The sequence below is a fragment of the Luteolibacter rhizosphaerae genome (genome assembly GCF_025950095.1).
Lineage (GTDB): Bacteria > Verrucomicrobiota > Verrucomicrobiia > Verrucomicrobiales > Akkermansiaceae > Haloferula > Haloferula rhizosphaerae.
This window is the reverse complement of the sequence record NZ_JAPDDR010000013.1, coordinates 57,672-113,692: the sequence shown is the minus strand read 5'-3', so window position 1 is coordinate 113,692 and position 56,021 is coordinate 57,672. Positions and strand designations below refer to the sequence as shown.

The window sequence follows — 56,021 nt, the reverse complement described above, 5'->3', positions numbered from 1 at the left end:
AGCCGGACGTGCGCGCCGGCATGAATCTGGGGGCCGACGACTATCTCACCAAGCCGGTAGCGAAGAGCGACTTGCTCTCCGCGATCCGCACCCGCATCGAGCGCGCCCGCCAGACCGCGGTGCCAGAGTTCAAGCCTGACTTCACTTCGCCTCTGCCGCTGGAGAAAGAGCTCGGCCTGACCCCGCGCGTGGCGGAGTCCCTGCTCTGGCTCGCCCAAGGCAAGACCAACGGCGACATCGCCACCATCCTCGGCATCAGCGAGGCGACGGTGAAGAAGCACGTGCTCGATATCTTCGAGAAGCTCGGCGTGGAGACGCGCACGGCGGCCTGCCTGAGGGCGCTGGAGGTGCTCAGCGGCGGGGATTGATGGTCATTCACCGCAGACCCAATTTGCTACGGATTCCGGGAGCCTCGGTTTCCGTAGCCCACGAAGCAAACTGTGAAAGCAAGACAACCCGTTCCATCCCCAATGCGACCTTCCGCGTGGGAAAGTTAGGAAACTTGGGAAACTTCCAAGCCAGGAACTTTTCTTTCGAGCTTGGATGCAAGGAGGCAAACCATCGGGACTGCATCTGTCCTTTCTGAAACTGGGGTCCCAAGAGCATCCAGTAGATCCGCACCTTCGATCCTCCTTTGATTCTCCAATGCGGATTCGCGATTGTCTCGACATCCTGACATGAAGCGAGGGGATCCCCCTTCGCCAAAGCACGGTCGAGGTCCCTGCGGATTCTCATCAAAGGTGTCTCTCCTCCCCGCGGTTGATTGCTGAAAATCGCCGCAATCTCCCCATTCCGGGCACCATCCGTCGGAGATTCCCCGAAGAGGCGGGCGATATCATCCATGCATGACCAATCTGAATCCTCCTCCCAAGTCTTGTATTGGTGAGGCGTGTTCACAAAAGCGACAATCTTCGTCACATCCCGCGACACCAGAGCGGCGACCCCCAAGTTGTCCGTGGCGCCGCCATCGGTATGCAGATAGCTCCCGGTATGTTTCTTCTGCGGATCTCCCGCAGGCCAATGCGAGTAGTCGGGAAAGCTCCAACTGAACGCACCCACGGTTTCAAGAACTGTCGGTGCGGCACTGGAGATTGCCATCATGTCGCTCAGGGCGAACCTCGGAGACGTGCTCGGATGCAGAAGCCATGTCCACGACCCGAGCCGGGAGCTCACCTCCAAGTTTCCTTTCCCATCGTTCGCACGCAGGATCGGTCCGGTGGACGTGTAGCCGAAGCTATCGACATAGCCTCCGCCCACAGACTCTTCAAAGGGCAAGCTACCGCGATAAAATGAAGGAACCCCGGTGTAGCAGGGAGTCATCTCGAAGGGCATCACGGGCATATCCCGGAAGGGCATGCGAACCCTTTCTTTGATCCCCCCGCAAACGATCAGATAAGGGCGCGATTTCTCCACATAATAAAAATCCCCGTTTGAGACATGCTCCCCCTCGGGATTCTTCCTAGAATATTTGGACCGTGATCTTGCGGCATACTTCGCGACGCTGGGCGCATCAAACGCGAAGAAGTGCTCATGCCCTCCAAGCTCATAGGCTGGCAAGAAAGAGCGGTTCACCATTTGCGCATACCCCTCCTTACTCTTGATCGGCAATGCCGTGGTGAAGTCCATCCCGTGACCAGCCATCAACTTCTCGAACGGGATGGTATTACCACGTTGCCCGGGACCCTCGACAATCTTCTGCCAATTCAGTGTCTCCGGCGGTATGTAATCCGCAAAGAAGTCCCGATCGCTGTACTTCGAGGGCAAGAAGGCATACGGAATCGAGACCCATCCGCCTCCCGAAACCACCGACAAATATTTAGCCTGCGAGAGCAAGCCGTTCCGATCAAGAGCACGCAATTGGCCCAAGCCTGCTGAACCGGACCGGGTACCGCCACCCGAGATGGCGATCCCGAACTCGGGATTCCGTTTCGCCAGTTTGGCTTTGATCGAGGGTATGGTATTCTCGGGGAACTCGAAATCCTCTCGGACTGCATCCGGTGTCTCGGTTTGCCATACTCTCGACACGACATCGACTCTTTGGGGAGGCCAGTGCTTGCAGCCGGCAAACACCCAGACGGATAAGGCACAACTGAAGAGACAGGAGGAAGAGGGGAGCTTCAGGTTCACAACCAAGGGGAGATTAATCTACCCCTACACAACCGGACCACAACTTCCAAGCCTCATCTAGATTGAGAACCCCGCCAGTAGAGCAAGCACGGGCAAGGACACTTGGCATCCCGAAGCAGGCGTTACACCCGCAAAGCAGTGCTGCTTCGCTGTAACATCCGATGACTTGTCTCGAGACGGCACCTCAAATGCTGTAGTTCAGCCTGCAGGCCAGCTGCTGGTCCATCTCCAGCGCGGGCGCATCCTCCCGGCTCACGCCGACGACCACGGCCGGAACCCCGGCGACGGTGGTGTGCGGGGTGACATCCGTGAGCACCACGCTACCGGCACCAACCTTGGCACCCTCGCCGATCTCGACGCGACCGAGAATCTTCGCCCCCGCTCCTAACAGCACGCCGGAGCGCACGATCGGGTGACGGTCGCCGGTTTCCTTACCGGTGCCGCCGAGCGTGACCTCGTGGAGGATCGAGACATTGTCCTCGATGATCGCGGTTTCCCCCACCACGAAGCTGGTCGCGTGGTCGAGCAGGATGCCGCAGCCGATCCGGGCCGCCGGATGGATGTCCACCGCGAAGACCTCGCTGGCCAAGCTCTGGAAATAAAGCGCGAGCTCCTTCCGCCCGTGCTGCCAGAGGTGATGCGAGATCCGGTAGGTCGAAATCGCCATGAAGCCCTTGAAGAAGAGCAGCGGGTGGAGCGGGGAATCGCAGGCCGGGTCGCGATCCACGATCGCGCGGAGATCCCGTGCCACGGCAGCCACCAGGTGGTCATCGCCGCGGAGAATCCCCCCCAACAGCGGCGCCAGCTCCTCGCGGGTCATGTCTTCCCGCGCCAATTTCCGGGCGAGACGCACGCCCAAGGCCGCGCCGAGACAGGATTGATCGAAGATGACCTCCTTCAGAAGCGAGCGCAGATTCGGCTCACGTTTCGCCACTTCCGTCGCGTCGTCCACGATCCATTGCCAAACGCTTTCGACGTCGTTTTCGGCCGACTGACAGAGGCGAACTACCTTCGCGCTTCCTCCCCCATCCCGGGTATGCTGCTTTGCCTCCATGCGAATTTCCCAAAAGCTCGACTACGCTTGCCGGGCGATGGCCCAGTTGGCGAAGCGGTTCGACGGGCGAACTATAACACGTCTGGAGGAACTAGCGCAACGCGAAGCCGTGTCCGCGAACTTCCTAGTCCAGATCCTCAACGACTTGCGTCGTGCAGGGCTGGTGGAAAGCCGACGCGGGAAGAGCGGCGGCTACCTCCTCGCCCGCAAGCCGGACGCCATCAACCTGCGGGAAATCGTCGAAGCTGTGGAGCCCACCCTGCTCTCCTTTTCGATGAAAACCGAGGGCGACAGCGGGATTTCGGTCCGCGCCGCGTGGGAAAAGGTGGCGAACGAACTGAAGCAGAATCTCGCGAACGTGACCCTCGTCCAGCTTTCCGAAAAGTCGGAGGCCCCGATGTTCTACATCTAGAGGGCCTTCTCAAGCCCCCAGCCTGACGATCGATGCCCGCAGCATTTTGACCTGCTGCGCGTGCTCGATCATCCCCTCCTTCAGCAACTTTGTCTGGATCTTTTCGAGCAGGGAATTGCAACGATCTGCCAGCGGCGCGGCCTTCCGGGCGCGCTCGATGTCCGCGAAATGGCACTTCCCGATGTGATCCCGCCGGAGTTGCAGCAATACCTTGGGCGGCTTGGCATCCTGATTCAGCGTGACAAGCCCACCCGCCGTGACGTGATCGATCTCCTTCTGGAAGGCCAGAGCCACCTCCAACTCCCCACGCTTCGCGACATCGAAGCGTAGCGCCATCAGCCCGTCGAAGGACTTCCACTGACAGATGTAGCCTTTTACCCAGTCGGCGTTAGAGGGCACATCAGTCCACGATGCGACAAGCGCATCCTCATTTCCACCGCGATTATCCGGTTCATTGCGCCGCCACGTGTTCCAAGTCATCGGCGTGCCGTCCACCCAGACCCACTTGCCTTCCACCGCTTCATCGGTCGCTCCGAGCCAGACCTCGAATCGGGGTACCACCTTCGAGACCACTTCCCAAGTCTTGGCATCCGCGGCAACTGCGAGTTGCCCACCCGCCAACTCACAGCGCTCCTTGGCTTGTTGCCATGTGCAGGGATCCTCGATCACTGCGAACCAGCTACCTTGGTTGCCAGTATACCACACGGCGTTCTGCGGCACGCCCTTTGGCGCGCGCTGGGGTGCCGCCGCACCGGCAATCACCGGCCAACAAAGCGCGGCCAAGGTCAAAGCACGGACAGGACCCGAAGGGAAGGACAGGGCCATAAAGTTCAAAGGGGGAGTTAGGTGATAGCAGCTATCTGGATGCCATCTTCCCTTCAAGTCCGGAAGACGGCATCCATCACTCTCCCCACCCCTCAAAGCCCTCGCTAGATCCCGAACTCCTCCAGCCGCCCCGCGATCGAGGCCGGCACCACCGCGGTGACGAGGATGTCGTTGTCTTCGTACTCGGTGGACAGGACTTTGGCATCGCGGTGCAGGACGCCGATGAGATCGGCACGGCTTTGCGGGATGCGGTATTTTTTCCGGCGCACGCGGTCGGCCATCACCTCGGAGCATTTGAGCAGCAGCGCCTCCATGCCCAGGCCGTTGGCGGCGGAGATGTGCAGGGCATCCGGATAAAGTCTCCGCAGTTCGGCAAGGCGCTCGGGTTCGGTGACCAGGTCGATCTTGTTCAGCGCGGTGATGGTGCGCTTGTCCGCCGCGCCGAGTTCGCCCAGCACCTTGAGTGTGGTCTCATGGAAACGCTCGATCTCCGGTGAGGTGGCATCGAGCACGTGGATCAGGAAATCCGCGAGCACCGCTTCTTCCAGCGTCGCCTTGAAGGCTTCCACCAGACGGTGCGGGAGGTTGCGCACGAAGCCGACGGTGTCCGTGATGAGGAGCGGCTGGCCGTCCGGCAGCTCGATCTTGCGCGTGGTGGTATCCAGCGTCGCGAAGAGCATGTCCTTCGCCATCACATCGGCACCGCTGAGCTTGTTGAGCAGAGTGGACTTGCCCGCGTTGGTGTAGCCGACAATGGCGGCATGCGGCGTCTCCATCTTCTCGCGCTCCTTGCGCTGTGTGGCGCGCTGCTTGCGCACGTCTTCCAGTTCGCGGCGGGCGCGGTCGATCCGGACATTCGCCATCCGGCGGTCCACCTCGATCTGCTTTTCACCCATGCCGCGCGAGGCACCGCCGCCGCCCACACCACCGCCGGAGCCGCCCTCGCGGTCGAGGTGACCCCACATGCGCGCCAACCGCGGCAGCGCGTACTGCATGCGGGCCAGCTCCACCTGCAGGCGGGCTTCCTTCGTCTGCGCGCGGCGGGCGAAGATATCGAGAATCACTTCCTCGCGATCGAGCACGGTCATGTCCGCGGCGCGCTCCCACTCACGTTGCTGGGAGGGTGCGAGCTGGTTGTCGAAGACGAGAACATCGCACTCGTGCGCCTTCGCCAGTTCCGCGATTTCCGCCGCCTTACCGGTGCCGCAGAGGAACTTCTTGTGCATCTCCCGGCTGCGCACGAGCAGCTTCTCCACCACGCCGATCCCCAGCGTGGAGACCAGCTCGCCCAACTCTTCCAGCAGGGCCTCGGATTCATCTTCCTCGCGCGGGTCGAAATACAGGCGCACCAGCAGCGCGCGCTCGACCATCTCGGGTTTCTCGCGGACTTCAAACATTCCGGAGGGAACTTGGCACCGCCGGGCCACGGATGCGAAGGGGAAAATCCAAGCGCTTCGTTCCATCCCGCCACGGCAGGCGCTTACAAAATCTCTCTAGCAGCCGTGGTTGTAATCCCCCGGACCACCCGCTACGCCTCGCCGCGCGCGATGGCAAAACCCGGATTAAGTGCGGAAGCGAGCCAACGAGCGGTTCCCGAAGTGAGGCTGGCAGGCCGTCTAGCCGATCTCTCGCTGGGGAAACAGATCTGGGTGCTCGCCTTCTGGCCACTCCTTGAGCAAGTCCTCGCCTTCTGCGTCGGCTTCACCGACCTGATCATCGCCGGCCGCATCGGCGATGGCAGCGACCGCGTGGCGATTCTCGATGCGATGGGCCTCGGGGGCTACGTCGGCTGGTTCTTCAATATCCTTCAGGGAGCCGTGGCCACCGGCGTCATGGCCCTGGTCTCCCGCGCCACCGGGGCCCGGGATACTCCCCTCGCCCGCCTCGGCTTGGGCCAGGGCCTCTGGCTCGGCATCGCCGCCGGACTGCTTTCCCTGCTCGCCCTCCATCTCGGCATCCCGGCATTGATCCAAGGCGTGGGCCTGAAGCCGGAGGCGGCGGCCCATGCGGAAAAGTTCCTGCGCATTCTCGCGATCTCCGGTCCCTTCAGCGGGGCCATGTTCGCCATCAATGCCGCCCTGCGCGGATCCGGCGATACCCGCACGCCCTTCATCGGCATGTGCGTGGTGAATCTGGTGAACATGGCCGTCTCCAGCCTGCTCGCCCTTGGCCCCGCCCCCTACGGTGGCCACGGGGTCGGCGGCATCGCCACCGGCACGGTCATCGGCTGGGCCTCCGGCCTGCTCACGGTGAGCCTGCTGCTGGCGCGGAAGAGCGGTGCGCTCTCCTGGACGCTCGCCGGGCTCCGGCCGCACTGGGAAACGATGAAGCGGATCATCCGCATCGGTGCGCCGCAGTCCTTCGAGATCGCCTTCATGTGGGGCATCCACGCTTACGGTATCCACGTCATCGCCACCCTGCCGGGCGAGGGCAATCTGGGCGCGCACATCCTGGCCATCCGGGTGGAGTCGATGAGCTTCCTGCCCGGCTGGGCGATCGCCACCGCAGGTGCCGCTCTCGTCGGACAGTATCTCGGTGCCGGGTCCAAGGAGATGGCCACCCGGGCGGTGCGCCTCTGTTGGAAGGTGGCCGCCACCCTGATGGGGGCGATCGGCATCATCTTCATCTTCGAGCGGGACCCGTTGATCGCCTTCATGGCCCCGGACAGCCCGGAGCTGCTGAAAATCGCTTCCCCCCTCGTCCTGATCTGCGCCGCCGCCCAGCCCTTCTTCGCCACCTGCATCATCCTGAAGACCTCCATGCGCGGCGCCGGCGCCACGAATATCGTGATGCGCTGGTCCTTCGGCAGCATGATCTTCTACCGGATCGGCATGCTCTGGCTGTTCAAGAACGAGCCTTGGTTCGACCTCCGCACCGTCTGGATCGTCTTCTCGCTGGATCTTTTCACCCAAGCTCTCGTCTTCGCCTGGGTCCATTTCCGCGGGAAATGGCTGGACGCGAAGGTGTAGGGCGACTTGACGAATCCCACCAAATGTCTATTCTAAATGTCTATGAAGGCGACATCGGTAGATCTCCGTTACCGGACCAAAGAGGTGCTCGCAGCGCTTGACCGCCGCGAAACCGTCAGTCTCCACGTCCGGGGTAAACTCCGGGGTTACATTGTTCCTGCCGAGAAAGGCAAATCCACGGTCAAGGCCGCAGATCATCCCTTCTTCGGATCGAGAGCCGACGACAAGGAGGACGTTTCCAAGCTGATGGACCGGCTACGGGCCCCCCGTCATCATGATATTTGACACCGATATCTTCATCTGGGCCCAGCGCGGCAATGCCGCGGCAGCGAAGCTAATCGATCAAGCGCCCCGGAGATTCATTTCCGCATTCTCGTGGATGGAGTTTCTCCAGTGCTCCCGGAATGCATCCGAACTCCGGCTCTCCAAAAAATTCCTTCTCGATCTGGACTTCGAAACGTTGCCGATAACCCCGGAGGCAAGTCATAGAGCCATGGTCTATGTGGAACAATTCTCCCTCTCCCACAATTTGCGAGCAGGAGACGCCTTGATCGCCGCGACCGCCGTCGAGTGGCAGCTCCCTCTTGCCACTTCCAACGCGAAGCACTTCAAGGTCATTCCATCTTTGGACCTTAAGGTATTTAAACCTCGTTAGTTGCCAAATCATCCCATTTACATCTCATGGCACAATGGGCACATGGTTACTCCGGGCATACTCACGCGACGAAGGTCGCGGACTGCGAATCTATCCTGCGCAAAGCCGTGGAAGAATTCAGCGCGAGCGAAGCGCCGGGGACACCACCGAATTTCTCCAAGATGGCCGCCCGGGTGTTGCAGGCCCGGCTGAAGTTGCTAGGGGCAACGCTTGCAAAACTCGAAGAGCCTCGAAGAGGAGAACCACCCCTAGAGAAAATCGACAAAATCGAAGAGAGGATCTTTGAGCTCGATTCCGGCGGGGTAGAGGCAATCCTCCGCGAATTTTCCGCACCGGAACTTTAACCCGTCAGGCTCAACTTCATGATCCGGGACGCTGTCACCCTGCCTCGACTCTGCCGGATCTTTTCGTGAAATCCCGGAATAAACCCGTAGTTTGCCACCCTCGGCCTGTGTTCCTTTCCCGTTGACGCCCCGAACCTGACGCACGACTCTCCGCGCCCCGATCCCATGTTCATCGACCACATCCGCATCTACGCCAAGGCCGGCGACGGCGGGAATGGAGCTGTCTCCTTCCGCCGGGAAAAGTACGTGCCCCGCGGCGGCCCGGATGGCGGCGATGGCGGCAAGGGCGGCGACATCATCCTGAAGGTGGACCCCTCCACCGACAACCTGCGCCAGTTCCACTACGATCCGAAGCTGATCGCGAAGAAGGGCAACAACGGCGCGGGCGTGCGCAAGACCGGCAAGGGCGGCGCGACCGTCATCGCCAAGGTGCCGCCCGGCACGGTCGTCTATCGCAGCAATGCGACCACCGTGCAGGAGGCCGTGGAATTCGAGCGCGGTGACGAAGGCATCGATCTGGAGCCGATCGCGGACCTGACCGAGTACGGCCAGGAATTCGTGCTTTGCAAGGGCGGCAAGGGCGGGATGGGCAACTCGAACTTCGCCACCCCGACGCACCGCACTCCGACCGAATCGACCCCGGGCGAAGAAGGTGAAGAAGGCGTCTTCTACCTCGAACTCCGCCGCATCGCGGATGCCGGTCTCGTCGGCTTCCCGAATGCCGGCAAGTCCACCCTGCTCGGCAAGCTTTCCCACGCCCACCCGAAGGTGGCCGCGTATCCCTTCACCACGCTCCAGCCGAGCGTGGGTGTCGTCGAGTTCGGCGGCTTCCGCCGCTGCACCGTGGCGGACATTCCGGGACTGATCGAAGGCGCGCACCAGAACCGCGGCCTCGGCCACGAGTTCCTGCGCCACATCACCCGCTGCCGCGTGCTGATCTTCGTGGTGGACATCGCCGGCAGCGAAGGCCGCGACCCGATCTCCGACATCCAGATCCTGCGCAAGGAGATCAGCGAGTACGATGAAGAGCTCGGCCGCTTCCCCTGGATGATCGTGGCCAACAAGATGGACATGGAAGGTGCCGAGGACAACCTGAAGGCCCTCGAGCAGCGCTTCCCGAAGGTGAAGGTCATCCCGATCTCCGCCGAGCTGGAAGAAGGTCTCGATGCGCTGAAGCTCTTCCTGAACGACGAGGTGGGCTACAAGGCTTGAGGCTTCGGCCCATGGAAGCGGGCCGCCAACTTGTAATGGCGGCTTCCGGCGCTCTTCCTAGGATCGCGCCACCATGAGCTTCTTCGACTTCTTCTTCCCGCAGGTCGCGCAGGCCAGCCATCTCCGCAGCATCGCCGAGACCCAGCGGCTTGAATCGATGCATGCCGCGCAGCAACGCTTCCGCGAGGAACGCGAGCGCCGCTGGGATGCCGCCAAGGACCGGAGCTTGGAGCAGCAGGTTGTGGAACTTCAGCGCGATCTCGGTCAGGCGGGATTGGTGATCGAGGCCTTGATCCAGCTTCTGGAGGAGAAAGGCAGCCTCAAGCGCGAGGAGATCGCACTGCGGGCGGCCACCGTCGATGCCGCCGATGGCGTGGCAGACGGACGGATCACGGAGCGCTCCCGCACTTTCCTGCCGAACCGGAAGTGGGACGAAGCAAAGTAGTCCCGAGCCGCAGGCTCCTTGGACTGCGTGCAGCCTGCTGCCGCTTTCGCGAACGCAGCCTGCTGCGGAGCACGGGTGATGATCCTCCCTCTCCGGGTCATCCCCGGCCTCGCCGATGCCGAGCTTCCCGACCAAGCAGGATCCGGGGGAAATTCGACACTCCCCCGCAGGATAACCCGCGACCTTCCCCGCGGCTTCACGGCAGCAGGGCTACCTGCCGAAAGCGGCAGCAGGCTGCACGCAGTCCAAGGCGGCTGCGCCGCGGATCAGCGCTGCCGGGCAGTTGTCGCTTGAGCTGCGGATCTTCCCTCAAGCCCCGCGCATCAGCGAGATCTCCGCGAGGCTCACCAGGCTCCGCCACAGCTCCTCGCGCGGCATCGTCTTGATCTGATCCACCTTCAAAGCGCGTTCCAGCGTGAAGCGCCCGGAGCGGGTCCGGCGCAGGGCGCTGAGGTGCGCGCCGCAACCGAGCTTGTCGCCGATGTCATGGGCATAAGTCCGCACGTAGAAGCCCTTCGAGCAATTTACGGTAAAGTCCACTTCCGGCAGCTCGATACGAGACACCTCGTACTTCGTGACCGTGACCGGGCGCGGCTGGCGTTCCACCTCCTGACCCTTGCGGGCCAGCTTGTAGAGAGGCACGCCATCCTTCTTGATCGCGGAAACCATCGGCGGAATCTGCTCGAAGGCACCGGTGAACTCGCCGAATGCAGCATCGATCTGCGCCGCAGTGAAGGCGGGAACCTCCTTCTCCTCCGTCACCTCGCCCTGCCGGTCCTGGGTGCTGGTCTTCTTACCCAGCGTGAGCGTGCCCTCGTACTCCTTGTCCTCGCTCATCAGGAGGTCCTGGATCTTCGTGGCGCGTTCCACCACCAGCATCAGCAGGCCCGTGGCCATGGGATCGAGCGTGCCGCAGTGGCCGATCTTCTTCGTGCCGAGCGCGCGGCGGGCAATGGCGACCACGTCGTGCGAGGTCATGTCGGGAGCCTTGTCCACCAGCAGCACGCCGCTGGGAACCACAGGCCCGGGATTCGGTCGGTTCATGTAGGAATAAAAATCGGATCGATCGGTTCAGGCGCCGGGCAGCGCGGCGCAGACCGCGGCCAGCACCTGTTGCTTCGCCTCCGCCAGCGGGCCCGCCATGCGGATGCCGGCTGCCAGCGCGTGGCCGCCTCCACCGAATTGGCCGCAGACATCGCTCGCGTCGATGCGCGGGTCCTTCGAGCGCATGGAGACGCGGATCTTGCCGCCGTCTAGCTCCTCGAAGAAGAGCGCCACGGTCACGCCCTCGATGGCGCGGATCATGTCGATCAGGCCCTCGCTATCCTCCGGCTTCAAGCCGAGGGAATCGCGGGTGGCGAGGGTGAGTTCCCAGTGGGCCACACGACCGCCACCGGTGAGTTCCAGCGTATTGAGCAGCGCGCGGGTCAACTCGACGCGGCGATAGGGGTGGCTATCGTAGGTCTGCGAGTTCATCTTTCCCACATCCAAGCCCCGCTTGATGAGGTCCGCAGCCATCAGATAGGTATCCGCAGTGGTGGAAGGATACTGGAAGGAGCCCGTATCGGTGGACACCGCCACGTAGATCGCATCCCGCGAGGCATCCGGCAGCGGCAGGTTCAGCGCGGTGATGAGCTTGTAGAGGATCTCACCGGTGGCCGGGCTGCTGGAGTCGATGTGGTTAACATCGCCGTAGCGCGGGTTCGACTTGTGGTGATCGATGTTGAGCCAGACCTTCGCCTTGGAAGCGGCATTCAGCGAGGCCTCGCCGAGGCGCGGCTTGGTCGCGGTATCGAGCGCGATTGCCACCTCGTAGTCTTCGAGCGGCTCGGTCGGCGGCAGCTCGATGCGGTCCGAGCCGGGCAGGAAGCGGAGGTTATCCGGCAGCCCGTCGTCATTGATCATGCGGACCCGGTTGCCCGCAGCCTCCAGCGCTAGGCCGAGGGCGAGCTGGGAACCGATGGCATCGCCATCCGGCCGCACATGGCTCATGATCACGAAGGAGTCGTAGCGCGCGAAGATCTCGCCGATCTGCTGGTAGCTTGCGTTCTCAGGCATGGTCGGGGCACCCGCCGTCCGCGGGGGCGGCGATTCTCACGATGAAACCGGACCGCGCAAGGACAAAGCGGACCCCGGGCAAGCGAGCGGCCCTAGCGCCGTGCTGCTTTCCCCGCGTCGCCTCCCGCCCGGGAACGTCGGTCATGAGCGACCGGGCAGGAGGCCGCTCGGGGAGGAAAGCGGTTTCGGGGAAATGGTCGGAAGCTCGCGGACCGAACTTCCGGGTCAAGTTACTGCTAGCATCGCCAAGCGGCCCGGGCTACCCCCCAAAGTACGGGGTGCGCCGCTACAAACCCCGCAGAATCACGGTTGGGGCCCCGCTTGTGGCAATTGTTTCACATCGTGGCCGTCCCCGTTCTTGAGCCGGGAGATCAGCTGCATCTGCGAGTGAACATCGAAGTGCCGGAAGATCTGCTTGATGTAGTCGTTCACGGTGTGAAGCGAGATTCCGAGGTCCCGGGCAATCTCCTTGCGCACCCGGCCATGGACCAATTGATTGAGAATCAAACGACAGCGCGGCGGCAGCTTCGGGATGTCGTGGACCACCGGATTCGGAGTGCTGGCCTCATGCAGCCATGCCACACCGGTCAGGATGATGTGCGCGATCCGCGCCTCCCGCTCCGTGAAAGGCGGAGCGGAGACCGGCCGGTAGAACCCGATGATGGTATTCCCCCTCCCCTCCAAGGGTCGGGCGCTCAAGATCAAGGGGCCGATATCCGCCGCCCGCCAGTAGGGCTCCGCCGGGGAACTCTCGAAACGCTGATCCGTCACGATGTGCTTGCGGAGCCGCGTGACGTGCGCGCCGGTCTGGATCAAGGCCTCGGCCAGCGGCGCGGTCATCGCCCCGGTATCCGTGTGCTCCACGGCCATCAGCAGGCGGCTCATCCGCTCCTCATCGAATCCGCCCAGATTCTGGAATAGATACACCGGTTGCTCCCCCGGCTTCAGCAAGGGCGCGAAACCCCACACCCAGCTATCCGTGCCGATCAGATGAGCGATCTCGCCCATCAGCTTCACCCGCTTGTCATCGAGCGTACCCTCCATGGTCACGATGTCCGCGAGGATGCGGACGACCTCGAGGAAATCACCCTCGGTGACCGGGGAATCTTGAAGGTTCATGGAAATAGCCGCGGCAGGCTAGCACCGGACGCAAATTCGGACAAGTCCCCGACCGGAAAGTCCGGCAGCACACTGCTAGATCGATCCCGGCTAGCGCCCCGCCCACTTCCGCACCGCTTCGATCAGGCCGGGGATATCGTGTTGTTTGGCTTCGAAGGCGGGCTCGATGCCCTGCTTGCGCAGCGCCTCGCTGGTCACGGGGCCGATGCTTCCAGCCACACAGCCCTCCGGCCATGGCAGGCCGAGCTTGAAGAAATTCTCCACGGTGGAGGCGGAGGTGAAGGTCACGAGGTCCGCGCCCTCCTCCTTGAGGCGGGCGGCGGCACCGGTGGAATCTTCCGTTTCCGGCACGGTCTTGTAGGCGATGCACTCGTCCACGATCGCGCCGAGCTTCACCAGCCCGTCGTAGATCACGTCGCGCGCTTCTTCCGCACGCACCCAGAGGATCGTGAGATTCTCGACCGACTCCTTCTCGAAAGCTTCGACGAGACCTTCCGCGACAAATTTCTCCGGGATGAGATCCACGGCGAAGCGATACTCCTTCACCTTCTGCGCGGTGCCGTTCCCGATCACCGCGATGCGCGGATTCCCCAAGCTACGAGCATCGGCGTACGTCGCGAAGAAGGCATCGAAGAATTTCTCCACACCGTTCGGGCTGGAGAAGACGAGCCAGTCGTATTCGTGCGAGTGGGTCACGCCCTCCGCAAAGCCGATCCGGTCATCCGGATACTCGATCCGGATCGTGGGCAGCTCGACCACATCCGCACCGAGATCCGCGAGGCCTTTGCTCAGGGCACCCGCTTGCTCGCGGGTGCGCGTCACCACGATCTTCTTGCCGAAGAGCGGGCGGGTCTCGAACCAGTTGATCTTTTCGCGCTCCGTGACCACACCGCCGATGACCGCCACGGCAGGCGAACCGAAGTCCGCTTTCTCCGCGATGTCCGCCATCGTGCCGATGGTGCCGGTGATCGTCTTCTGCGAGCCGGTGGTCGCCCAGCGCGTGAGCGCCATCGGTGTCGCGGCATCGGCACCGCCCGCGATCAGCGCGGAGGTGATCTCGCGCAGGCGCGCCACGCCCATCACGAAGACCTTCGTGCCCGGGGTCTTGGCCAAGTGCGCGTAGTCGATCGAGCTCTCACCCTTGGTCGGGTCCTCATGCCCGGTGAAAATCGTCAGCTGCGAACAGTGGTCGCGATGCGTCACCGGAATCCCGGCATAGGCCGGACCGCCGATGGTCGAGCTGATGCCCGGCACGATCTCGAAGGCCACGCCCGCTGCGGCTAGTTCCGCCGCTTCCTCGCCCCCACGGCCGAAGATCATCGGATCCCCGCCCTTGAGCCGGACCACGGTCTTGCCCGCCTGCGTCTTTTCTACGATCAGCGCATTGATCTCGTCCTGGGTCAGCGTGTGATCCTTCGCGCGCTTGCCCGCGTTGATCTTCTCGCAATCCTTCTTCGTCCAGCCGAGGATGACCGGACTACTAAGGGCATCGTAGACCAACACGTCGGCACGCTCGACGAGCTCCTTGGCGCGCAGCGTCAGCAGTCCCGGATCCCCGGGGCCCGCGCCGACCAGATAGCAGATTCCCGCCTTGCTCATGCCAGTGAATGGAAAAGTTCCGCCGCCACCGCCAGAGGATCGCTACCGCTCGCACTGCCTTTCTTCGGCTCCCCGCCTTGATCCGGGAAGACGCGCGCATCCATCTTCAGGGTGCCGCCATCGTAGGTGGTGTAGACCCCCACCGGCGTGCTGCAGCCGCCTTCCAGCAGGCGCAGGAATTCACGCTCTGCACGCACGCGGGCGAAGGTATCCGCATCCCGGATGCTACCGACCAGCGCTGCCGCTGCGGCATCGCCCTTGCGGATCTCCAGGCCGATCGCTCCCTGGCCCGCCGCCGGATAAAAGCTGTCCTCCTTCAGCGGCGTGAAATTCAGCGTCGAACCGAACACGATGGCCGGCTTCGACATGCGGTAACCGAGGCGCACCAGCCCGGCCTCTGCCAGCAGCAGGGCATCGCACACACTGTCGGCGAGCTTCTTCAGGCGGGTCGGCACATTGCCACGCAGATCGACCACGCGCAGGTCCGGGCGCAGCCATTCCAGCTGCTTGGCCCGGCGCACGCTGCTGGTGCCGACCACCGATCCCGCGGGCAGCCCTTCGAGTCCGCCCAGGGTCTTCGTCACCAGCACGTCGCGGATCGGCGCGCGGGTCAGCACGCCCGCGATCTCGAATCCGTCATCGAGCACCGTCGGCACGTCCTTGAGCGAGTGAACCGCGATGTCGATCTCACCGGCCTTGAGGGCTTCCTCCAGCTCCTTCGTGAAGATCCCCTTGTCCGTGCCCTCCGCCTTCGCCACTTGGGCGAGCGCCACATCCGTGCGGCGGTCACCGGTGGTGCGGATCACCCGGCGCGAGAGGCGCAGCTCGGGGAAAGCCAAGGACAAGGCGCGCTCGACGGCGGCGGACTGCACCAGCGCGAGATCACTCCCGCGGGTGCCGATGGTGGTGTGTTGGATCTCTTCGCTCACGTGCCGGGTAAATTCAGCTTCTTCAGTTCCTCTTCGATGATGCGGTCGCACTCGGCGATCTGCCGTTCGCGCCTCACGCGCGCTTCTCCGGCCAGTTGTTCGAGGGTGTCGATGTCGTAGAGGTAAACTTCCTCGATCTCCCCGCAGGCCGGATCAATGTCGCGCGGCACGGCGATGTCGATCAGGAACAGCGGGCGGAACTTCCGCACCCGCCGGACCGATTCGATGTGATGCGGCAAGACCACGGGATGCGGCGCGCTGGTTGAGGAGATGACCACATCCACCCCCGCGAGCACGGCCTGCCATTCATCGAAATGAACGGCCCGCCCTCCCATCTCTTCGGCCAGGCCCACGGCCTTGTCGTAAGAGCGGTTCGTCACGAAGACGGTCGAGGCACCGCGCGAGACGAGCGCTTGGGCGGTCTGGCGGCTCATCTCGCCCGCGCCGATGACAATCACGCGGCACCCGGCGAGCTTGCCGAAAATCTTCTCCGCCAGCTCGACGGCGGCTCCGGCCACCGAGGTGGCACCTTCCTGGATTCGGGTATCGGTGCGGACCCGCTTGCCCACGCCGAAGGCGCGCTGGAAGAGGCGGTTCAGCACTCCGGCCGTGGCCCCGGCATCAAGCGCCTGGCGGTAAGCGTCCTTTGTCTGGCCGAAGATCTCGGTCTCCCCGAGCACCATCGAGTCCAGCCCGCTCACCACCCGGCACAGATGCTTGGCGGCATCAATGCGGTGGTGCTCGTACCAGTGCGGATCGGACTCCGCACCGTGCTGCGCGGCCAGCTTGCGGCGCAGCTCGGCGGCGGCTTCACCGGCATGTTCCCCGGCGATGTAGAATTCGGTGCGGTTGCAAGTGGAGAGCACCACGCCCTCTTCCAGCCCGGAGATCGCCAGCAGCTCCTTGGCCGAAACCCCGAGCTTCCCAGAAGGCACGGCGAAGCGCTCGCGGACCTCCACGGGCGCGGTGCGGTGATTCAGGCCGACACAGACGAGTTCCATTCAGACTAGGGCGAAAACCGAAAGCGAACCGACGAACAAAACCACTGCGACCACCGCCGTCTTGCGGCCGGTCAGCCCCCTCACCTGCCGCACTCCCAACAGGAGTCCGTACCCGATCCAGACCACACAAGCCGCCACGAGGTGCGCGGTGCCTCCCTGCCGCGGCATCATGAAGCCTGCCACCACGCCGACGCTCAAAAGCGCCAATCCGATCCACAGCAGGCGCACCATCGATTTCAAAAGCTCCCGCACCGGAGGAAGATTCCGGAACAGGCCGGACTGCAAGTGGTGATCCTTCAACTGCCGGTCCAGCACCAGGAACATCACCCCCGCCACGGCGGCCAGCGCCAGCGCGCCGTAGGAAAGCACGGACATGGCGGCATGCGTCTCCCGCCACGGATCGGTTGCCGGCACCCGCATCGGGTTGGTATCCCAGACCCCGGGCAGCAGCGCCAGAATCTGGAAGATGGTGACCAGCGGTGCCGTGAAAACGCCGAGCAGCGAGAGCCGGTAGGTCGGTCCCACCGCCAGGTAGAAAAGCGTGAGCGACCAGCTCAGGAAGGCCATGATCTCGCTGATGCCCACCAGCGGGCAGGCCCCGCGGGCTTGGCCGCGGTAGTAGAGGAAGCCCATCTGCGCCGCGAAGGCCGCGATCATCCAGATCACCGTCCAGCGGCTGCGCGTGCCCTTGTGCACCGTCCACATGCCGGTGATCCCGCCCACGGCTGCGAGGGCGGTCGCGGCAATGAGAAACCAGCGGTCCACGCCCTCCCTGTGGCCCCCAATCGCCTCCCACGCAAGCCCTCAATCCGTTTACCACGGGCGGGGAATCACGAGTGCCGCCGGATAAGAAAGACACGGGGCGCGAGACGCACCCCCTCCTTGTCTCACAATCCCCCCAAAAACCGCAGCACGGTCCGCCCGGTCTGCTCCAAGGCCTCGGCATCGATCACCTCCAAGGTGTCCCCGGCTTGGTGCCAGTAGGGCATATTCTGGAAATCCCCGATCAGGTGCAGGGTCTCCAGCCCGCCGCCCTGCAGGGGCAGGTGGTCGTCGATGATCTGCCCAGGATAGGGCTTGAGCTCCAAACCGCTGTCCTTCGCCGCCTTCACCACCGCTTGGGCGAAGCGCTCCGGGGCATCGAGATTGTATTGGATCGGGTGATCCTTGTCCCCCACCAGATCGATCACCACACCCACCGAGGGCCAGGTGCTCCGCTTGGCGATCTCCTTCGCGTAATGCTTGCTGCCGTAGAGACCGTCCGTATGCGTGAGGTTCGCGAGGAAGGCTTCCTCGCCGTCGAAGAGGACCAGTTCCACCTGCGCCGCCGCGGCCGGATCGGTCGCCAGCACCCGCGCCATTTCCATGATCACGCCGGTCGAGGACCCGCCGTCATTCGCACCGGTGAAGCGGAAGGCTTGGATGTCCTTGCTGTCCAAGTGCCCGCCGATCACCGCCGGCACGGACTTGGTCCAATCCGCCGCACCATGACGGGCCAGCAGGTTCGTGAAATTCACCGGACCCTTCGGTGTGGCGCGGGTGAAGGTCTGGCGGGCGGTGGTCCAGCCGAGCTTGGCATACTCCGCCTCCAGATAATCGAGCGCCTTCATGTAGCCCGCGCTCGCAGGCGGGCGCGGGCCGATCTCGTCCAGCGCCTTCACATGCGCATAGGCATTCTGCCCGGAGAACTGCGCGGCCAAGTCGGCCTTGATCGCCACGAGACTGACGCGAGCCCCCGGCGCAGGCGGCACCGGTGCGGACTTCTCCTTCAGGAAGAACCATGCCCCGGCCGCGAGGACCACCAGCAGCAGCAATACGATCGGAGCGCGCTTCACGGGGAAGAGACTCAAGACGGGAAGACGACAGACACAAGACCGGAAAAATGGCCTGCGCCGAGAACACCTCCGAACAACGCTAAACCCCTCAAGTCTTGGGTCTTGCGTCTTTCAATCTTGCTTCTCCATTCACATTTCCCCCACGCCGAGCAGCTCCAGGATGCGCTGCAGGTCGTCGTCGCCGTAGTATTCCAGCTCGATCTTCCCCTTCTTCGCGCCGTGATGGATCATCACGTGGGTCGCAAAGCGGTCGCGCAGCTTGTTCTGCAGCGCGCGCATGTGGGCATCCGGAGCGGCGGGAGAGGACGCGGCGGCAATCGGCTTGGCCGCATCCGCAGCGGCGGCGGCAGGATCGAAGGTCTGGGCCAGCTTCTCCGCGGCGCGGACGTTCAGCTTTTTGCGCAGGATCTGGTCGGAGGCCAAGAGCTGGGCGCTCTTGTCCTTGATCGAGAGGATCGCCTTACCGTGGCCTACGGTCAGTTGGCCTTGAGCCACCATGAGCTGCACGTCCGGGTGCAGGTCCAGCAAGCGCATCGCATTCGCCACGCTGGCGCGGGACTTACCCACGCGCGCGGCGATCTCTTCCTGCTTCATCGAGAACTCCTTCGCCAGGCGCACATAGCCGGCGGCTTCTTCGATCGCGTTGAGATCCTCGCGCTGGAGGTTCTCGATCAGGGCCATCTCCAGGACATCGCGGTCCGAGGCCTCGCGCTCGATCACCGGCACCGTGGCCAGCCCGAGCTTCTTGGAAGCGCGCCAGCGGCGCTCACCGGCGATCAGTTCGAACTTCCCGTCCACCGGCCGTACGATCAGCGGCTGGATGATCCCGTGCTGGCGGATCGACTCCATCAGCTCGTCGAGCGGCGTGTCGATGAAATGGGTACGGGGCTGGAGCGGGCTCGGGACGACGAGATCAATCGCTACCTCGCGGGCGCGGCCGTGGCCATCCACTGAAGCCGCAGCGTCCGGGGAGGTGCTGCCAGGTTGTTTGCGGATCAGGGCGCCGAGCCCCTTTCCAAGTGCCGGTTTGGACATGGGGCGCGGAGCCTGACAAAGCCCCCCCCGGAAGCAAAGCGGATTCCCCCTCGCTCCCTGAAATTTTAAAATTTGCGCTTAGAGCTTGCTGACTTCCGACGAGTGTGTGTCTCCCCCGGAAAAAATCTCAGCGCGCGCCGAGGCGAAGCAAGGTTTCCACCGCATCGCCAAAGGTTTGGATCTTCTCCGCATCCTCATCGCGGATCGAGAGATTGAACTCCTCTTCCATGGCCATGATCAATTCGACGATATCGAGATCGTCGGCACCGAGGTCTTTCCGCAAGCCCGCCTCGGGCACCACCTTGTCCGGCGAGACATCCAGTTGCTTTACGATCAGATCGCGCAGCTTGGCCATCACCTTGCCGGTGCGCGGATCGATCGCGGCGAGTTCGCTCACGGTCGGCACGTCGGTGGAATGAATCGGACCCTCGCCGGTCTTGCGCGGCGGGTTCACCTCCGCGGCGGGTGATGCAGCTTCCGGCGTCTTCGCGGCTGGCGCTGGCTCCTTGCGTTCACAGGAAACGATGAGCGCGGCAACGATTACAACTGATAGTCCCGTTCTCATGAGGTGAAGGCAGGCTTGAAACCTGTAACCGCTCACGGGAGCGGTCAAGGGGTAGACGGTGCCGCGAGCGATGGGAGCACTTCCACAAAATCAAAAACTCCCGGCGCATCTCGGAAGACGCCCCGGGAGTTGGAGTTTCGATTACCTGATGACCGCCACGATCACTCGGTCGCTTGGACGCGCACGAACTTGCGTACGCCGCCGACCGGGATCACGGCTTCCTTGCGCACGTAGTCGGGGATGTCCTGCACCGCACTGTTCGTGATGGTGGCGGTGCTGGTGGTCCACGATCCATCAAGCAGCGTGGTGCTCTCCTGCAGCACATAGACACTGCTACCCGCCGCACGCTGGTTCCAGCGGACGATCAGGTTCGCGCCGGATTGCTCGATGCGCGCCAGCGAACCGCTGCCGCTCACGGGCGAGGTGCCGAAGAGGTATTCCTCCAGGTTCGTCAGGCCATCGCCATCCGGATCGGCGGCACGGTCGCGGTCGCCTGCATTCGGGATCACCTGTGACCAGGTATCGTAGGACACGCCGGTGTTCTGCGAGACCGTGATGCGGCCGGTGCCGGTGATGCGTGCCGTCTCGGTAATGCCCGGGCCGCCATTGCCGATCGCAGCGAAGGTGCCGGACAGGTGCTCGGTGCCGCCCAAGGTGAGCGAGGCCACCGTGTCCGTACCCGTGTAGGCGAGGTTCAACGTTCCCGCGTTATCGATCACAAGCGCCGCAGCATCGGCGAGGTAGGCCGTGTCCAGCTGGAGCAAGCCAGCGCTCACCCGGGTGGTGCCGGTATAGACGTTCGCACCCGTGAGCACCATCGTGCCGGGACCGGTCTTGGTCAGCGGCGAGACCGAACCACCCACATTCCGGAGCACCGAGGAGATCGTGAGATCCGCCGCGGCACTACCGGTGGCATCGGCCACCTGGAACACCGTTCCGGGAACACCTGTCGAGCCGAGCGAGACATTCGCATTCGGGCCGGTGCCGACGGTGGCGATCTCCGAGGGAAGCGTGCTGCTGCCGCCCACGATCACCGTGCCGACGAGCGCGATGTTCGTGTTGAAGCCGCCGTGACCGGCGCCATCCGTGATCTCGATCTCCCCGCCGTTTAGCGTGAGGTTCGGGACGAAGGCGACGGTGTTGGTGCCGCCGTAGATCCGCGAACCTTCATTAATGCGGATCGAAGGCGCGAACTCGGGAAGCATGTTGGAATTCCCGAGCGGTGCGATGCCATCAAGCGACAGCGTGGCGATGTTGGTGATGTCGATCAGGTTCGTGGGATCCATCGCGCCGCCGACCGAGGTCTGGCCGGGGCCGGTCCCCTCGCCTGCCGAGCCATTGCCGGCCAGGGCGAGGAAGCCGCCGTTCACGACCGTACCACCGGACCACGAGTTGGCGCCGTTGTTCAGCACCACCGCGTTGTTGCCATCCACCAGGACCTTGCCCGGACCGGAGACAGCGGCACCGAAGACCCAGTTCCCGGACACCGCGCGGAAGTTCAGGGTCGCAACCCCGGCAATCTCGATCGGCGAGGCGAACTCGAAGTTACCGCCGCCGAAGTTCAGCCGCAGCGTGCCTTCGTTCAGGCTTGTGACTCCGGTGTAGCCGTAGCCTTGGATGCCGGAGAGATTCCGCAACTCCTGCACGCCTTCACCGGTCTTGATGACCGATACCGGGGCACCACCGTCACCATCGCGGATCAGACCGGTGAAACTGTGGTCGGTGTCCGCATCGATCGTGAGCGTGGCTGGCTCGGGAACACCCGCGTAGTCCGGCAGCGTGTTCTCGTCATTCTGGATGAGCGAGACATAGTTCGCCGGAAAGGGTGCGGCTTCAAGACCTCCCACGGTTTGGTCCGTGCCGCGCAGGTTGATCTTGGTCTGGTAGAAGCTGCCATTCGCGGCGGAGATCACGCCCCCTGGGGCGATCTGGTTATCCTCCACGAAGTTCAGGAAGACATTCCCCTCCGCATCGCCGAGAAGGATGTCACCGCCGAAGGCCGTGCCCGAGAGGCTCATGGCATTCACACGGCCATCGAAGATCCGGGTCAGACCGTTCGAAGTGTTGTTCCCGGTGATCTCCAAGGTGCCCGGTCCGGTCTTCAGCAGGCCGAGGCCCGGCTGGGTCAAGTTGCGGGACAAGATGAAGAGATCGGTGTTGTCGATTCCCAGGGATGAACCGGCTTGGAATCCGCCCAGCGCGATCGTGTTGTTCACGTCGTCCTCGGTGAATTCGTCGAAGGTGCCCACTTCCAGCAGCAGGGTCGCGCCGTCTTGCGCCACGAGGTTGCTCGTGGTCCAGGAAGCGGTGTTGCCGTTGTAGAGGGATGCGCGCTGGAGCAGTTCCAGGGTGCCGCCTTCCACTCGGGTCGGGCCGACGTAGGTGTTCACGCCGGAAAGCGTCAGCGTGCTGCCGCCTGTCTTGGTCAGGCCGCCGGTGCGTCCGGGCACCGGTGAGATGTCGCCGCCGAAGGTTGTGATCGAGCTTTCATCGCCCACGTTCAGGGTGGTGTTCACCGGTCCGGTGGCATTGCCCAGCACCACGGAGGAGCCGAAGCTTCCGGACAGGCTGGCGATCTTCGGCGTCGCCGAGATGAAGCGGACGACACCACCGGTGGTGACGACAGCCGCATTCTCCAAAGCCCCGTTGTTCGCCACCGTCAGGGTGCCGTTCGTTACCGAGGCATTTCCCAGCAGGGATGGATTCGCACCGTTCAGCGTGATGGCACCGCTGCCCGCCACGCTCACGCCGGTGCCTTGGACCGCGCCGTTGAAGACCATGCTCCCGCTCCCTGACAAGGCCACGCCGCCCACGGCGTTCACCGTGTTATTGAAAGTCGCCGTGCCAGCTCCCGCGGAGATGATCTCATTGCTGACCGTGAGCTGCTGGCCACCGAAAGTATAGGGAGTGGCCGCGGTGTTATTGATCGTCACGGAGGACGAGGTAAGCGCGGAGGAAACCGTGATGTTACGGTTCGCGCCCGTGCTGTCGAAGGTCAGCGCCGCGAGCGGATCGAAGGGTGCCGCCGCACCGCCGATCGTCTTCTTCCAGTTATTATCCGCAGCGGTGATCCAGGTGGCATTGCCTGCGGAGCCGCTGTTGCCCGTCCAGGTGAGCGCATCGGTCAGGGATTCCGCGGTGCCCAGCGCGATGAACTCGCGGTAGCCCACGTAGCCGTTCTCCTGGTGGCCGAAGTCCAGCTTGATGGCCGCCACTCCGGAGGCGAGCGCACCGGCTGCGGGAGTAATCCGCACGTGGGTCGAATTGTCACCGCTGGTGTGGATCACCGAGTGGGCCAAGGGAATGAAAGTGCCGGGATCCGCCACCGTGGAATAGCTGATGGCGAAGTCCTGGTTGTCCCGACCGCTGTTAGGCCAGGCGCAGTAGGAGTCGAAGGAGGTGAGCCTGTAGCCGTTGAAATTCACCGAGAGGTCGAGCGGGAAAATCACCGAGCTGTTGTTCGGCGGCGTCACGCTGGAGCTGATGTCGGCGGCCGTGCCGAGCGTGCCGTTGGTCACGGTGCTCCAGCTCGCGGACGAGCCTTCGTTGCTGTTCGTGGTCGGCGGCGTGGCCATGTTCCCGTTCAGCAGGTTCGTGCCGGCTGGCAGCGTCCATGCGTTGCCGACGTTGGACTCCAGCGTGGTGACCACGTTGGTCGGCGTGGCCAGCGCCTTGAGCTCGCTGAAGCCGACATAGCCGTTCTCTTGGTTGTTGAAGGAAAGGCGGAGCGAATGAACGCCCGTCGCCAGCACGCCGTTGGTATCGGTGATGCTGGTGTGAGTCGCCTTGTCGGAGCCGGAATCGCCGTTCCCGATCGTGACGATATCGTAGAAGGTCGTCGGGTCCGAGACGGTCGAGTACTGGAGCGTATAGTTCTGGTTGGTCCTTCCGCTGTTCTCCCAGGTGACGTAGGAGTTGAAGGATGTGATGTCGTAGCCCGCGGGCTGCGCGACGACGTCTAGGGGGAAGGTCACGTTGTCGCCATTGTTAGGCGTCACGGTGGCGGCATTGTTTCCCGGCGTGCCGAGGATGCCATCGGTGAGCGTGGACCAGTCGGCGGAAGAGCCTTCATGGGTATTCGCCGTGGCCGGGGTGGCCAGGGTTCCGTTCAGCAAGTTCGGACCCGCGGGGATGGTCCAGACGTTGGTGGTATTCGCCTCGTTGAAGACGATGACTTCGGCAGAGGCATAGCTCAGGGTCAGGAGCGGTGCTGCCAAGGCGGCTAGTGTACGCGTGGGTATGCTATCGGTACGGGGTCTCATCAGGGGTTCTTGGGTTCACGACGGAGGGAAATTCCCCATCGGAAACTCAAGCTAGCCCTCGGGCCCGCTGCGAGAAACCTGTGAGTTTAGGGAGGTTTTGCGCAAATGGCTCAGGGTGAGAGGCCGCGCCCCGGTGACAAGACTGTCATCCTGTTGGAGTGCCGGGAACGAAGCCCCAACCGCAGTCCGCTCCACACGATTCACAGGCTTCTATCCTGTTTGAATTCGGGACACCCCATCTGAAACAAAGCGGCTCCCGCGGTATTTCACCGCGGGAGCCGATTTTTTCAGGCAGCCATTCAATCCCCCCGGATATCGCGGCCAGCCTTAGTATTGAGTCGCGCATCTCATCCCCCCGGAGGAAATGCGCTACGGGTGAGGTTTATATTAGGAAGTGACCAACGGTCAAGATCTCCGTGGCATTTTGCACCCCCCGTGATCGCGTAGGGTAGGCTGCACGGCAGGGAACGATGCCTGATGCACGGAAGCGCCGGAAAGGTTGCGTTATGCGGCCGGATCAGTGCCGGAAACCATAACTTCCTCCCACCTTTCGGGTCGCAGACTCTTATTCTGCAAGGATTTCACAGTCACCCGGGACGATGGCACAACCAGTGCGAGAAAGATGGTGGGTATCAACCACCCGCACCCCATGCTTTCCTGGACCTTCATGATCCTTCTCGTCGCCGTCATCACCGGCGTGCTCGGCTTCGCTTTTCTTGCGGGCTCGGTGGCGATGGTTGCGAAGGTCCTGTTCGCCGTCCTGCTCGTCGTCTGGATCGCGAGCCTCGTCTCGACGCGGGATATCGTCTGAGAGGCGGCGGACAACGATTGATTTTCCGCCGGGACGCGCCAGTCTGCTAGAGAGCAGATGGCCAAGGTAAAATTCAGGGACTACTACGAGGTGCTGGGAGTGGCGCGGACGGCGAGCCAAGACGAGGTCCGCAAGGCCTTCCGCAAGCTGGCGCGCAAGCACCACCCGGACGTGGCGGAGAACAAGGCGACGGCCGAGGAGAAGTTCAAGGAGATCAACGAAGCCTACGAGGTGCTGGGCGATCCGGAGAAACGGAAGAAATACGACCAGCTCGGGGAACACTGGAAGCATGCCGGGGATTTCGGCGGTGGGGGCGGCGGGGCTGCCTTCTGGCCGGAATCGGGCGCGGAGGATTCCGGTGTCAACTACCATTTCGAAGGCACCGGCTTCAGCGACTTCTTCGAGAACTTCTTCGGCAGCCGGGCGAACCGCGGCGGCTTCGCGGCACATGGACCCGGCGGAGCGAAGGGCACGGCGAAGCGCCGGGGCCGCGATATCGAATCCGAGATCCTCGTCACCTTGGACGAGGCGATGAACGGGTCCGAACGCTCGCTGGTGATCCAGCCGCAGACCCGCGGCGGGGAGAAGCAGACCGTGACCATCCGCATCCCGAAGGGGATCACGGAAGGCCAAGTGATCCGCGCGGCGGGGCTCGGCGAGCCCGGACAGGGCGGCGGCCCTCCCGGCGACCTCTTCCTGCAGGTCCGGCTGGAACGGCACCCCTACTTCCGCGCCGAGGGCCACGATCTCTACTACGAGCTGCGCCTGGCCCCTTGGGAGAGCGTGCTCGGCACCACCGTGCCGGTCCGCACCCCGCATGGGGAAACCAAGATCAAGGTGCCCGCGGGTACCGAGCAGGGCACCGAGTTCCGCCTCGCGGGCAAGGGGCTACCCCAAGGCAAGAGCGGCAACTTCGGCGATCTTTTCGCGGTGGTGCAAATCGTGATGCCGCCGCAGAGCAGCGAGGAGGAGCGGCGCCACTGGCAGGCCTTGGCAGACACATCGAGATTCAACCCGAGATGAGATGACTACCCATGCACAGGAAATCGGTCGCGGGCTGCCGGCACCCCGGGCACTGGACACGGAGGACTTCCATGACCTGGAGCGGGCAGCCGAACTCTGCGACATGCACCCGGAAATGATTCTCGAGTATGCCCGGGCGCAGGTCGTGAGCCTGGTCCGGGAAGGCGAGCTCTATCATCTGGATAGCCGGGCGATCCACCGACTCCGGCAGATCGCGGTGCTGCGCGAGGAAAGAGGCATGAGCCTGCGCTCGATCCGCTTCGTGATGGAGCTCCTCGAGCGGCTGGATAGCGCCGAGCACGAGCTGAGGGTGTTACGGGATCGGCTCTGAGCCAGCCGAGCGTGAAAAAGTGGTGAAGGCCCCGTGAACACGGGCGAGGGATACGTGGTAAATTCCGCGTAAATGCGCAAAATTGCATCGAAAAGCGCATTTGCCGTGAATAGTCCGGCCTTGTGATCCGTTACGATAACTGATCCACTTCCGCGCGGGAAGGCGACGGCCTTTTCGATGTAACTCTCCCAACTCCTCCTTCATTAGCCATGGGCTTTACTGATCTTGCTACGAGCGGCCGCGGGCCGTGGATTTTTGGTGTCTCGATTGCCGTGTTCATTGTCGCCGCCTTCGGCACCCTCTACACTCTGGTGTTCGATCCGAACAACATGGAGAACCATAAGAAGATCGAGGCCGTGGTGCGCGATCTGGAGCTGGAGCTCGACGGCAAGAAGACCCAGCTCGAATCCTATAAGAAGGAGGTGAAGCTCGTCGCCCAGCGCAAGGATGAGGAGCGCCAACTGAGCGATCTGAAGATCAAGGTGGAAGCCGCCGCCAAGCGCATCGAGGAAGCGACGGCCGAGCAAAGCGCCGCCCAAGCCGCCGTCGAGAACGCCGGCAAAGAATGGGAAGACTACAAGGCGGAGTACCGCGCCAGCACCTGGGCCAAGGCCAAGGGCCGCGAGCTCGGCACGCTGAAGCTGGCCGACGGCACCACCTTCGAGGCCGCCGTGATCCGCAAGATCGACCACGCCGGCATGGACATCCTTTGCTCTTCCGGCCCGAAGAACATCAAGTTCGAGAACCTCCCCGCCGAGCTGCAGGACGAGTTCCAGTTCGACCTCGTGAAGCGGGACGAGTTCGAAGACGAGCGGCACAAAGCAGAGAACATGCACATCGAAAGCGTGGAATACGCCCAGACCGCTGAACGCTGTGATGCGAAGATCGCCTCGCTCAAGGAATGGAAGGGCAAGAAGGTAGCATCCGAGCAGGCATGGAAGCAGGCCAAGGACAACGTGGAGCGCTACAAGGTCGCGATCGCCCGCAAGAAGGCCGATATCTCCGCGGAGAAGCGGAAGAATCTGAGCAAGGCCCCGCAGATGGAAATCGAACTCCGCCAGATGCAGGCCAAGGCCGAGCAGAATAGCCGCTCGATCAGCGATTTGGATCAGGCACGGCGCGAGGCGGACACGACGATCCGCACCCTCCAACGTGAGATCGACACCCTGCGCGACGATCTGACCCGCATGCAAAAGGAGCACGCGGAAAAGAAGGCGGCGGAGGCAGCCGCAGCCGCCGGTGGCACCGCGCCCGCGGCCCAATAAGCAAGGGCATCCTCAATTCCGGCGGCCCGGGCCGCCCCCATCGAAGCTGCGCTCCGGCGCAGCTTTTTCATTTCCTGCCCGCGCGTCATGCTGGCGTCATCTTCGCGGGCTAATGCTGTCTCGTTCGCAATTTCCGATCATGAGACACACATCCCGCCTCACCGCACTGCTGGGCCTCGCGCTGCTCCTGCCATCCTGCGCTGCCGACCGGGGCAATTCGCGCATGGAGATCCTCGGCGATGAATGGCATCTGGCCGGCTTCGACAACGCACTCGACCTGAGCGGCATCGCCACTTCGAACGGCACCCAGGTGCTGGTGGGGAGCGATGAGTCCTTCTACGTGCAGCCCGGCGAGATCGATACCGAGAAGCGCCGGATCGAATCGCGCCGCCTGATCGCCCTGCCGGTGCAGAAAGGTGGCGGCGGCGAGGTGGATATCGAGGGCGTGGCCTTCTCCAAGGACGACCAAGCCTACTACGTGGTGGGCTCCCACGGGGTGGGCAAGAAGAAGGGCGACTTCCAGGAAGACCGCCACTCCATCTACCGCGTGCCGGTGGGAGCGGATGGCAAGGTGCGGAAGGACGAGATCCGCCGCGCCAGCCTGCTACCTTGGCTGGAGAAGACTCCCCTGCTGGAGCCGCACGTGAAGCAGCCTCTGCAGCAGAACGGCCTGAACATCGAAGGACTCGCCTGGTCCGGCGGGAAGCTCTACTTCGGCCTGCGCGCCCCGAACCAGAACGGACAAGGCCTGGTGATCGAGGCCTCCCCCGCCGAAATCTTCTCGGGCAAGCCCCGGGAGCTCACGGTCCACGAGATCTCGATCCCGAAGGGCCGCGGCATCCGCGAGATCAGTGCGGTGCGGGATGGGTTCCTGATCCTGACCGGTAACGCCAGCGCGGAGGCTTCCAAGAAGTTCCCCGAAACCATGGCCGCCGGGCCTGACACCCATTTCGAGCTGCTCCACTGGAGCGGCGGGGGCAGCAACAGTGCCAGCCGGATCGGCAAACTTCCTGAAAACGGTGGCAAGGCGGAGGCCCTGCTGGTGCTGAAGGACGAGGAAAGCCATTCCGACGTGCTGGTAATCTTCGACGGCCTGCAAGGCGGGGAGCCGCTGAGCGTGCGGGTCCATCGCTGAGATCGGAGGCGGCAGCCGGGGGCATTTCCCGCGATATTCGGCCCGGTCCACCGGTTTCGGGTTGAATCGCCGCCGGGAAGTGTTGCCTTTGGAGCAGGGTCAGTCATTCGTGGTGGCCTCAACCGATCTCGACATGAAAAAACCAGGATTCGCAAAACGTGCCGGGGGCTTCACCCTGGTGGAACTGATGGTGGCGATCGTCATCGTCGCGGTGCTCGCCGGCCTCGTCTTCGGCTTGGCGAAGAGCGCGCTCGGCAGATCCCGCCTCGCGGCCAGCCTCCAGAAGGCCCGCGATCTGGGCGTGCGCGTGGAAGGCTACACCCAGGACAATGCCGGTATCCTGCCGGTCTGGCGCGACTCCTCCCAGGATCTCTACTGGTGGGGCATGCTAGTGAAGGACCCGAAGGACGAGTCCCAAGTGCAAATCTTCAAGAGCCCCGGCGATGGCGACTTCGATGCGAAGAAGATCGAGTCCACCGTCTCCTACGGCTGGAACGCCCGCGTGGTGGGCCGCAACGAGGAAGACTCCGGCGGCGAAGGCCCGAAGCGCAAGGTGATCTTCAAGAACCCCTCCGAGATCCTCGTCCTGGCCGACACCAAGTCCGGCAACATGGGCCTGATCGACCAGAACGCCCTGCCTGACCCGAAGCGCTACAACGGCAAGGCCGCGGGCGTGATGCTCGACGGCTCCGGCATAACCTTGGATGTGGAAACCGCCTTCAAGGGCGACTCCAAGTATTTCTGGACCGAGGAAGAGCGCCAGGAGCGCGAGTAATCCACTGGCACGCGCCGCCTGCTCAGGCCGGTGCGTGCGCCGCGGCGATCTCCCGGATCGCCGCTTGAACCTTCTCAGGCCCTTCGTCCGTGCTCACCACATGGACGAAGGGTTCTTCTTTGAGGGCCATGAAGATCTCGCGGCACTTCGCCAGCGAGTCGCGCTTTTCGAACTCGTTCGCCGTGTCCCCGCGCCCGCCGATGCGTGCCAAGGCGCTGTCCACATCCAGATCGAGGATGAAGAGCAGGTCCGGGCGCGGAGCGAAGGCCTCGTTCTGACGGCGGATCTCGGCGGGATCGAAACCACGCGAGCCCTGATAGGCCATGGTCGAGAAATAATAGCGGTCGAGGATGACCACCTTCCCCGCGGCCAAGGCGGGCGCGATGAGTTCCTCAACGTGCTGGCGGCGGTCCTTCAGGAAAAGATCGAGTTCCTCCTCCGGGGAGAGGCGGCCGCTCAGGGCGGTGGCGCGGATCTTGGCACCCCAAGGGCCATCGGTCGGCTCGCGGCTGGCCACCACTTCCCTGCCCTGCGAGCGGAACCACTCCGCAAGGAGGCCGGATTGGGTCGATTTTCCGGTGCCGTCGATACCTTCGAGGACGATGAAGAGGCCGCTGTGATTCATCAGGAGGGTGCGGCACGCTCCCAAACCATGCCGGGAAGGGCAAGGGTGGATGTGCGGGTGCCTCGCCCTACATGGATATCATCCCACACCCTTACATTGACAGTCGCCGCGGAGATGAGCAGAGAGCGCGCGCATGAAAATTTCCCGCTGCCTCCAATTCAGCTCCATCGCTTTCACCGCCGCCACCCTCTCCAGTTGCGTGCAGTATCACAATCTGCCGACCGACTACAGCGGCCCGGTCGCAATCGTCCGCGGCACCTCCGCGCAGAAGAATGTCTTCAAGGGCGAGGGCTTCACCGTGAGCAAGGTGAACGGCAAGATGGTCCATGGCCGGGGTACCGTGGCCACGCCGGTCGGAGGAGGCCCGGTGCTCGCGGTGCAGGAGCCCGAAGTGAGAATCCTGCCGCAGCCGGTCACCCTTACCCTCACGGGCAGCACGGTCTATGCGGCGGATGGCCCCGCCTTGGTCGATAGCATGATCGGCGGCTCCCGCCATGTTTCCGGAGACATCTCCTTCACCCCCAAGGCTGGCGGGGAATACCGCGTGAAAGGCATGCTGGAGCGAGGCTCCGAGTCCGTATGGCTGGTAGAGGAGAAGAGCGGCAAGCTGATCGGCCATAAGATCGTGAAGTAAAGCCGGGTCCCCGGGGAAGGTATCGATCCGCTGCCATTCCCATTCCGGCTTGGCCTGTCGTCTGCATTGCTCTAACGACTCTGCCATGCCTTCCCCGGATTCCCTGCGCTCCGCCATCCGCGATGTGGTCGATTTCCCGAAGCCGGGGATCGTCTTCAAGGACATCACCCCGATCCTCGGGGATGCGGCGCTCTTCCGGGACGCAATCACGCTGCTGGCCGCCAGCGCGGAGGGGCAGAAGATCGACAAGGTGGTGGGCATCGATGCCCGCGGCTTCATCTTCGCCTCGGCGGTGGCGGACCGACTGGCCGCGGGCTTCGTGCCGGTGCGGAAGAAGGGCAAGCTGCCTTGGAAAACCTGCCAGGTGGCCTACTCGCTCGAATACGGGGAATCCGTGGTCGAGCTCCACCAGGATGCGGTGAGCCCCGGTGAAAGCGTCCTGCTGGTCGATGACCTTCTGGCGACGGGCGGCACCGCGGGAGCGGCGCTGGAACTCCTCGATCAGCTCGGCGCGAATGTCGTGGGCGTCACATTTCTCATCGAGCTCGGTTTCCTCGGAGGCCGCTCGAAACTGGGCGATCACAAGATCGATTCGATCCTCGTTTACGATTGAGGATGACGGAATCATACCGGTAGCAGGCCGGATTCATCCTTGCATTGAAATGGTTTCATCGGCGCGAGTCCGCCGTGACAATCGCGCCGCTTGCCGACCCTGTGGGTCACACCTAGCCTCTCCTTCCCTTTAGCCAATTCGTGCTTAGCCATTAGCCATTTCATCCTATGTCCTGGTCCACTTACGCCGCCTCGCTGATCCGCTACCCGCAGTCCGGATTCTCGCTCGACACCTCACTCATGGACCTCGATGAGGCCTTCCTCTCGAAGATGGCGCCGAAGGTGGAGAAAGCCTTCGCCGACATCGCCGCGCTGGAGTCCGGCGCGATCGCGAACCCGGATGAAGGCCGCATGGTGGGCCACTACTGGCTGCGCAATGCTGCGCTGGCGCCCTCCAAGGAGCTAGCCGATGCGGTGACCAAGCCGCTGGCGGATCTGAAGCACTTCGCGGAGAAGATCCACACCGGCCAGATCAAGCCCCCGGAAGGCGGCATCTTCCAGCGCATCCTGCTCATCGGCATCGGCGGCTCCGCCCTCGGCCCGCAGCTGGTCGCGGAGGCCATCGGCCATGGCGCGCGCATGCCGATCCATTTCTTCGACAACACCGATCCGGCCGGGATCGACCGCGTGCTCTCGGACATCGGCGCGAAGGGTCTGGCCAGCACGCTGGTGGTGGTGATCTCCAAGTCCGGCGGCACGCCGGAAACCCGCAACGGCATGGTGGAGGCCAAGGCCGCCTACGACGCCGCGGGCCTGAACTTCGGCAAGCACGCCGTGGCGGTGACCGGCGAGGGCTCCAAGCTCGATCAATTCGCGCTGAAGGAAGGCTTCGTCGCCCGCTTCCCCATGGAAGACTGGGTGGGCGGCCGCACCTCGGTGATGTCTACGGTGGGCCTCGTCCCCGCCGCGCTGCAGGGCATCGACATCGATTCACTCCTCGCCGGTGCCGCCGCCATGGATGCGGAAACCCGCAAGCCCAGCGACAAGAATGCCGCAATGCGCCTGGCGCTCGCATGGTACGCCTCCGGCAACGGCAAGGGCGAGAAGGACATGGTGGTGCTGCCCTACAAGGACTCGCTGGTACTATTCTCCAAGTACTTGCAGCAGCTCGTGATGGAATCGCTGGGCAAGGAGCACGACCTCGACGGTGCCAAGGTGAACCAAGGCATCGCCGTCTACGGCAACAAGGGCTCTACCGACCAGCACGCCTACGTGCAGCAGCTCCGCGACGGGGTGCCGAACTTCTTCGCCACCTTCATCGAGGTCCGCAAGGGCCGGCACGGTGACTCGATCGAAGTCGAGCCGGGCAACAGCTCCGCCGATTACCTGCAGGGCTTCCTGCGCGGCACCCGCAAGGCGCTCTACGATTCCGGCCGCAAGTCGGTGACAATCTCGATCCCGCAGGTGGATCCCTATCAGCTCGGCGTCCTGATCGCCCTCTTCGAGCGCACAGTATCCTTCTACGCCTCGCTGGTGAACATCAACGCCTACCACCAGCCCGGCGTGGAAGCAGGCAAGAAGGCCGCAGCCGTCTTCCTTGATCTGCTCGGTGCGGTGCGCAGCCGCCTCGTCTCCGAGGCGAAGACCGCGCAGCAGATCGCCTTCGAGACCGATGCCGATGCGGAAGACGTCTATCACTGCCTGGTCCACCTTTCCGCGAACGGCGAGGCGCAGATCTCGCTCGGTGCGACTCCTGCCGAGGATAGCTTCTCGCTGTAAGCGGAACGACCCCTACTCCTCCCGCGTTCGCAACAGCGCGCGGGAGGAAATCACCGCCGGTAGCCTCCTCACTGCATACCCCCATGCGGTTTTCGTTTCCCCTGTGGATTCCCTCTTCGGGGAAGCTGTCTAGTGTCGCGGAGTCTCTTGCACTCCGACTTCCCTATGACACTCCCTTTCCTCTATAGCACCGCCGCACTTCTCTTCGCGGCACCTCTCGCCGGAGCCATGACCATCTACGGTCTAGGCACGAACAACCACCTCTATCGGATTGACACGGACAATCCCTCCGCCGCGGTGGATGTGGGGCAAATCTCGCAGGCAGGGATTGTGGACATCGATTTCCATGCCGCGAACGGAACCCTCTACGGGATCACCTCCACCGGTCTTGCCTACGGAATTGATCTGAATTCTGCCAACGCCACACTGCTGGTAACACCGGCTTCCTCTCTGACGGGCGTGCAGGACTTCGACTTTAATCCTGCAGCCGACCGGATGCGTCTCTCGCTCATCAACGGCGGGAACCTGCGCTTGGTCCCGGATTTTATCACGAGTCCTTCGCCGGCCGGCACTTCCGGCGCTATCGTCACTGATGGCACCTATTCAGGAGCCGGACCGGGCGTTATCATCGTCGCGAATGCTTACACCAATGCCTTCGATACACCTGGTAACGCGGGAGCGCCCCACACGACCACCTTGTATAGCATCGGCTCGGACGGCATCCTCTACTCGCACTCGAATGGTGCAGGTCCCGCGGGTTCCTTCGGTGTGATGACCGCCATCGGCTCGGGCATTGGCTTCGGGCTGACTGGCAATGTCGGCTTCGACATCACTGCAGGCAACCTCGCGCTCGTGAACGTGGAAAACAATCTCTACTCCTTGAATCTTTCGAACGGCGTCTTCACCGATCTGCCCGGCACCGTAGGTGCACCCCTCGCCAGCATCGCAGTTCCAGAACCCTCGACCGCAATTCTCAGCGCATTGGCCGGGATCGCCCTACTGCGCCGACGCCGACGTGCTTAATTCCGATTATACTCCCGGGGAGGGGAGTGATGGATCCCCATCGGTTCGCCGGTGGGGATTTCTTTTTTGCCAGACGGAGGCGGACTGCAAGTAGCCCCTCAAAAGCACTCGTTACTGAGCAACAACGGCAGGTTCGGACGGTTCACTCCGTCGCACGCTGTTATGAAATCCGTTGCATTAAGCATTTTGATTGCTGTCCCCCTCGCCGGCTGCAGCAAGAAGGAGGCGGTGATGGAATCGGAGGCGGCTCTGAAAGGAGTCCGCGGTGCGGCCCGCGATGTGGTGGTGAAGACCGCGGAATCCGAAAAAGCGCTGGCCACCGAGGAGCAGAAGGATGATCTGCGCCGCGCGGAGAACGCCCTCAAGCAGGCGGAGAAAAAGGCCCGCGAGTCCGGTGCCGCCGAAACCCAACTATGGGAGCAACGCCGCATCGGCGAGACGGAGGGGAAGAAGATCGTGCTGCAGTATTTGCGTTGAAAGGCGCGCAACGTCGCGCGCCGCTCCTGATCCAGGTGACATCTTCGCCTTACACCTAACAGAGATCGCAGGACAAATTCACGAAATCTCCCATAACCCCGCCTTACCATGAAACAGCTCGCGAAAAAACTGACCGCCGTATCCGGCACGCTTCTTCTGACCTGCTGCGGCGGGGATCTCGGAGGCGGCTGGACGTGGGACTGGGATCCGGTCGGAAGCGCGGTCGAGAACCGCCGCGAGAATCGCCGCGCCAGTGAATACGAGAGCCGTGGCGCCGATCCCGACAAGGCCGCCCGCATGGCCCATGAGGACCAGGTCTGGGGGCAACTCTAGCCCGCGGATGAACCATCCCGATCGCTGAGAATATTCCTGTCCCCGGCGCTGCTCACCGCAGCCGCTTGGTCTCGAACTTCTCCCCGGCCAAGGCCTGCTTGACCGGTACGCCCCAAAAGGGAGTCGGGGTGTAGTCCCAATCTAACAGGACCCGCGGGGTGGCCTTCGGGTGGAAGCTCCAGGCCGTCCAGTTCAGGCGATGCTTCTGGATCACCCCCAGCATGTCCGGCACCCAGGTGGCGGGATCTTCATGCCGCTCGGGCGGGATGAACTCCATCCGTTGGGTATCCGCGCCGACCTCGCCGACGAAGATGGGATACTTCTCCGCGATGGCGAGGAACTTGCCCTGCCAATCGCTCTTCCACGGATAGACGTGGCTGGAATACATGATGCCGTTCCCGACCTTGTCCTCCAGCGCATGCCCGGCGAGCACCCCGGAGAGGTCGTAGCCCCAGTCCAGGCCGCCCGCGATGATCAGGTTCTTCGCACCGGTGGCGCGGATCACATCGACCAAGCCCTGCATGCCGATCGATTGGAAGCTCACCAGCTCCTGCTGGTTCTCCGCCAGGGCATCGCCGCCCTTCTTCTTGTCGGTCACCGGGCCACCCTTCTGCCAGACTTCCCAAGGGATATCGTGCGGCTCGTTCATGAGCTCGAAGATCACCGCGGGGTGATCCTTGTAGCGGGTGGCGACATCCTTCCAGAACTCCGCATGGATCTGCTGCGGCGCGCGATAGGCGTGCAAGTCCAGCACGATGTAAGCACCCTTCCCCGCCACGGCATTCACCGCATCCTCCACGAGCTGGCGATAGGCCATGCCGCCGTCCTTCTGATAGGGCCCGCTGCCTGCCCAGAACTTCTCGCCGAGGCAGAGGCGGATGCAGTTCGCCTTCCACTGGCCGATGCCGACTTCGATCGACTTCAGGATGTTTTCGCCACCGGCGGACCACTCCATGCTCGGGATTGCCAGACCTTGGAGCCACACTTCCTTGCCATCCGGCGTGACGAGGCGGTTGCCAGCAACCTTGAGCGGCTTCGGCAGTTTGTCGGCTGCGGGCACCGGCACCTGGGCCTTCGGTTTCGGCAGCGCCGCGATGCGCTCTTGCTCCTTCTTCTTCGCGTCCGCCTCGGCCTTCTCGATCTCCGCGAGCGGGATCTTCACCAGCTTGATGTCATCGAGGTCGAGACTGCCGCTCTCGGGCTCGAAGAGGGTGAAAATCATCTCCAGCTTCTTGGCGCCGGGCGGGACGCGGAATTGCTGCGAGCGCTCCTGCCAGTCCTTCTGCGTGCCGCTGAAAGACGGATGCTTCGGTGAGGGGTCCACCTGCTGGAGCGCGGCGCTCTTGAAGTTCATCATGATGCGGCCGTCATGCCAGTTCTCCTTGCCGCGCTTGATGTCCTGATGGCGCACCTTGTAGTTGAGGGCGAAGGCTTCCATGCCCGGCTCCACCGCCACTTCGCGGTGGACCATGACCTTCGAGAAGGGGCGCAGGCACTTGAGGCGCATGAAGTGGTTCGTGCCTTCCTTCTCCAGCGTGATATCCGCCGTGACCGGCCAACCGGCCGCATTGCCGCGCTCGGTCAGGGTCTCGAAGTCGCCGTTCGCCAGCAGGCCCGCAGGCTCGACGGCGCGGGCAGGAGCAGCCAGCACCGCCGCGGAGAGGAGAGGAAGAAGGAATCGCATCATGGGGAACGCTCGCACTGTGCCCGAGCTCTACGGGCCCGGGCAACCGTGCATTGCAGATCACAGACCAAGACCCTCCCCACCGAAAAAGGAAAAGCCGCGCTCCCTTGCGGAAGCGCGGCTCCGGGGACAGAACCCGTCATCCCCTTCGCCGGCGGACCAATGCCAGCAAACCGATACTCCCGATCAGGATCGCCGCCGGCTCCGGCACTGCCGTGAGCATGCCGGGGACGCGATCCACGCGGGTGACCCGCAGATCCGTCTCCGCGCCTTCGGCGGCGAGACTCTGCGTGGTGAAATCCGTTGCCTCCTCGAGACGACCGAGCGGGCGGTTTCCGCCGGTGCTGCCGCTCTCATCGCACAGGGCTACCGCCGCGAAGGCGGAGCCGGAGAGAGCTAGAACACACGACACACCGCAGGACACGAGCTGCTGCCGGGCCGTCATTGGGTTTGGGTTTGAAGTGGGAGGCTGGGTTTGCAGGCTTCTTGGGGAAACCTGTTTGCCATGACAAAACCAAGGTGCCGGGAAGTCGAGCCAAAAGCTGCGCAGGGCGCCAATTTCCTGTCATTCCTGAAAGAGGTATTTTGCCGCCATTTTGACGCTCCGATCATAGCAGGTCCGCTGCGATTGACGATTGCGGCCCTCGCGGATTGGATCGGCTCATGTCCACTGCATCCAGTTGGCTCTCGATCGTTTCCATCGTCCTCTTCCTGGGACTGATGTCGTGTTTCTGGATCGGCCTGGCCGGGATGTGGCGCACCCGCCGTGGCGCGCCGTGGTGGCTGATGGCGATTGGTACGGCTCTCAATACCGTAGGCCCCATCGCCTACTCGCTCAGCATGTTCATGCTTTTTGACTCCATGGGAAGCCGGGGCGCTTCCGCTCCCTCATTTTCTACTTCGGTTTCGGTGATGCTGGGGATCTCGGGGGTGCTCATTCCCTGCGGCATCATTCTCTTTGCGATCGGTTTCGCGATCCATGGCCAGCGTGCTGCCCGCGTGCAGGAGCGGGCGAAGGAGCTGGAGGAACTCGTCTCCGCCATGAGCGCGGAAATGGACCGGATGAAGACAGGAGGAACCGGAGCGTGAGCGAGGCGATTGCATTTCTCGATCTACCGGGCGGTCGCACGCTGCGCGGCTACGGGCCCTTTCGTACGACGAATGTCGTACCAGCGGGAGCCACCGCATTTTACCGGAATGATTTCGGGCTGACCGCGGAGGAGCCCTGGCACATCCCGGAGCGCTGGGAACTGGTGGAGCGGAGTGCCAGCCCGCTGCCCGCGATCCCGGATTGCGTGTGGGATGCACCGGATGCCTCGGCCTTCGCGACCGTCTTCCAGGAAGTCAGCGCGGCGATCCGTGCCGGCATCTTCGAGAAGACCGTGCCGGTGGCGGTGGAGCGAGGACTGATGGCGGCGGACCCGGGTAGCATCCTGCTCGCCGCCGCGGCGGCATCGAGCGAACCGCTTCTGGGTTACGGCTACACGGATGGCAGCACGGGCTTCGCCGGGGCCTCTCCCGAGCGGCTCTTTTCCCTGACCGGCAATGTGCTCAAAACGATGGCGCTGGCCGGGACGGCACGCACGGAGGAGCGGGACGTGCTGGCGGTAGACGAGAAAGAGATCCGCGAACATGAGTACGTGGCACAGTCGCTGGTCGCGAAGCTCGGCGATATCGGCCGGGTGCGACGTGGCGCGCGGGGAATCATGGAGCTGCGCTCGATCGTCCACTTCCACACGCCCATCGAGGTGGATCTCTACCAAGCAGAGAATCCCGTTTCGCTGATCCGGCGCCTGCATCCTACCCCGGCGCTGGGCCCGCTGCCACGCACGCCGGAGACGATGGAGCAGTTGATCGCATGGCGTCGCCGGCTCGGAACGCCGGAAGGATTCGGCGCGCCCTTCGGTGCGATGGTGGAAGGCGAGTTCCACGCCATCGTCGCGATCCGCGGCGTGTGGTGGAGCGGCCGCCAAATCCGCCTGCCCGCCGGCTGCGGCGTGATCGAGGCGAGCCGTCTGGTGAATGAATGGCGCGAGCTGCGGCTCAAGCGGGAAGCGGTGAAGGCGCGATTCGGCTGGTGATCGGCTTGGAGCAAACACGCACCGGCATGTTCCTCGTCTATATCCACATTCTCGCCTGTCTTACCCTGACCGGCGCGGCTGCCTATCGAATCGCCCGCGTGGGCACTGCTCCTACGGCCCACCGTTTCCTCGCACCTTATGCGGTCGCAGCATTCATGCTAGGCATTGTCATTACCTATGTCACAGCGATGGAACTTTTTGTGGTCTCCTACAGCGGCGCAAGCCCGGTTCCCCCGGGGACTCCCACCCCACCGCCATGGCTACCTTACTTGCTACTCGTCGCACCTCTCTTGCCCGGCTTCACCATCGTTCCCGCTGTGGGTAGCCGACCACTGCCCGTTGCCCTTCTGGGCCTTCTTGCGGTGCTTCCCTCGTTGATCTTTTACTTCAATATCTTTATGGTTCGCTGAGACATGGAATACCGGACGCAGCGGGCTGATCAGGAACTCCTCGCCACCGCCCGCAGCTTGGTCCGCCCAATCACGCTGGGCCGCCCGGACTGGGATGCCGCCAGTGTCGCCGCAGCCATCCGCACTCCTCTCGGCAATATCTACACCGGGATCTGCATCCACGTAAGTTGCGGCATGGGCTTCTGCGCCGAGCACGCCGCCGCCGCGGAGATGATCAAGGCGGGCGAGACACAGATCGAGACCGTGGTCGCGGTGGCGGAGGATCGCATCTTGGCGCCCTGCGGTCGCTGCCGCGAGTTCCTCACCCAGATCGATCCCCGCAACCGGCAGGCCCGCGTCCTGTTAGAAGGCGGCAGGGTCGCGTCTCTGGGTGAGCTGCTGCCGGAGTAGATCAGTCGCCCTCGAGCAGCGCCTGGATCGCATCCGCGTGCACCCGGGCCGCCCGCCGCTTGGCGAGCACGGCACGAACATTCTTTAGCTCGGCACCTCGATCCGGATAGGAAGAAGGCAGGCTCCTCAGCAAGTCGAGCGCCCTTCTCTCCAGACCAAGATTCACCAAGCAGATCGCGGCGGTGAAGATGGCGTAGCTGCGCTTCGGATGGCCCGGCGCCTCCCGCAAGAACTCCGCGAGCAAGCGCAGGCACCCGGCATCATCCTTCTTTTCGTAGGTGCAGATCGCCTCGAACAAGCTGAGCTCGCAGCGGGTACACCCTTGATCGCGGAGCCGCTGGATCAGCAGCTCCGCGGTGGTGTAGTCATCCGCATCGATCCACTCGTAGATGCTCTGGATCTCCTCGTCCTCGGACATCAGTCACCGAAGAGATTGCCAAGTCCGCCGAGGGCCGAGCCTTGCTCGCGGCCGCTGGCATACATGCCGGTGATGCGCTGCGCGAGACGGGCGAAGGGCATGCTCTGCAGCCAGACGGTGCCGTGACCCTGCAGGGTGGCGAGGAAGAGACCCTCGCCGCCGAAGACCATCGACTTCAGATTACCGGCGCGTTGGATGTCGTAGTTGATGCCCTTGGTGAAGCCCACCAGACAGCCGGTGTCCACGAAGAGCTTCTCACCCTTCAGTTCCTTGCGGACCACCGTGCCACCCGCATGGATGAAGGCCACGCCATCGCCCTGCAGGCGCTGGAGGATGAAGCCCTCGCCGCCGAAGAGGCCGGCACCGAGCTTGCGGTTGAAGGCGATGCCGATCTGCGTACCGAGCGCGGCACAAAGGAAGGCGTCCTTTTGGCAAAGCAATTCCCCGCCCTGCTGGGCCAGATCGATCGGCACCACCGTGCCGGGATAGGGTGCGGCAAAGGTGACACGCTTCTTGCCGCCCGCGCGGTTCGTGAAGTGGGTCATGAAGAGCGACTCACCGGTCAGCGCGCGCTTGCCGACGGCCATGAGCTTGCCCATGAAGCCTTGGTCCGGCGTGGAGCCGTCGCCCATCTTCGTCTCGAAGGCGATGCCGTCTTCCATGTAGTTCATCGCGCCGCCTTCCGCGATCACCGTCTCGCCGGGATCGAGCTCGATCTCCACCATCTGGATCGACTCGCCGATGATCTCGTAATCGATCTCGTGCGAGCGCTTGCCGCCGAGCGAAGGCGGGCCGCCACCCGGAGGAAGCGGCGGCGGGGCACCCGCACCTTGGAAGAGATCGGGGAGCACCTTCGCGGCCGGTTCCCATCCGCCCATCCCCTGCGTCCACATGTAGGTCTGCGGTGTGATCGCGCCGCTCTCCACGAGCTCGGCGAGGTTTTCTTCAGAAGTCGTGGCGGTGGAACCGGAGGAGCCGTGGTAATGCCAAGTTTTCATCGTGCTGGAAGGATAATAGTCGCTTCGCGACGCGCAAGAATGCAGCGCGCGGCGGAAATGGCGATTACATCACAAGGCCGGGATTCCAATCCGAAGCTCATGAGTGAGCGGGTATTCAAGGGTAAGTAGTCCCGCCTTCAGTCGGACGAAGCTACCTTTGTTGCTCACAATGCCCTCAATCGTCCCATCCCTTGCCGTAGTCCAAGACAGGATAGTCCCTCCATATCCGCGCGGCTTCCCCCGTCCCCTCTGCCTCCAGAAAATCCAGGGCACTTGAATAGGGCCAATCCCACCAAGACCCTACATGACCATGCTTCACCGGATTATGATGAATGTAGTTCACCGTCGCCCAGAAGTGCTCCTCGTTTCGCATCGCGCGGTCCGAAGCAGAGTGCCATACCTGACGCCCCCTGAGCCCATCCTCCCCGTTCCATTGGAAAGATGTCCGGCCGTGAAGTCGTCCCAATTCGCTCACCGTCTTCTTGATGTCATCGGAGCGGATCAAGAGGTGGTAATGATTCGGTAGCACACACCAGGCAACCGGAGACACGGAAAGCGCCTCCAGCAACAGTACCGAAAAGTCATGCATGCGTCGCTCCGAGTTCCCGATGAAAGGCCGGTGCTCATAGCAAGCCGAAGACAAATGATAGTGGATAGACCCTTGAGAGAAGTGAGGCGGGCGGTGCCATGGACGCTTTAAGAGCTTCCTCAGAGCAAGCCGGTTCTCCCGCTCCGCAGCAGAGAGTTTGCGCCATTGGTAGGGCATACCACGGGATACCGGGATGGGGAGCAGTTGCAAGAATCTTGGTGAAACAGCCCCTCCCGTGGCTTCGTCCGCCTGAAGGCGGGACTACATACCCTGCTGACGGCTCTTCACAACAACTGCGTCTCCGCCAGCAGGTGATAGGTGCCTTGCTTCGCGATCAGTTGATCGTGGGTGCCGCTTTCCACCAGCTTGCCGTGGTTCAGCACCAGGATCGTGTCCGCATCCCGGACGGTCGAGAGACGGTGCGCGATGACGAGGCTGGTGCGACCGGTCATCAGGCGTTCCAGCGCTTCGTTCACCAGTCGCTCGCTCTCGGTATCAAGCGCGCTGGTCGCTTCATCTAACAAGAGGATGCGGGGATCGGCGAGGATCGCCCGGGCGATCGCGATGCGCTGGCGCTGACCGCCGGAGAGCTTCACGCCACGCGGGCCGACCAAGGTGTCGTAGCCCTCCGGCAGCTTGGAGATGAACTCATGCGCGTTCGCCTGCTTGGCCGCGGCCTCGATGTCCTCCGCGCTCGCGCCGGGGCGTCCATATTCGATGTTCTCGCGGATCGATCCGCCGAAGAGCATCACCTCCTGCGGCACCACGGCGATCTGCTTGCGGATGGCAGCGAGTTCGAGGTCCGCCGCATTGCTCTCATCGAACAAGACACGACCCGACTCCGGCTCGTGGAAGCCGAGGATCAAGGAAAACACCGTCGACTTGCCTGCGCCCGATGGCCCTACCAAGGCAATGCGCTTGCCCGGCTCCGCGATGAAGGAAAGCTCGTGCAGCACCGGGGCATCCGGCCGCGAGGGATAGCGGAAGCTCACGTTGTCGAAAGCCAGCGCACCGCCCAGCTTGGCGGCGGAAAGACGGCCGCTGCGCTCCGACCGCTCCGCCATCAGCTCGCGCAAGCGCTCGGTGGCACCGGACATCGCTTGGAACTGCGAGATGATCTCCGGCATGGTCCCGAGCGATGCCCCGACGAACACACTGAAGAGAATGAAGCCGGTGAAATCCTTCTGATCGATCCCGCCGCCGGCCAGCATGTGCGAGCCATACCAAGCCACGCCACCGATCGTTCCGAACATGGCGAAGATCACGAAGGAGAGGAAGGCCGCACGGGCATTCGCCCCCTTCAGCGTCACATCGAAGAAGCGGTCGAGCGCGCGATCGTAGCGGGTCTTCTCGAAGCTCTCGTTCGAAAAGGCCTTCACGTCCGCGATCCCCTGCACGCTTTCCTCCATCACCATGCCGGACTCGGCCAGTGCGTCCTGCGCCTCGCGCGAATGCTTGCGCACCTTGCGCCCGGAGATCGCCACCGCCAGCACCACCACCGGCACGCTGCACAGCATCACCAGCGAAAGCTTCCAGGAGAAGACGAAGATCGCGATCAAGCTGCCGACCAGCACCACGCTATGGCGCGCCGCCTGCGGCAGGGTGTTCAGCACCGTCTCCCGCACCACGCCGAGATCCGCGGAGATGCGGTTGCTCAGCGAGCCGGAGCGCTGGTCTTGGAAGAAGGGCATCGGCAGCTTGAGCAGATGCTGGAAGAGATCGCGCCGCAGGTCGTTCAGCGCCGCCTCCCCGGCCCGGGTGAAGCCCCTCACCCGCCAGTAGGCGATGAAGGCCTGCACCGCGAGGATGCCCACCAGCCAGAGGATCGTTTCATCGGCCTTCTTGCGGGTGGCCAGCACGTCGATGCTGCCGTCCTTCCAAGCATCCGCCGGATCGCCGATCAGCTCCTTCAGGAAGAAGGGAAATGCCAGCGAGAGCGCCGCCGTGACGAAAAGCGCCACCAGGGAAGGGATGAAGATATGCCGGTAGGGCCGCACGTAGGAGAGCACCCATGCCAGGCCGCCCTTGATATCGCGCTTCTTCTTGTCCTCCCCGGAGTTCCGCATGCCGCGGATGGGAGACGATCCGGGCCCCCGCGTCAAACCGCGAGACCGCGGCGCCTACCTCGCCCGCGACATCGCTGATCGTCTTGCCGCCGACCTCGCGTAGTGTCTTGCCACATGCTCCGCCGCTTGCTCCCCCTGCTCCTCGCCCTGCCCGCCGCCGCGGAAGATTTCGTCCCCTACCCGCCCGCCGAGGCCCGGCTTTTCCTCCGCGTCCCTGCCGCGGGGCAGCCGATCCGCGATCTCCGCGTTTCGCTGGGTGAAGCCAGCCCCGGCACTTTCGAGGACAGCCCGGAGAAGAACGCGCGCCTGAGCGATATCCGCTTCCCGATCCGCTGGTGGAACTGGCGCGAGATGACCGTGAGCTTCACTCCGGCGCACGATGGCGAGATCGAGCTGGATCTGAACGGTCCTTGGGCGGAGGCCCGGCCCGGCGTGCTCCGCCAGCAGGAGGTGCTGTGGGATGAACTCTCCGCCACCGGCACCACCATTCCGAATGGTGGCTTCGAGGCCATCGCCGATGGAAAGCCCGCAAGTTGGGAATCACCATGGCGCCCCTACCCCGCCGCGGGTCAATGGCCCCTGGCCGGGAGCGAGCCCCTCGCGGGCAAGTCCTGCGCCGCCTCCTGGCATGGCCGCCCGCTGATCAGCAAACTCACGGTGAAATCCGGCGTGCCGGTGAGCCTGAAACTCCACGCCCGCGCCGCCACCGTCCCCGGCTTCAAGGCCCCGGCCCGCTTGGGCCAGGACACTCCGGCCCACCGGGCCTGTGCCACCCTCAAGCGCGGCGTGAACTTCGGCAATGGCTGGGAAGCACCGCCCGGTTCATGGGGAATCAAATACGGGATCGAGGATGTCGACCGTGTGGCCGACGAAGGCTTCGACCACATCCGCGTGCCCGTGGCGTGGCACTACCATCTGGAGAATGGTGCCATCAAACCGGCCTTGCTCGCGGAGCTGGAGCCGGTCCTGAAGCGGGCGCTCGAACGCAAGCTCACCGTGATCCTGAACTGGCATCACTTCGAGGATCTCTGCAAGGAACCGGAGAAGCACCGCGCCGCCTTCGCCTCCGGCTGGGAGATCGTCGCCCGGCACTTCAAGGACTGGCCGCAGCAGCTCTTCTTCGAGCTGCTCAACGAGCCGAATGCCGCGCTCGATGACCAGATTCTCGCCAAGGTCCATGCCGATGGAATCGCCGCGATCCGCAAGAGCAATCCGGAGCGCATCCTGCTGGCCAATCCGCCGCAGTGGGCCAGCGTGCCCGGGCTGGACCGCTTCTTCCTGCCCGATGGCGATGAGCGGATCATCGCCAGCATCCATAGCTACGAGCCCTTCCAGTTCACCCACCAGCGCGCCTCTTGGGTGAATCTCCAGGATCTACGAGGGATCTCGTACCCCGGGCCGCCGCCACAGCCGGTCACCCTGCCGGAGTCCCTGCGCGGAAATGCCGGTCTGGTCGCATGGATCGAGGCCTACAATACCCGCAAGGGCAGCGACAATCCCTGCACTGCCGCCAGCTTCGAGCTGCTGCTGGACGATGCCGCGGCGTGGTCCACCCACTTCGGCCGGCCGATCCATATCGGCGAGTTCGGCTGCTTCAAGGAGGCCGACCCGGCCAGCCGCGAGCGCTACATCCGCGACTTCCGGAAGGCTGCCGAGAAACGCCGCATGCCCTGGGCGATGTGGGACTGGAAGGCCGGATTCGGCTACTGGGATGCGGAAAACCAAAAGACCGGGCTCCGCGAGGCGCTCTTCGCCAAGTAGGCCCGAAGTGGGACATCGCGCCACATCCATCATTGCGCGATCTTCCCGCGCCGTCTTCACTCCCCGCGGTGGCGGCACGATCCCAACGCACCAGCGGCTCCGTCGCGATGGACGACTACCTCGAGCAGATCCTGCATCTGATCGAGGCGAAGGGCTATGCCCGCGCGGTCGATATCTCGAAGAACCTCGGCATCTCGCAGGCCAGCGTGACGAACATGCTGCGCCGCCTGGATAGCGAGGGGCTGGTGAAGCACGAGAAGTACCGCGGCACCGTCCTCACCGAGCAGGGGCACCACATCGCCCGGGCCATCATCGAGCGCCACGAAACGCTCACCCGCTTTCTCCGTCTCTTCGGCCTCGAAGAGGAAACCATCTACCGCGATGTCGAGGGCATGGAGCACCACGTGTCCCGCCCGACCTTGGCGGTGATCCGCGCGATCGCCGATCTTCTCGAGGCGAATCCGCGACTGCTTCAGGAAGCCCGGGCGAAGATCGATCCGGGCACCTGATCTCCTCAGCGGGAGATCGCGTTGAAGGCGGCGTCGAACGCATTCTGGGAGATCCCGATCTGCAAGCGCATGGCGGGCGCCACCGGCGCGACCACAAACTCATCGGTCTTCAGACGCTCGAAGGACGGCATGAAGGTGGCGGGCTTCGGCGCAAGGCCGGCATCCGGCTGGGAACGAAGCGCTGCACTGGCCAACTGGTTGATCCGCTCTTGAGTCGTCATGGGAGAGAATGAAGCGATTACGGTGACCATTATTCAGACTCTACGTATGTGGAACATTACGCCTTCACGTCAGGGGTACCCCACGCGTTTGCGGGAGACACCCACCTCCTACCCCAACCCATTTAACGAAGAGACCCCGGCGGGAATCCCACCGGGGTCTGCACTACACCCTATCAAAGTGATGGATTAGAACTGCACGTCGGACTCCGCCTTCGGGGCTTCCGGGGCCATGTCCTTGGCCAGCTTGCCTACCACGCCGAACTTCGCTTTCAGGGCAGCGTCCCGCTCGGAGACGGTCGGGCCACCGGCCCCACCACCGGACATGTCCGTCATGGCGGCATTGATCGAAGCGTCTTGGCCGGAGGTATCGGTATTCGGATCCACGCCCAGCGCCATGGTGGCGGCATCGATGCGGGCACCCTGCACGGCCACCTTGTCGAGTTGATTCTCGTAGGTGTCCATGATGGAGGTGAGGGACTTCAGGTCCTTGCCGCTTTGCTGGAAGGCGGTCACCACGGAGTTCATCTTCCGCTTGGCCGTGGGGTTGAAGGTGACGAAAGCGCCAGCGCCGGTGCAGAGCGCCAGCAGGGTGCAGGTCACCGCCAAGCTCGCGCGGCGGAGTTTCTTGCCCTTCGCTTCATCGCGCTGATCCAGCAGAGAGGTTAGATCCTTGTCGCTCTCCTCCGCATCCTTGACCACCGTGGGCGAAGGAGCGGCGGGAGTAGCAGCCACCGGGGCGGCAGCCTCGGTCTTGGCGGCGGCTGCCTTCTCGATGAATTGCTCCGAGCGCATCTGCTCGAAACTCGGCATATAGGTCGCCGGCTTGGGTGCGGAGCCGGTCGGAGGAGCGGAGCGGAGAGCAGCTTGGGCCAATTGGTTGATGCGGTCTTGAGCGGTCATAGGGAGGTAAGGGAAAAAGTTGCTTAATTCGCAGCCATTATTCAGCTCCCTGAAATACCGTGCATCACGCCTTTACGTAGAAATGCCCTACGTAAGCGCGTAGTACGCCCTGCAGCCCTAGTAGAATCAAAGAATCCCCCACCGATACCCCGCCCCCCACCCGAGCCGGATAGAGGGAATCGGTTAGACGGATGTTATGTTGATCGCGTCAACAAAAATCCTCACACCGGGACTTAATCGCCCCTCTTCTGGCGTCGCGGGCGCCTGAGGAGCAGGACCATGAAGCCGATCATCACCGGCAGGGCGCCGCCCGGTTCGGGAATGCTTCCATCTTTCCCGCCACCACCCCGGCCCGGTCCCGTGAGTGCGATTCCAAGACCATCGCCACCGAAGCCGAAGCTGCCGAATCCCCCCACATGCGGGAAGCTCGGGCCGCTCGCCAGCAGGAGCGAGCCATCATCGCTTTCAGAGCTGCCTCCCGACACCGCCCCGCTTTCGCGCAGCATCGCCAGCAGAGGCGCTGGCATGGAGGGCTCTTCTCCGGGGAGTTGCAAAGCCCCCGCGAGCTCGGATGACAGCGCTGGATCATCCAGCTCCACGCTCCGACCCGTGCCGCCGAGATCTGCCAGTGCGGGGGGGGATGCACCGGCGATCTCGGAGGCAAAGGGGGACGGCTCGGAGGAGTCCTCCGTCCCGGGTGAATCGACCAAGGCCGTGATCGCCTTGGCAGGTGGGCGGAGCACGGGCACTTCCACGGCAGGAGCCTCCACGACTTCCTCGGTGAGGTCCGGCGTGTCCGCGGTCGGCTTGAAAAGAACCAGTCCGGTTGTCACGGCCAGCGCGGCAGCGGCCGATAGGATCGCCGCGGGCAGCCAGCGACGGCGGCGCGACGGCAGCGCGGTGGCGGCCGCAGTACGGCGCAGAGCCTCGCGCAGGGTAACGACGAATCCACGCTGGCCATCGAGCGAATCGAGGAAAAGAGGATCCTGAATCATCCGGATCATCAGCTTCTCGCTGGCCGGAGCTTCTCCCAGCAGCCAGTCGAAGCCCTCCGTTTCCACGGGGTCCGGGCGCTCCATGCGGACTACATTCTCGTCAGGAAGGGCCTCATCTGCCACCGCCGCTTCCAGCAGGCGGCGGCGCATCTCGTGGCCGAGCTCCAAGTCCTCGGGCCCGCCCAAGGTGTCCTCCAGAAAATCTTCAAAGGGGTCTTTCATCCCTCCCCTCCTTCCCGTTGCCAGCGGTCCTTCAGTTCCTTCACCGCGCGGTGCAGAAAGTAGCCGATGTTCCCTTGCGAGATCCCGGTGAGCTCCTCGATCTCCTTGTAGCTCAGGCCCACTTGGAATTTCAGCCGCACCAGCTCGCGCTCGCGTTCCGGCAACTCCGCGACCATCGCCGCCAGCTTCTCCTCGCGCTCGCCCTGGGCCAGCCGGTGATGGGGCGAGGCCCCGTCATCCTCGATCTCCGGCAAGTCCCAGCCGAATTGCACCACCTTCTGGCGCCGCAGGTGATCCGTCAGCACATTGCGACAGACTGTGAAGAGCCAGGCGGTGAGATTCTCCGGCATGCCTTTGTCGCGCGTGCGGATGAGGCGGAAAAATGTCTCCTGCACCGCGTCACGCGAGAGTTCGCGGTCGGAGCAAATGCCGTACGCGTGCTTCAGCAGCGGCTTCTCGTAGCGCACGAGAATCTCCGCCAGCCAGTTGCCGCCCGGCTCGGTGGACCTCGCTTCCTTCACCTGCTGGTGTCGTCCATGATCTCGGCAATGACCGTCGCCGCTTCCTCCGAACTCGACCACGCCGGCAAGGCAAGCAGATCGGCCGCCTCGTGCAAGGAGGCGATCTCGGATTGATCCTTTAGTCCCACGGCGGCCTCGCGCAGCAGCGGGATGGCATCCGGCTCGCCGAGCTGCACCATCCCCTCCCGCGCCATGCTCCGGATTTCCGGATCGGCGTCGCCAAGATAAGGACGGATGGCCTTCACCCCTTCCGGGGAATAGGTCACTACGGCGGCATCAATGACCCCGCGGACTTCCTCACGGTGGTCTTCCGCGGCCATGCGCACCTTCGGACGGCCATTCGGCTTCTCGATCGCGTCCCCGGCAGGACGGCGTGACCCGGACTTGGCCGATTCCGAAACGGCGGGGATCGCCACCGGCTTCGCCTCGGCGGGAGCCTCGGGCGGCATCAGGACCATGAGGATGACCCAGATCGCGAGGCCGAGAATGATGAGAAGCTTTTTCATGGGACTGCCAGAGTTTCAAAAAGGGCGCCCCGCCAAGGAGGGAAGGACGGAGCGCCGTTTCTATCGAACAGGAATCAGACTTCAGGGAACCGTGGCACCCGGGAACAGGGCGATCAGGTTCGCGAGCTGCGGGCGAGCCGTGCGATAGGTGCCGGACACGATGCCGACACCGGTGTTGCTCTTGCCGTAGACGTTGAAGTTATCGGCTTGGGTGGCGACGACCGTGGTGGTGGTGCCAATCCGCAGGTTGCCAAACTTCAGCGTCTGCGTTCCGGCCGCGCTGCTGGCACCCTGACGCACGTCGAGGGTGGCATAGGAGCGGCGGACCAGGTTCGGCTGCTCCGCTCCGGTGGCCGGAATGAAGGAGTTACCGGTGGTCGCGGAGCCTTGCACCGCTGGCTGCGTGAGCAAGGTGGCGGGCACGGCCACGGCGGTCTTGCCCTGCTTGATGGCGTAGAGGTTCCCCACCCCGGCCGGATTCGCGATGCGAGCCAGCGACCAACCTTGGATCGAGCTGTCGAGCAAGGCCGCAGCCCGCATTCCTTCCAGAATCTCACGGTTGGTGAAACGGACCGCGGAGGTGGTGAAGAGCCGGCGCTTCGCTCCGTTCGGGAGGTTCTGGTCGATCGGGGCGTTCTGCGTGGTGATGGTGGCCGAGAAAACCAGCGGCGAGATCGAGCCCGGCTTGGACTGGGCCTGCGCGGACGCAACGCCAAGAAGAGCGGAGATCGTGAAAACAAAGGATTTCATGGAAACAAACGACTTATGATGGAAAATCGCCGTCCGGGATTGCGGGTCCTAAACCCCGATTTCCGGCGATTGCACCATGCAAGTCGGATGAGCCCGCGCTTTCTTGGCGGATTTTGCGATTATTTTCCGGAGGCTCCTTTAGCCTCGGGACCGAATGCTCTACCTCAGAGACTTCCCGATCCCCAAGCCCCGCCTCCTGGAGTCTCGATCCTCACCCGCTCCCCGGCTTCCGCCCGATAGGTCACCGCGCCGGCCAGGACCTCTTCGCCTCCCTCCGGAAAAATCCTTGTCTGCTTTCCTGCTTGGCCATCACCGCCACCCCGCATGCCCGCGGGACCGGAAAGACGCCGCTCCGTCAGGAAAGAAACGGTCTGGGGCTTCAGGAACTCCACCTCGCGGACCACGCCGTCCCCTCCGGGATTGCCCCCCGTGCCGCCGGAACTACGGCGAATCTCGTACTTCCACAGGCGCACCGGGAAGCGGTGCTCCAGAATCTCGGGATCGGTGATCGCCGTGTTCGTCATGTGGACGTGCCGACCGGAAGCGCCCTTGTGTTCCGGTCCCGCACCCGAGCCGCCCGCGATGGTCTCGTAGTAACCGCCCCTGTCGTCGCCGAAGAGGAAGTTGTTCATGGTGCCCGGTCCGTTCGCCGCCAGCCCGAGCGCTTCCAGCAGGAGATCGGTAAGCCGCTGGCTGGTTTCCACATTTCCGCCGACTACCGCGGGAGCCGCATTCGGATCGTCCCCGAAATCGGGCGACAGCAAACCGGGCGGAATGATAATCTCGACGGCTTCCAGCAGTCCTTCGTTCAAGGGCACGTCCTCACCGATCCAGAGGCGCAGGACATACAGCACCACGCTGCGTATGATGGCGGGCGTGGCATTCAGGTTGCGCGGGTGCACCGCACCGGTGCCGCTGAAGTCGATACGCATCTTCCCTTCACCCGCGTGAACTGAAACCCGAAGAGGCGTGCCGTCGTCGAAGGCTGATGCCGCTTCCCGATCGATGCCGGATGTTTGCAGGCGCTCGTTCATGAGTGCGCTGGAACGGGCGAGGATACCGAAGAGCTCGGCACTCACCACCTCGCCGCCGTGTTCGGAAACGAGGCGGGCAATCGCCTCCCCGCCGTGATGCACGGAGGCAAGCTGAGCTTCGAGGTCGGCGAGGTTATCCCCGATCCTGCGCGAGGGCCACGGGGCATCCCGCAGCAACACCTCCACTTCATCGAAGCGAGGCACCTCAGCGGCCACCAGCAGGCGCGGCGCGATGACCACGCCCTCCTCTGCTAACGAGCGCGCATTCGCTGGCATCGAGCCCGGTGCCTTGCCGCCGATCTCGGCATGGTGCGCGCGGTTTGCCACGAAAGCGACACGCTGACCATCGGCATCGAAGACCGGCGCGATCACCGTGACGTCCGGCAAATGCGAGCCACCGAAGGCCGGGTGATTCGTCACGATCACATCGCCCGGCCCGGGATCGAGCACCTTCAGCACTTCCCTCACGCAGACGCCGAGCGCTCCGAGATGCACGGGCACGTGCGGGGCGCTTGCGACCAAGCGACCCTCCCCATCGAGCAAGGCGCAGGAAAAATCGAGCCGCTCCTTCACATTCGTGGAGAGCGCGGTGCGGCGCAGGAGTTCACCCATGGCGCTCACGATTCCCTCGAAGCGGCTGCGGAAGAGCCCTGCTCTCACGGCCGCAGGCATCAGTGCATCCGGGGAGGACTGAGGGAGCTCCCTTTCCCGCCCTAACAAAAGCGTTCCTTTCGTCCCCCTCCTCATCTGCCACCCCGCGGGAATCACACAGGTGGAGAAACGATCCTGCAATAGGAGCGGTCCCACGGTGACTTCGCTGGGGAAATCCTCCCGAACCTGCGCCGTCTGCCCCTCCTCCGCCACCACACGGAGCGACACCAGTTCCACCGCCTTGCCGACGGGAGGAGCATAGCCGTAGAGAAGACGATACTCCGCCGCGAACTTCTCCCGGAGTTGCTCCGCAGACTCGTCCACGTCACCGGCTTCTACGACGAGTGCCGTATCTTGTCCCACCAAGCGGAGATCCGCCAGCCAGCGGAACACGGGACGCGTCAAACCCTCTGCCGCTTCTTCGGCAAGCTCTCTCCAGATGACTTCACAAGAAGCCGCATCCAAAGGTCTCAACACCTGTCGCACGCGCTGCTCCTGCCGCCGCGCCCGCTCAAGCCCCCAGGCACTCAAAAGCCCGGCATCCGCAGGAATGAGCACCGAGCGCACGCCGAGCTTCTCTGCCACCGCACAGGCATGCTGCGGCCCGGCCCCGCCGAAAGCCAGCAGCGCGAAGTCCTCTGGAGCGCACCCCTCGCGCACGCTCACACCGCGGATCGCTTCCGCCATGGTCTCCACGGCGATATCGCGCAGGCCCGCAAGCAGACCATCACGCGAGGCCGATTCACCGGCCCCTGCCATCTCGGCAAGCAGCTCTTGCAGCCGATTCTCCGCCGCAGCCAGATCGAGCGGGATCCCCGCCTTGCCCGCATCCATGAAACCCGACAGCAAATTCACATCGGTCAGGGTCAGCGGCCCGCCGCGACCGTAGCAGGCCGGGCCGGGATCGGCACCGGCGCTTTCTGGGCCGACTTCCAACCGCCCGTTCCGCCACTTGCAGATCGAGCCGCCGCCCGCCGCCACCGTCTCGATCTTCAGGGCCGGAGCGAAGACTCGCGCTGGCCCGATCTCCTGCTCCTGCCGCCATTGGAAAGGGCCGTCGATCCGCGCCACATCCGTGCTGGTGCCGCCCATATCGAAAGTGAGCACGCGAGGAAAACCCGCCGCCCGCGCCAGTTCCGCAGCACCCACCAGACCGCCCGCCGGACCGGATAGCAGCGAGTCCTTCGGTCGGAAACGGCTGGCAGACACCAAGCCGCCCGCACTGGTCATCAGCCATGGCTCGCTGTCCTCCAGAGCTCCGGCCACCCGGCTGACGAAATGCTCCATCACCGGCGTGAGGAAAGCCTCCGCCACGGCCGTCTCCGCCCGCGGCAGAAGGCGGATCAGCGGCGCGATGTCTGCGGAGAGAACCACGTGCCGAAAGCCCGCCTCACGCAGGATCTCCCCGGCACGCTGTTCCTGCGCCGGATTCTTCCATGCGTGCAGCAGGGCCACCGCCGCCACGGTGCAGCCGGATTTTAGAGGCTCGCCAGCAGCTTGCCGCAGGCTCGCCTCATCCAAGGGCGTCACCACTTCACCTCCCGCGCTCATGCGCGCGGGGATCGCCGCGGTGAAGGACGCCAGCACCTCCGGCTCCGGCTGCTCCAGGGAGAACAAGCGCGCGCGCCGCTGGTCCCGGATCACCAGCAGATCGTGAAATCCTTTGGTCGTGAAAAAGGCGAGCCGTGCTCCCTTCCTCTCCAACAGAGCATTCGTGCCACGGGTCGTGGCCACCCGGAAATCCACCGGCGGCAGGGATTCTCCCACCGGCGTTCCAGTAAGAATTCGTGCCACCGCAACCGGGGCCTCATCCCCGCTGGAGAGTCCGATGACCGCACCAACTACGAGATTCGTCGTACTTCGATCGAACCTCAGACGTCTCGCACCGTCGCGGCTTCCGGAGACGATCGCCTCCCCGCAACGCCAGCCCCGGAGCGTATCATCCGGTGCCTCCACCCCGCAGTCGGTGATCCACCAGTCCCCGTCACGGGCGGTCAGCGTGCAGCGCAGGGTGCCATCGGACAGGATCTTCCCGCGCCGCTCCTGCCCGTCCGGACCGAGGGCCCAGGCATCGGTGAAGGTTCCGCCGGTATCCACCCGGATGCGCCACGCTGCTTGCATACCGGGATCAAAGCCGCCGGCATGCCACCGGCAAGCGCTCAGTCCACCCCTCTCAATCTCGCCAGATCCGCCAAGTCTTGAGGACGCCCCGTTGCGGCCTTGTTTGCCTCCAGAGCTGCCTTGCCAATTACTTGGATTTCCAACCCGTCCATGATGACAGGCGTTCTCGAATTCCAAGCATTCTCCCAAGTTACGCCGCTTATCCCGGTGAGCAGATCGATCCGGTTCGGAGCTCGCCCGAGTTGGATCACCTGATCCGGGACAAGAAAGTCCGCTGAAGTAAGACCCAACTCATCAAAGCCGAAGTCATCCAATACTCCCGCCAGCTTCTCCGCGTTCTCAGGAGAAACCAAGACGAGGAAATCGATATCTTCCGTGAACCTCGGTGCACCGTGAAACGCAAGCGCGTAGCCTCCTACGAGCAGGAACTCAACTTTCCGCGAGAGCAACAACCCGATAAACTCGCGGATATCCTTCTGCAGCTTCATTGTGGTTAGGATAGAACGAGGCCCCGCGCTCCAGAAGCTCGGCGAAGATTTCGAGAGCCTCGGCGGAATCCGTGACCAGAGGAGGGATTCCCTCGCTTTTCAAGGAGCGCTTCACCACGACTTTCTCCATGTCAGCAGCCTAGCATTCGCACGCCGAGTGTCGAGCCCCTTACGCCGACTGCAGGTCCACTTGATACAGCCGCTCCGCCGCACGGCGGGCATCCTTCGCGTAGGGCAGGCATTCCGCGCCGAGCGGCAACGGCAGCTTCAGCTCGCGCACCTTCCGGAACAGCTCGCTGTAGCGCACCTCGCCGGTATCCGGCTCGAAGCGGCCCGGGGAATCCGCGAACTGCACGTAGCCGATCCACTCCTTATGCCGCTCCAGATTGTCGATCAGGTTCCCTTCGTAGCGCTGCATGTGGAAGAGATCCCAATTCAGCAGCACCCGCAGCGAGCCCACGGCCTTGCAGATGGCCACCCCGTCCTCGCTGCCGTAGAGGCAGTGGTCGGGGTGGTTGTAGGGATTCATCGGCTCCAGGATGATCGTCTTCTTCTTCGCCTCCAGCACCGGCACGGCGGCGCGCAGCTTCTCGATCACCGCGGCATGCATCTGCTCCTTGGTCAGGCCCGGGATATTGTCCCCGCCTACCACGGTCATCAGCTCGCAGCCGGGCAAGAGATCCGCGGCATCGCAGGCGGCGCTGATCTCGTTCACGAAGTCCTCGACCGGATACTGCGGGTGATTGATCTGCTGGCCGAAACCCCAGGCAGTGAACTGCGTGGCGATCATGCCATGCTTCTTCAGCAGCCCGGCACCCGTCACCAGATCCTTGTCCCGCCAGGTCCACAACTCGATCGCCGGGAAGCCGAGCGCGGCGGCTTGCTCGATCCGCTCCTCGAAGGAGCCTTCGAACCACATCTCGATATTGACGGCGATTGGCGTGTGCGGGGTGCGTCCGGGAAGTTCGGTCATGCGGCGCGATTTGAGATTACCCAGCGCCGCGAGTCCACCTCCGAACGTCAGACAATCGTCCCCTGCCCGCCTTCGTCCTGGCCGGCATCGGCTACCGCACCCTCGTCAAAATCCACCTCGCGCACGCGCTTCCGGTCGCGCCAGAATTCCACCTGCTTGCGCAGGGTCTCGCGCAGATCGTCGCCATTGCGCACCGCCTTGATCTCGATCCGCGGCTGCGAGCGGTCGGAGGTCTCGATGATGAGCGTGGAGAGACCGAACATTCGATACCAGAAGGGCCGCTCCATCGAGGTATCCTTCACCCGGTAGAGTTCCACATCATCCATCTTCTGGTTGAAGATTCCGGAGCGCAGGCGGATCCGCTCGGAGGTCAACTCGTGGTGCACGCTGCGCGTCTCGATGAAAGTCCAGAGCGCCCAGCCGAGCGGCAGGACCAGTGCGGCCCAGACGATCTGCAGGCCGGGGAACAAGCCGGCCACCACGATGCCCGCGGCCAGCAGCAGGGCCACCACATACTTGCCGAG

Annotated in this window: 57 protein-coding genes and 1 pseudogene (2 of these 58 cut by a window edge); 26 read left to right on the top strand and 32 right to left on the bottom strand. The window is 63.6% G+C overall.

Annotated elements, in window-relative coordinates; genetic code table 11:
• Positions 1 to 368, top strand: partial view of a response regulator transcription factor gene (locus OJ996_RS21795; protein WP_264515809.1) — the 3' portion only. The gene continues 259 nt to the left of window position 1, outside the view; the window shows 368 of its 627 coding nt (coding positions 260–627); the start codon falls outside the window, past its left edge; the stop codon is at positions 366 to 368.
• Between the two features lie 7 nt (positions 369 to 375).
• Here OJ996_RS21795 and OJ996_RS21790 read toward each other — a convergent pair whose 3' ends face one another.
• Positions 376 to 2,127 (bottom strand): patatin-like phospholipase family protein, encoded by a 1,752-nt coding sequence (locus OJ996_RS21790; protein WP_264515808.1) that lies wholly within the window; start codon positions 2,125 to 2,127, stop codon positions 376 to 378.
• Positions 2,128 to 2,311: 184 nt separating this feature from the next.
• Positions 2,312 to 3,181, bottom strand: coding sequence for a serine O-acetyltransferase (gene cysE / locus OJ996_RS21785; RefSeq protein WP_264515807.1), 870 nt, complete (start codon positions 3,179 to 3,181; stop codon positions 2,312 to 2,314).
• Here cysE and OJ996_RS21780 point away from each other — a divergent pair.
• Positions 3,180 to 3,593, top strand: a complete 414-nt coding sequence (locus OJ996_RS21780) for an RrF2 family transcriptional regulator (RefSeq protein ID WP_264515806.1) — start codon at positions 3,180 to 3,182, stop codon at positions 3,591 to 3,593. The genes cysE and OJ996_RS21780 overlap by 2 nt on opposite strands.
• A gap of 9 nt (positions 3,594 to 3,602) precedes the next feature.
• On the opposite strand, the gene OJ996_RS21775 is transcribed toward OJ996_RS21780, so the two are convergent.
• Positions 3,603 to 4,418, bottom strand: coding sequence for a lectin-like protein (locus OJ996_RS21775; protein WP_264515805.1), 816 nt, complete (start codon positions 4,416 to 4,418; stop codon positions 3,603 to 3,605).
• Positions 4,419 to 4,522: 104 nt separating this feature from the next.
• A complete protein-coding gene (gene hflX, locus OJ996_RS21770; RefSeq protein ID WP_264515804.1) occupies positions 4,523 to 5,815 on the bottom strand; it encodes a GTPase HflX in 1,293 nt (430 codons plus the stop codon).
• 150 nt (positions 5,816 to 5,965) lie between these two features.
• Between hflX and OJ996_RS21765 the strand changes: the two genes are divergently transcribed.
• The 6 genes from OJ996_RS21765 (at position 5,966) to OJ996_RS21745 (ending at position 10,043) form a co-directional block, all read left to right on the top strand.
• Positions 5,966 to 7,387, top strand: coding sequence for an MATE family efflux transporter (locus OJ996_RS21765; protein ID WP_264515803.1), 1,422 nt, complete (start codon positions 5,966 to 5,968; stop codon positions 7,385 to 7,387).
• A gap of 42 nt (positions 7,388 to 7,429) precedes the next feature.
• A complete protein-coding gene (locus OJ996_RS21760) occupies positions 7,430 to 7,672 on the top strand; it encodes a hypothetical protein (protein WP_264515802.1) in 243 nt (80 codons plus the stop codon).
• On the top strand, positions 7,662 to 8,042 hold the full coding sequence (locus OJ996_RS26460; RefSeq protein ID WP_345783800.1) for a type II toxin-antitoxin system VapC family toxin: 381 nt from the start codon (positions 7,662 to 7,664) through the stop codon (positions 8,040 to 8,042). Before OJ996_RS21760 ends, OJ996_RS26460 begins: the two co-directional genes overlap by 11 nt.
• A 107-nt stretch (positions 8,043 to 8,149) precedes the next feature.
• Positions 8,150 to 8,386: a hypothetical protein gene (locus OJ996_RS21755; RefSeq protein ID WP_264515801.1), complete on the top strand. Its 237-nt coding sequence runs from the start codon at positions 8,150 to 8,152 to the stop codon at positions 8,384 to 8,386.
• A gap of 165 nt (positions 8,387 to 8,551) precedes the next feature.
• A complete protein-coding gene (gene obgE, locus OJ996_RS21750) occupies positions 8,552 to 9,598 on the top strand; it encodes a GTPase ObgE (RefSeq protein ID WP_264515800.1) in 1,047 nt (348 codons plus the stop codon).
• A gap of 73 nt (positions 9,599 to 9,671) precedes the next feature.
• A complete protein-coding gene (locus tag OJ996_RS21745; RefSeq protein WP_264515799.1) occupies positions 9,672 to 10,043 on the top strand; it encodes a hypothetical protein in 372 nt (123 codons plus the stop codon).
• Between the two features lie 309 nt (positions 10,044 to 10,352).
• Here OJ996_RS21745 and truB read toward each other — a convergent pair whose 3' ends face one another.
• From truB to OJ996_RS21690, 11 genes are all read right to left on the bottom strand, one after another.
• Complete coding sequence (truB, locus tag OJ996_RS21740) at positions 10,353 to 11,087, bottom strand: tRNA pseudouridine(55) synthase TruB (protein WP_264515798.1); 735 nt, start codon at positions 11,085 to 11,087, stop codon at positions 10,353 to 10,355.
• A 27-nt stretch (positions 11,088 to 11,114) separates the two neighbouring features.
• Positions 11,115 to 12,101: a DHH family phosphoesterase gene (locus OJ996_RS21735; RefSeq protein WP_264515797.1), complete on the bottom strand. Its 987-nt coding sequence runs from the start codon at positions 12,099 to 12,101 to the stop codon at positions 11,115 to 11,117.
• Between the two features lie 303 nt (positions 12,102 to 12,404).
• Positions 12,405 to 13,220 (bottom strand): helix-turn-helix transcriptional regulator, encoded by an 816-nt coding sequence (locus OJ996_RS21730; RefSeq protein WP_264515795.1) that lies wholly within the window; start codon positions 13,218 to 13,220, stop codon positions 12,405 to 12,407.
• A 90-nt stretch (positions 13,221 to 13,310) separates the two neighbouring features.
• Positions 13,311 to 14,819: a uroporphyrinogen-III C-methyltransferase gene (cobA, locus tag OJ996_RS21725; protein WP_264515794.1), complete on the bottom strand. Its 1,509-nt coding sequence runs from the start codon at positions 14,817 to 14,819 to the stop codon at positions 13,311 to 13,313.
• A complete protein-coding gene (hemC, locus tag OJ996_RS21720) occupies positions 14,816 to 15,748 on the bottom strand; it encodes a hydroxymethylbilane synthase (RefSeq protein WP_264515793.1) in 933 nt (310 codons plus the stop codon). The genes cobA and hemC overlap by 4 nt, the downstream gene beginning before the upstream one ends.
• On the bottom strand, positions 15,745 to 16,749 hold the full coding sequence (gene hemA, locus OJ996_RS21715) for a glutamyl-tRNA reductase (RefSeq protein ID WP_264515792.1): 1,005 nt from the start codon (positions 16,747 to 16,749) through the stop codon (positions 15,745 to 15,747). Before hemA ends, hemC begins: the two co-directional genes overlap by 4 nt.
• The gene (gene ccsA / locus OJ996_RS21710) at positions 16,750 to 17,514 is read right to left on the bottom strand and encodes a cytochrome c biogenesis protein CcsA (RefSeq protein WP_264515791.1); all 765 of its coding nucleotides are present in this window, start codon (positions 17,512 to 17,514) and stop codon (positions 16,750 to 16,752) included.
• A gap of 122 nt (positions 17,515 to 17,636) precedes the next feature.
• Entirely contained in the window at positions 17,637 to 18,599 is a 963-nt protein-coding gene (locus tag OJ996_RS21705) for a M28 family peptidase (RefSeq protein ID WP_264515790.1), read from the bottom strand.
• Between the two features lie 114 nt (positions 18,600 to 18,713).
• On the bottom strand, positions 18,714 to 19,619 hold the full coding sequence (locus OJ996_RS21700) for a ParB/RepB/Spo0J family partition protein (RefSeq protein ID WP_264515789.1): 906 nt from the start codon (positions 19,617 to 19,619) through the stop codon (positions 18,714 to 18,716).
• 127 nt (positions 19,620 to 19,746) lie between these two features.
• A complete protein-coding gene (gene acpP, locus OJ996_RS21695; protein ID WP_264515844.1) occupies positions 19,747 to 19,974 on the bottom strand; it encodes an acyl carrier protein in 228 nt (75 codons plus the stop codon).
• Between the two features lie 371 nt (positions 19,975 to 20,345).
• Positions 20,346 to 24,401, bottom strand: coding sequence for a beta strand repeat-containing protein (locus OJ996_RS21690; RefSeq protein ID WP_264515788.1), 4,056 nt, complete (start codon positions 24,399 to 24,401; stop codon positions 20,346 to 20,348).
• A 694-nt stretch (positions 24,402 to 25,095) separates the two neighbouring features.
• Between OJ996_RS21690 and OJ996_RS21685 the strand changes: the two genes are divergently transcribed.
• From OJ996_RS21685 to OJ996_RS21660, 6 genes are all read left to right on the top strand, one after another.
• Positions 25,096 to 25,257, top strand: coding sequence for a DUF1328 domain-containing protein (locus OJ996_RS21685; protein WP_264515787.1), 162 nt, complete (start codon positions 25,096 to 25,098; stop codon positions 25,255 to 25,257).
• Positions 25,258 to 25,314: 57 nt separating this feature from the next.
• Positions 25,315 to 26,280 carry a DnaJ C-terminal domain-containing protein gene (locus OJ996_RS21680; protein ID WP_264515786.1) on the top strand — a complete coding sequence of 322 codons (966 nt, stop codon included), beginning with the start codon at positions 25,315 to 25,317 and terminating at the stop codon, positions 26,278 to 26,280.
• Position 26,281: 1 nt separating this feature from the next.
• Complete coding sequence (locus OJ996_RS21675; RefSeq protein WP_264515785.1) at positions 26,282 to 26,611, top strand: chaperone modulator CbpM; 330 nt, start codon at positions 26,282 to 26,284, stop codon at positions 26,609 to 26,611.
• A 272-nt stretch (positions 26,612 to 26,883) separates the two neighbouring features.
• Positions 26,884 to 27,876: a coiled-coil domain-containing protein gene (locus tag OJ996_RS21670; protein ID WP_264515784.1), complete on the top strand. Its 993-nt coding sequence runs from the start codon at positions 26,884 to 26,886 to the stop codon at positions 27,874 to 27,876.
• 139 nt (positions 27,877 to 28,015) lie between these two features.
• On the top strand, positions 28,016 to 29,011 hold the full coding sequence (locus tag OJ996_RS21665) for a DUF3616 domain-containing protein (RefSeq protein ID WP_264515782.1): 996 nt from the start codon (positions 28,016 to 28,018) through the stop codon (positions 29,009 to 29,011).
• A 133-nt stretch (positions 29,012 to 29,144) separates the two neighbouring features.
• Entirely contained in the window at positions 29,145 to 29,786 is a 642-nt protein-coding gene (locus tag OJ996_RS21660; RefSeq protein ID WP_264515781.1) for a type II secretion system protein, read from the top strand.
• 22 nt (positions 29,787 to 29,808) lie between these two features.
• Here OJ996_RS21660 and tmk read toward each other — a convergent pair whose 3' ends face one another.
• On the bottom strand, positions 29,809 to 30,411 hold the full coding sequence (gene tmk / locus OJ996_RS21655) for a dTMP kinase (protein ID WP_264515780.1): 603 nt from the start codon (positions 30,409 to 30,411) through the stop codon (positions 29,809 to 29,811).
• 133 nt (positions 30,412 to 30,544) lie between these two features.
• Between tmk and OJ996_RS21650 the strand changes: the two genes are divergently transcribed.
• From OJ996_RS21650 to OJ996_RS21625, 6 genes are all read left to right on the top strand, one after another.
• On the top strand, positions 30,545 to 31,045 hold the full coding sequence (locus tag OJ996_RS21650) for a hypothetical protein (protein ID WP_264515779.1): 501 nt from the start codon (positions 30,545 to 30,547) through the stop codon (positions 31,043 to 31,045).
• An 85-nt stretch (positions 31,046 to 31,130) separates the two neighbouring features.
• On the top strand, positions 31,131 to 31,658 hold the full coding sequence (locus OJ996_RS21645; RefSeq protein ID WP_264515778.1) for an adenine phosphoribosyltransferase: 528 nt from the start codon (positions 31,131 to 31,133) through the stop codon (positions 31,656 to 31,658).
• Between the two features lie 167 nt (positions 31,659 to 31,825).
• Entirely contained in the window at positions 31,826 to 33,376 is a 1,551-nt protein-coding gene (locus OJ996_RS21640; protein ID WP_264515777.1) for a glucose-6-phosphate isomerase, read from the top strand.
• 165 nt (positions 33,377 to 33,541) lie between these two features.
• Complete coding sequence (locus OJ996_RS21635; protein ID WP_264515776.1) at positions 33,542 to 34,399, top strand: DUF4394 domain-containing protein; 858 nt, start codon at positions 33,542 to 33,544, stop codon at positions 34,397 to 34,399.
• Positions 34,400 to 34,585: 186 nt separating this feature from the next.
• Positions 34,586 to 34,876, top strand: coding sequence for a hypothetical protein (locus OJ996_RS21630; RefSeq protein ID WP_264515775.1), 291 nt, complete (start codon positions 34,586 to 34,588; stop codon positions 34,874 to 34,876).
• Positions 34,877 to 34,984: 108 nt separating this feature from the next.
• Positions 34,985 to 35,209: a hypothetical protein gene (locus OJ996_RS21625; protein WP_264515774.1), complete on the top strand. Its 225-nt coding sequence runs from the start codon at positions 34,985 to 34,987 to the stop codon at positions 35,207 to 35,209.
• A 52-nt stretch (positions 35,210 to 35,261) separates the two neighbouring features.
• Here the strand turns inward: OJ996_RS21625 and OJ996_RS21620 are convergent, their stop codons facing one another.
• Both OJ996_RS21620 and OJ996_RS21615 read right to left on the bottom strand, forming a co-directional pair.
• Positions 35,262 to 36,893 (bottom strand): glycoside hydrolase family 5 protein, encoded by a 1,632-nt coding sequence (locus OJ996_RS21620; RefSeq protein ID WP_264515773.1) that lies wholly within the window; start codon positions 36,891 to 36,893, stop codon positions 35,262 to 35,264.
• 139 nt (positions 36,894 to 37,032) lie between these two features.
• Positions 37,033 to 37,338: a PEP-CTERM sorting domain-containing protein gene (locus tag OJ996_RS21615; protein ID WP_264515772.1), complete on the bottom strand. Its 306-nt coding sequence runs from the start codon at positions 37,336 to 37,338 to the stop codon at positions 37,033 to 37,035.
• A 218-nt stretch (positions 37,339 to 37,556) separates the two neighbouring features.
• On the opposite strand from OJ996_RS21615, the gene OJ996_RS21610 reads away from it, so the two are divergent.
• Genes OJ996_RS21610 through OJ996_RS21595 form a run of 4 tightly spaced genes read left to right on the top strand, consistent with a single transcriptional unit; the run spans position 37,557 to position 39,774 of the window.
• Entirely contained in the window at positions 37,557 to 37,982 is a 426-nt protein-coding gene (locus OJ996_RS21610; protein WP_264515771.1) for a hypothetical protein, read from the top strand.
• Complete coding sequence (locus OJ996_RS21605; RefSeq protein ID WP_264515770.1) at positions 37,979 to 38,974, top strand: chorismate-binding protein; 996 nt, start codon at positions 37,979 to 37,981, stop codon at positions 38,972 to 38,974. The genes OJ996_RS21610 and OJ996_RS21605 overlap by 4 nt, the downstream gene beginning before the upstream one ends.
• 26 nt (positions 38,975 to 39,000) lie before the next feature.
• Positions 39,001 to 39,384, top strand: a complete 384-nt coding sequence (locus tag OJ996_RS21600) for a hypothetical protein (RefSeq protein WP_264515769.1) — start codon at positions 39,001 to 39,003, stop codon at positions 39,382 to 39,384.
• A 3-nt stretch (positions 39,385 to 39,387) separates the two neighbouring features.
• Positions 39,388 to 39,774: a cytidine deaminase family protein gene (locus OJ996_RS21595; protein ID WP_264515768.1), complete on the top strand. Its 387-nt coding sequence runs from the start codon at positions 39,388 to 39,390 to the stop codon at positions 39,772 to 39,774.
• A 1-nt stretch (position 39,775) separates the two neighbouring features.
• Here the strand turns inward: OJ996_RS21595 and OJ996_RS21590 are convergent, their stop codons facing one another.
• The 4 genes and pseudogenes from OJ996_RS21590 to OJ996_RS21580 all read right to left on the bottom strand — a co-directional run bounded on the left by OJ996_RS21590 (position 39,776) and on the right by OJ996_RS21580 (position 43,845).
• On the bottom strand, positions 39,776 to 40,192 hold the full coding sequence (locus OJ996_RS21590) for a tetratricopeptide repeat protein (protein WP_264515767.1): 417 nt from the start codon (positions 40,190 to 40,192) through the stop codon (positions 39,776 to 39,778).
• On the bottom strand, positions 40,192 to 40,950 hold the full coding sequence (locus OJ996_RS21585) for a TIGR00266 family protein (RefSeq protein WP_345783802.1): 759 nt from the start codon (positions 40,948 to 40,950) through the stop codon (positions 40,192 to 40,194). Before OJ996_RS21585 ends, OJ996_RS21590 begins: the two co-directional genes overlap by 1 nt.
• 102 nt (positions 40,951 to 41,052) lie before the next feature.
• Positions 41,053 to 41,190 (bottom strand): annotated as a pseudogene (locus OJ996_RS26455) (DUF4339 domain-containing protein); the annotation flags it as partial.
• An 873-nt stretch (positions 41,191 to 42,063) separates the two neighbouring features.
• Positions 42,064 to 43,845 carry an ABC transporter ATP-binding protein gene (locus tag OJ996_RS21580; protein ID WP_264515765.1) on the bottom strand — a complete coding sequence of 594 codons (1,782 nt, stop codon included), beginning with the start codon at positions 43,843 to 43,845 and terminating at the stop codon, positions 42,064 to 42,066.
• A gap of 114 nt (positions 43,846 to 43,959) precedes the next feature.
• Here OJ996_RS21580 and OJ996_RS21575 point away from each other — a divergent pair, with 114 nt between their 5' ends.
• Positions 43,960 to 45,606 (top strand): glycoside hydrolase family 5 protein, encoded by a 1,647-nt coding sequence (locus OJ996_RS21575; RefSeq protein WP_264515764.1) that lies wholly within the window; start codon positions 43,960 to 43,962, stop codon positions 45,604 to 45,606.
• 68 nt (positions 45,607 to 45,674) lie between these two features.
• Complete coding sequence (gene mntR / locus OJ996_RS21570; protein WP_264515763.1) at positions 45,675 to 46,115, top strand: transcriptional regulator MntR; 441 nt, start codon at positions 45,675 to 45,677, stop codon at positions 46,113 to 46,115.
• A gap of 5 nt (positions 46,116 to 46,120) precedes the next feature.
• On the opposite strand, the gene OJ996_RS21565 is transcribed toward mntR, so the two are convergent.
• From OJ996_RS21565 to OJ996_RS21520, 10 genes are all read right to left on the bottom strand, one after another.
• Positions 46,121 to 46,336 carry a hypothetical protein gene (locus OJ996_RS21565; RefSeq protein WP_264515762.1) on the bottom strand — a complete coding sequence of 72 codons (216 nt, stop codon included), beginning with the start codon at positions 46,334 to 46,336 and terminating at the stop codon, positions 46,121 to 46,123.
• Positions 46,337 to 46,522: 186 nt separating this feature from the next.
• The gene (locus OJ996_RS21560; protein WP_264515760.1) at positions 46,523 to 47,236 is read right to left on the bottom strand and encodes a hypothetical protein; all 714 of its coding nucleotides are present in this window, start codon (positions 47,234 to 47,236) and stop codon (positions 46,523 to 46,525) included.
• A gap of 233 nt (positions 47,237 to 47,469) precedes the next feature.
• On the bottom strand, positions 47,470 to 48,453 hold the full coding sequence (locus tag OJ996_RS21555) for a hypothetical protein (protein WP_264515759.1): 984 nt from the start codon (positions 48,451 to 48,453) through the stop codon (positions 47,470 to 47,472).
• Positions 48,450 to 48,974, bottom strand: coding sequence for an RNA polymerase sigma factor (locus OJ996_RS21550; protein ID WP_264515758.1), 525 nt, complete (start codon positions 48,972 to 48,974; stop codon positions 48,450 to 48,452). Before OJ996_RS21550 ends, OJ996_RS21555 begins: the two co-directional genes overlap by 4 nt.
• Positions 48,971 to 49,480 (bottom strand): HEAT repeat domain-containing protein, encoded by a 510-nt coding sequence (locus tag OJ996_RS21545; protein ID WP_264515757.1) that lies wholly within the window; start codon positions 49,478 to 49,480, stop codon positions 48,971 to 48,973. The genes OJ996_RS21550 and OJ996_RS21545 overlap by 4 nt, the downstream gene beginning before the upstream one ends.
• Before the next feature lie 81 nt (positions 49,481 to 49,561).
• Positions 49,562 to 50,230, bottom strand: coding sequence for a hypothetical protein (locus OJ996_RS21540; RefSeq protein ID WP_264515756.1), 669 nt, complete (start codon positions 50,228 to 50,230; stop codon positions 49,562 to 49,564).
• 164 nt (positions 50,231 to 50,394) lie between these two features.
• Positions 50,395 to 54,036 carry a hydantoinase B/oxoprolinase family protein gene (locus OJ996_RS21535; protein WP_264515755.1) on the bottom strand — a complete coding sequence of 1,214 codons (3,642 nt, stop codon included), beginning with the start codon at positions 54,034 to 54,036 and terminating at the stop codon, positions 50,395 to 50,397.
• A gap of 38 nt (positions 54,037 to 54,074) precedes the next feature.
• A complete protein-coding gene (locus tag OJ996_RS21530; protein WP_264515754.1) occupies positions 54,075 to 54,524 on the bottom strand; it encodes a nucleotidyl transferase AbiEii/AbiGii toxin family protein in 450 nt (149 codons plus the stop codon).
• 169 nt (positions 54,525 to 54,693) lie between these two features.
• Positions 54,694 to 55,497: a TIM barrel protein gene (locus OJ996_RS21525; protein WP_264515753.1), complete on the bottom strand. Its 804-nt coding sequence runs from the start codon at positions 55,495 to 55,497 to the stop codon at positions 54,694 to 54,696.
• Positions 55,498 to 55,544: 47 nt separating this feature from the next.
• On the bottom strand, positions 55,545 to 56,021 hold the 3' portion of the coding sequence (locus OJ996_RS21520; protein ID WP_264515752.1) for a PH domain-containing protein. It continues 48 nt past the right edge of the window; 477 of the gene's 525 nt are visible here — the last part of the coding sequence; its start codon lies off the right edge, out of view; the stop codon is at positions 55,545 to 55,547.

Bases quoted from the DNA above. Each gene is read 5' to 3' on its own strand.
- OJ996_RS21780 (WP_264515806.1), top strand. From the start codon at position 3,180: ATGCGAATTTCCCAAAAGCTCGACTACGCTTGCCGGGCGATGGCCCAG.
- cysE (WP_264515807.1), bottom strand. From the start codon at position 3,181: ATGGAGGCAAAGCAGCATACCCGGGATGGGGGAGGAAGCGCGAAGGTA.
- OJ996_RS21775 (WP_264515805.1), bottom strand. From the start codon at position 4,418: ATGGCCCTGTCCTTCCCTTCGGGTCCTGTCCGTGCTTTGACCTTGGCC.
- hflX (WP_264515804.1), bottom strand. From the start codon at position 5,815: ATGTTTGAAGTCCGCGAGAAACCCGAGATGGTCGAGCGCGCGCTGCTG.
- OJ996_RS21765 (WP_264515803.1), top strand. From the start codon at position 5,966: ATGGCAAAACCCGGATTAAGTGCGGAAGCGAGCCAACGAGCGGTTCCC.
- OJ996_RS21760 (WP_264515802.1), top strand. From the start codon at position 7,430: ATGAAGGCGACATCGGTAGATCTCCGTTACCGGACCAAAGAGGTGCTC.
- OJ996_RS26460 (WP_345783800.1), top strand. From the start codon at position 7,662: ATGATATTTGACACCGATATCTTCATCTGGGCCCAGCGCGGCAATGCC.
- obgE (WP_264515800.1), top strand. From the start codon at position 8,552: ATGTTCATCGACCACATCCGCATCTACGCCAAGGCCGGCGACGGCGGG.
- OJ996_RS21745 (WP_264515799.1), top strand. From the start codon at position 9,672: ATGAGCTTCTTCGACTTCTTCTTCCCGCAGGTCGCGCAGGCCAGCCAT.
- truB (WP_264515798.1), bottom strand. From the start codon at position 11,087: ATGAACCGACCGAATCCCGGGCCTGTGGTTCCCAGCGGCGTGCTGCTG.
- OJ996_RS21735 (WP_264515797.1), bottom strand. From the start codon at position 12,101: ATGCCTGAGAACGCAAGCTACCAGCAGATCGGCGAGATCTTCGCGCGC.
- OJ996_RS21730 (WP_264515795.1), bottom strand. From the start codon at position 13,220: ATGAACCTTCAAGATTCCCCGGTCACCGAGGGTGATTTCCTCGAGGTC.
- cobA (WP_264515794.1), bottom strand. From the start codon at position 14,819: ATGAGCAAGGCGGGAATCTGCTATCTGGTCGGCGCGGGCCCCGGGGAT.
- hemA (WP_264515792.1), bottom strand. From the start codon at position 16,749: ATGGAACTCGTCTGTGTCGGCCTGAATCACCGCACCGCGCCCGTGGAG.
- OJ996_RS21700 (WP_264515789.1), bottom strand. From the start codon at position 19,619: ATGTCCAAACCGGCACTTGGAAAGGGGCTCGGCGCCCTGATCCGCAAA.
- acpP (WP_264515844.1), bottom strand. From the start codon at position 19,974: ATGGCCAAGCTGCGCGATCTGATCGTAAAGCAACTGGATGTCTCGCCG.
- OJ996_RS21685 (WP_264515787.1), top strand. From the start codon at position 25,096: ATGCTTTCCTGGACCTTCATGATCCTTCTCGTCGCCGTCATCACCGGC.
- OJ996_RS21680 (WP_264515786.1), top strand. From the start codon at position 25,315: ATGGCCAAGGTAAAATTCAGGGACTACTACGAGGTGCTGGGAGTGGCG.
- OJ996_RS21675 (WP_264515785.1), top strand. From the start codon at position 26,282: ATGACTACCCATGCACAGGAAATCGGTCGCGGGCTGCCGGCACCCCGG.
- OJ996_RS21665 (WP_264515782.1), top strand. From the start codon at position 28,016: ATGAGACACACATCCCGCCTCACCGCACTGCTGGGCCTCGCGCTGCTC.
- OJ996_RS21660 (WP_264515781.1), top strand. From the start codon at position 29,145: ATGAAAAAACCAGGATTCGCAAAACGTGCCGGGGGCTTCACCCTGGTG.
- tmk (WP_264515780.1), bottom strand. From the start codon at position 30,411: ATGAATCACAGCGGCCTCTTCATCGTCCTCGAAGGTATCGACGGCACC.
- OJ996_RS21650 (WP_264515779.1), top strand. From the start codon at position 30,545: ATGAAAATTTCCCGCTGCCTCCAATTCAGCTCCATCGCTTTCACCGCC.
- OJ996_RS21645 (WP_264515778.1), top strand. From the start codon at position 31,131: ATGCCTTCCCCGGATTCCCTGCGCTCCGCCATCCGCGATGTGGTCGAT.
- OJ996_RS21640 (WP_264515777.1), top strand. From the start codon at position 31,826: ATGTCCTGGTCCACTTACGCCGCCTCGCTGATCCGCTACCCGCAGTCC.
- OJ996_RS21635 (WP_264515776.1), top strand. From the start codon at position 33,542: ATGACACTCCCTTTCCTCTATAGCACCGCCGCACTTCTCTTCGCGGCA.
- OJ996_RS21625 (WP_264515774.1), top strand. From the start codon at position 34,985: ATGAAACAGCTCGCGAAAAAACTGACCGCCGTATCCGGCACGCTTCTT.
- OJ996_RS21620 (WP_264515773.1), bottom strand. From the start codon at position 36,893: ATGCGATTCCTTCTTCCTCTCCTCTCCGCGGCGGTGCTGGCTGCTCCT.
- OJ996_RS21615 (WP_264515772.1), bottom strand. From the start codon at position 37,338: ATGACGGCCCGGCAGCAGCTCGTGTCCTGCGGTGTGTCGTGTGTTCTA.
- OJ996_RS21610 (WP_264515771.1), top strand. From the start codon at position 37,557: ATGTCCACTGCATCCAGTTGGCTCTCGATCGTTTCCATCGTCCTCTTC.
- OJ996_RS21600 (WP_264515769.1), top strand. From the start codon at position 39,001: ATGTTCCTCGTCTATATCCACATTCTCGCCTGTCTTACCCTGACCGGC.
- OJ996_RS21595 (WP_264515768.1), top strand. From the start codon at position 39,388: ATGGAATACCGGACGCAGCGGGCTGATCAGGAACTCCTCGCCACCGCC.
- OJ996_RS21590 (WP_264515767.1), bottom strand. From the start codon at position 40,192: ATGTCCGAGGACGAGGAGATCCAGAGCATCTACGAGTGGATCGATGCG.
- OJ996_RS21580 (WP_264515765.1), bottom strand. From the start codon at position 43,845: ATGCGGAACTCCGGGGAGGACAAGAAGAAGCGCGATATCAAGGGCGGC.
- OJ996_RS21575 (WP_264515764.1), top strand. From the start codon at position 43,960: ATGCTCCGCCGCTTGCTCCCCCTGCTCCTCGCCCTGCCCGCCGCCGCG.
- OJ996_RS21565 (WP_264515762.1), bottom strand. From the start codon at position 46,336: ATGACGACTCAAGAGCGGATCAACCAGTTGGCCAGTGCAGCGCTTCGT.
- OJ996_RS21560 (WP_264515760.1), bottom strand. From the start codon at position 47,236: ATGACCGCTCAAGACCGCATCAACCAATTGGCCCAAGCTGCTCTCCGC.
- OJ996_RS21555 (WP_264515759.1), bottom strand. From the start codon at position 48,453: ATGAAAGACCCCTTTGAAGATTTTCTGGAGGACACCTTGGGCGGGCCC.
- OJ996_RS21545 (WP_264515757.1), bottom strand. From the start codon at position 49,480: ATGAAAAAGCTTCTCATCATTCTCGGCCTCGCGATCTGGGTCATCCTC.
- OJ996_RS21540 (WP_264515756.1), bottom strand. From the start codon at position 50,230: ATGAAATCCTTTGTTTTCACGATCTCCGCTCTTCTTGGCGTTGCGTCC.
- OJ996_RS21535 (WP_264515755.1), bottom strand. From the start codon at position 54,036: ATGCAAGCAGCGTGGCGCATCCGGGTGGATACCGGCGGAACCTTCACC.
- OJ996_RS21530 (WP_264515754.1), bottom strand. From the start codon at position 54,524: ATGAAGCTGCAGAAGGATATCCGCGAGTTTATCGGGTTGTTGCTCTCG.
- OJ996_RS21525 (WP_264515753.1), bottom strand. From the start codon at position 55,497: ATGACCGAACTTCCCGGACGCACCCCGCACACGCCAATCGCCGTCAAT.